Origin of the sequence: Desulfitobacterium sp. LBE (assembly GCF_007830365.1) — a bacterium.
Classification (GTDB): domain Bacteria; phylum Bacillota; class Desulfitobacteriia; order Desulfitobacteriales; family Desulfitobacteriaceae; genus Desulfitobacterium; species Desulfitobacterium hafniense.
The window spans coordinates 2,937,012-2,994,682 of sequence record NZ_VLKD01000001.1; the positions used below are offsets into that span (position 1 = coordinate 2,937,012).

Genomic DNA, 57,671 nt, shown 5'->3' on the forward strand with positions numbered 1-57,671 from the left:
ATGCAACTGGTCGGCCTTGAATTGCCTGCGGACGATGATCTCGGCCGGTGTGTGAGGACCGGAGAATCCAATACGGAATTACGCCCCAAAGAAGCATTTGGTGTTCCTTTCTTAGCTATGACGGCCCCCATTCATAATAGCCGGGGGGAAATCATCGGCTGTGTATCGATTGGGCGGAGTATGGAAAAAGAGGCCAATCTGGAGGAAGCATCAGAGAGCCTGGCCGCCAGCCTCCAGGAAGTGAACGCCGGCCTGCAGGAGATCGCCTCAGGCTCCCAGATACTTTCGTCTAAAATTAACAGCGTGGTCCAATCGGCCAATGACTCTGCGGTAAAAATTAAAGAAGTCAATCAAGTCATCCGTGCCATTGCCGATGTATCCGCCCATTCCAACCTGTTGGGGTTAAACGCCGCCATTGAAGCCGCACGTGCCGGAGAACAAGGGAAGGGCTTCGCCGTTGTGGCTGAGGAGATGCGGACCCTTGCCAGGCAAAGTAAAGATTCGGCAAAAATGGTTACAGAAATACTTACCCAAATGAAAGATTCCATAGAAAGCATCATCTGGGAAGTTGATCAAATCGGTGGTATTGCCGGAAATCAGGCGGCATCTACCCAAGAGATTACAGCTGCCCTTGAGGAAATAAGCGAAAATTCCCAAACCTTAGTAGAACACGCTAAGATTAAGATCGAGAACCGCTGAGGCCGCTCCTATCCTTAGGCCAGATTATATCTTTTAATCTTGCGGTAGACTGTTGATTTGCTTACCCCTAATATTTCAGCCACTAACGGAATATCATGATTAAATTCTTTCAGCATTTTTTCCAGCATGACTTTTTCCACATGATGAATCGTGCCATAAGCATCCGCCTTTTCAGTATCTGGAGCTTCTCCCGGCGCAAGGGACGGTGGAGATGACTGGATGACAATATTCGGGATATGTTCCGGCAGGAGAACCTTGCAATTCCGGCTTTTGGCTATCGTCATCATATACAGGATTACATTCTCCAGTTGCCGTACATTGCCTGGCCAATCGTATTCCTCCAGGATCTGGAGCGCTTCATTGGAGATGGACAGAGACTCCGGATTGTTTTGCCCGCAGCTGTTCATGAAATAGGAGACAAGCAGCTTGATATCCCCCTTTCGGTCCCGTAACGGCGGGATGTTGATGGGGAACATGGAGATTCTGTAGAAGAGGTCGGGGCGAAACTGACCGCTCTCCATCAAATCCTTAAGGTTACGGTTGGTGGCCGTGATCAAATTGAATTCAATTTGATGGGAGACGTGATCGCCGATCCGCGTTACCTGCTTGTCCTGGAGAACACGCAATAAGACAGCTTGAAGTTCATAGGGCATATCGCCGATTTCATCCAAAAATAACGTACCCCCATCAGCCATTTCGATTTTTCCCTTCCGCCCTTTCCTGTCCCCGCCGGTAAAAGAACCGGAAGCATAACCAAACAGTTCACTGCTGATCAGCTCACGAGGGATTGCCGCACAGTTGATGGCCACAAACGGCCCTTTTTTATCCTGACAGTTGTGAATGGCTTTGGCAAACAATTCTTTGCCGGTACCGCTTTCCCCGGTCAGCAGGATATTTCCATTTGAGTTGGCGAAACACACAGCCTGATCAATGGCGTTGCGGAAAGCATGACTCTCGCCAATCAAACTGTTGAAACAGTCGGCAGCCGGTGAGCATTTGCCCGGAGCCGTAGCTTGGCCGGACTCTTTGGCATTGGAAAAAAGCAGGATCGAACAGGATCTGCCTGCCGCTTCAAAAGGCCTGATCTGAACAGAATAAAGGCCGGTGGCCGGCGGGGAACAAATCACTTCGGTAATGATCGTTTGTGCCTGGGTTTGGATAAGGGGAAGGAGTTTGGAATTGGCAGGAAGATACCTTCTAATATTGCCGGCTTGACCATCGGTCGGCAGGGTGGGAAAAAAGCGGCGGCCTGCCGGATTAATGCCGATGATCGTTCCTGCCGGGTCGACGACAATAATGGGGGGATCGTTGATCAGGTCGGGGCAAGGGATTTCTTCCCGGCCAACAGGGATGTCTCTCTCGGCAGGGGGGCGGATACTGGTCTGAATCCGGTGTGCCAACAACAGCACTTGAGTCAGGATGGTGGACACTTTCTCCGCGGTATCTTTTTCCCAGGGAATTCCCGTTTCCCGGTAAGCCAGGGTAATGATGGCATCGAGATTGCCGCTCACGTCAAAAATCGGTGCGGAAGCACTGTTGATATTGAGGTCGCTCTCCAGATAATGCTCCGGTCCCAGCAGTACTGCCGGACACATGGAGCGTTTACAGAGCAGATGGGAAGTCAGTCCGCTCTTGCGGATTTCTCTGGGTTCATTGCTAAAAAGAAACTCCTGAACAAAATAAGACTCGATACCGCTTTCTGTTTTTTGAAAAAAGAACGTACCCTGCCGGTCGTGAATGTTCATAAAGATGGGGATCTTATTGAAATCTCCGAGGTCATGGATCGTCGGAAAGACAATCTGGGCAAAGGGCATGAGATTTTCGTTTCTCAGCATATCCTCCTCCGGATCATGGGTTTTATCTGACGGCCGTAAGCCCAGCTTATAGGATTCGATCCAAACCTTTTTAATCTCGGCGCGCGGATATTCAGAGGTCATTACGGCATCGAGGTCCCCGTCCAGCAGGGACTTCTTACAGCGAACGGTGGTCTCCCAACGGTCTTTGGTCATAGGTCGGTTGTCCACATCCCACAGGGGAGCTTGCTGAAGATTGGGAACGATCATTTGGTTCAGTACGTCATCGAATTTTTTTAGGTTAAACGACTTCGATTGCATAAATTTCCCTCCCAAAGCAATTTGACGTCAAGCTACTGATTTAGTTATTATAAATGTTGTCATTTGTGAATGGGAATTCTTGCTCAATATCTTATTTTAACATTTTTTCATACGAATCACATTGTATAATCCCAGATTCGACTATATGTTATATTTTTAAGCATCGATTGTCGCAGCTTTGAGGCGGAGCTGCTGCGGAAACAAGTACGCCAGCCCTGGAGCGCCTGAGCGGCGCGGATGTATGATAAGCTGCATGAAAGTCTGATATGTAACTAGATCATATAAGATGCATGTGAGGATGCTCACTATTTACGAAGGAGGATTACTCTATGAACTCTCAACCAAACAAAAAATTAGGACCTATTGTGGCCATCATGTCAATGTTCATTTTTATCCCTGACTTTTTCATAATCTCAAGTATTCTCAGCAAAATCTCTGAGTCTTATCCCCATATCTCCATGGCCGGTATTACCTATCTGCTCACCTCGGTCAGCCTGGCCCAGATGGCCGGAGCGCTGATTACCGGTGTCGTTCTGGGGCGCAGGATTTCATTCAGAGGGCTGTCCCTCATTGCCATTGCGATCTACGTGATCTTCGGGGGAATGCCTTTCTTCTTTTCCATGTCTTTCGGCGCGCTGATGTTTACCCGGGTTGCTTTTGGCCTGGGTCTGGGCTGCTGGCTTCCCATCTGCCAGTCCTATATTGCCAAATTGTATGACGACGAGGCCAAGCGTGCCGATATCCTCGGCATCGGCATGGCGCTCTTCAATGTCGGACTGATCCTCGGCATTATGGCCGGAGGTATCCTTGGGGCATTTAACTGGCGTTATACCTTCGCCTTTTATCTCCTCGGCAGTATTTCCTTTGTTTTAGTAGCCATTTTTATGAAAGAACCAGTAAATGAAGCGGAAGGAAAAAAAGAAAAGATACGCATCCCCAAGGAGGCTTTCGGAATTATGGGCTTTTTCATACTGGCTCAGTTGATCTTTGGGGTCTTCTCTTCTTACATCAGTTACGTCGTAGCGGAAATCCACGGTACACCCATCCTTGCCAGCACCATGATGACCGCCTTCAGCATCGCCTGCATTGTGATCGCCCTCTTCTTTGGCCCATTGTACCGCCTGGTTAAGCAGTATATCCTCTTGTTTGCTTCAGCCCTTGTCGTCGTCAGCTATGCCCTGCTCTATCTTGGCGGCACTTCCGCTTCCATTCCCTTGTTATTTTTAGGCGCCGTGTGCTGCGGACTGGCTACGAACATGTGCAGCACGGGGGTTGCTATGATGTTAAGCATTACGGTGCCCCAGGCTTCTGTAGCCGCTGCCATGAGCGCCTCCATAATTTGTATGAACGTCGGAACCTTTCTCACCAGCCCTTTTCTGCAAATCATCTCTATAGCTGCCGGTGAGGGGGCCCCCGCCTATACAGCCTATCTCGGCGCCCTTCTGCTCGCCGTCGTCCTGCTGATCATCGCGGTTCCCTTCAGCACAAAACTCAGAAGAGCTGCCAAGGCAAAGGAAACTATGCCAGCTGCTTAAAGTGTTTAAAGAGCACAAAACTTAATTCAAGTAACGAATCAATAAGAATAGACAAGGAGAAAAAAATCACCTTGTCTATTCTTGTTTTTAGTCCTTATTCTCTGTCTTTGACTCTGACTCTTTCTCTTTCGCTAACTCTGCTTTGCATTTGATGCATTTCTTGCTTATCGGGGGATTAAGGGCACCACATTGGGGGCATTTTACTGGCTTTTGAGCGCTGGGTGGTCTAAAACACATTGTTTAATTCCCTCCTCATCATCATTATAAAAAATTTGTCATTCTATGTAATAATGCAAATTTCATGCCACCCAGCCAGTCCGGATTATATGAGGTTCAGTTATTTCAAATTATCATAAATGCGCCTTTTTACTATATTTTAAAGCTACAAAATTACACGCCATGCCCTTGGGGGCTATCCAGCTTTCTCATTCTATGTCATTGCTGCGACAGCCTTTTCGCATAGTGAAAAAACCTATTGGCTGAATGTTATCATATTACGTCCCATTGGCAAGTCATGTGATTAATTTGCTCCCTTTCTACTGCAAACGAAGGATTTTGTTGGTATTTGTCGAATATTGCGCATCACTAGGATTTTTAGCAGAAAAAAATATAGGGGGGACAAGCAGATGAAATGGGTGGAAAATATAAAAACTGTTTACAAGTTGGGGATTCTTGTCATCATTGCCTTCTTTTCCTTAGGTTCCGTCGGGTTTACAGGATACTACGATCTGAAAATTGCCAATGATAATTTGCAAACAATGTATGAAGACCGCTTAATCCCGGTAAAGATCGCCTACGATACCCGTTCCGATATCCGGGCCCTGAACGGCTTTCTTCTGGAATTGATGCTGACCGTCGATCGGGCCAAAAATCAAACCCTTCTGGACTCTATTCAGGAAAAAGAGCAGGGAATTGAGGATAAGCTCAGCCAACTGGAAGACCTGAGCCTGGATCCGCAAAGCCAGGAGTTGTTTCTGAAGATTAAAACCTCCCATAAACAATACGACCAGACTAAAAATCAGATCCTCGCTTTTGCCCAAGCCAATCTCAATGATAAGGCCTATAACCTCTATGAAACCTCCGGTGGCCATCTGTCAGACCAGTTAGTGGAAGATATGCGGGCTCTGGGAGAATACTACTCCAGCCTTTCCCACCAGGCCAGCCTGGACTATGAAGCAAGCTTTAAACATACTTTGTGGTTTATGGGGGCGATCGTTGCCGCCGCTCTCTTCTTGCTGGCAGGAAGCGGCTATATCATCGCTTCTTCCCTAACCAAACCCCTGGGGACCATGGTCGAAGTCTGCAATGATTTTGCTGCCGGAGATTTCCGGGATAAACAGCGGCAGAGCGGCGCCGGTAGAGCGGATGAGATTGGCCTGTTGTACCAGGCCTTAGTCGCCATGCAGAATAACCTCCGCCCCTTGATCAAAGGAATCTCCACCTCCGCGGAACAGGTAGCGGCCTCCAGTCAGGAGCTTACGGCCAGCTCGGAGCAATCCGCCCAGGCGGCAGGGCAAGTGGCCGCCTCCATTTCCCAGATCGCCTTAGGAGCCGAACAGCAATTGGCGGCTGCCAATGAGACGGCTGCCGTGGTCGGGCAAATGTCCCTGAACATGCAGGAAATCGCCGCCAAAGCCAATCAGGTGACCTTCCAGTCCAGCCATGCCAATGACCAAGCCAATCAAGGCATCACCACTGTGGAAAAGGCGGTGGCCCAGATGACTCAAATCGAGGGCACGGTCAATTCCTCCGCCGATGTGGTCGCCAAGCTGGGCAGACGGTCTCAGGAAATCGGGGAGATTGTGGACACCATTTCCGGAATTGCGGCCCAGACCAACCTTCTGGCCCTCAACGCCGCTATCGAAGCGGCCCGGGCCGGAGAGCAAGGCCGGGGCTTTGCCGTAGTGGCCGATGAAGTTCGCAAGCTTGCCGAGCAGTCCCAGGAAGCGGCCCGGCAAATCGCCCTCCTGATCGGTGAAATCCAGACCGATACTGAACAAGCCGTTGCGGCCATGAATCACGGAACCCGGGAAGTCAAAGCAGGGACGGAGGCGGTGGATGCCGCAGGCCAGTCCTTCCGGGAGATCGCCCACCTGGTAACCCAGGTCTCGGGCCAATTGCAGGAGATCGCCACAGGTCTTCAGGCCATGGATTCCGACGGCCGGCAAATCTTCAGCTCTGTGCAAAGCATCGATCAAATCAGCACTACTACGGCATCCGAAACTCAGACCGTCTCCGCTGCCACTGAGGAACAACTGGCCTCCATGGAGGAGATCGCCTCTTCCAGCCAATCCTTATCCGAACTCGCTCAAAATCTGCAAAATGAGATCGCCAGATTTAAATATTAGACTTTTAGAACTTGGCTGCAGCTCATGATTAACTTGCACCCTTGTACAGCAAAAGACAGATGCCACGCCGGAAAACGTGGTATCTGTCTTTCTGACTTCCTGCCCAAATATACGCCCAACCAGTGAAAATCAGCTCAGGCTTGTTTTTCTTTTTTCATTCCAGGCATAGTCATTGCTAAGATCATGGACAGCAGGGTAATGATAATAAAGGCGGCAAACAGGACATGCATGGAACTGTTTAAGGAAAGGGTTATTTGCTCCGCCGCAAGGGCGGCATGGGATAGGTCCGGCTGATAAAGGTTGCCCGGATTGATCCCTTCTATGCCTTGCCGGGTGAAATATTTAGTAATATACAGGTTAAAAATAGTCCCGAACACACTGATGCCGATGGTCTGGCCCAGGGTTCTGAGCAAGGAATTGGTTCCCACCGCAGCTCCCCTTTGGCTGTACTCCGCCGAATCCTGAACGATGATGGTCAGGGCCGCACTGGCTCCGCCGAAACCGATCCCCATAATAAAGCCATAGACGAGAATGATGGGCAGGGGAGTATCTATTCCTAGTGTGAACAACAGCAGGGTACTGAGCAGCAGTACAGCATTGGAGGCCAGAATAACATTCTTCCCTCCATACCTGACCAAAAGCCTGCCCAGGATAAAGGAGACGATCAGCCAGGACACCGACATGGGCAGCATGGCTAAACCGGCGGCTGTGGGACGGTATCCCAAAATATTTTGCAGGTAAATCGGCAGATAAACATTGACGCCCATGAGCACGGCATAGATCAGGAAAGAAATCAGATTGACAAGGATCGTCGTTCTGGTAAAGATGGCAAAAGGAATGATGGGTTCCGCCGCTTTTTTCTCGATCTTATAAAATGCATAGAGCAGGAAGAACGTCAACAGGAGCAGCCCGGCTACCCATAAAGAGGGATAGGGAGAAGTGCTCCGATCGAATAAAAAGATGCTTAAGAAGACCACGATGGCTAAGGATAAAGTCAAGGTTCCGGCATAATCAATGCTGGGTTTCTTCTTGGCAAAGGTTTCTTTCAAGGAACTTTGCAGCAGAATGACCGACAGCAGCCCAAAGGGAATATTGATAAAAAAGATCCAGTGCCAGGAAAGCACGTCGATTAAAAATCCGCCGAAAAACGGGCCGACAAGACTGGCGATCCCCCATACCGTGCTTAAGGCACCCTGTATCTTTGCTCTTTCCGCCAGTGAAAAAACATCGCCGATGATGGTAAAGGAAACCGTAAATATAGCGCCCGCTCCCAGTCCCTGAATGGCGCGAAAGACAATCAGCATAACCATACTCTGGGCTAATCCGCATAAAAAGCTGCCCGCCAAAAATATGATAATGCCGATGGAGAGGATATTTTTCCTGCCGTACAGATCGGCAAGCTTGCCATAAGCCGGGGTCGATAAGGCCGATGTTAATAAATATACCGAAAAAACCAGGCTGATAAATTCAAATCCCTGCAAATCCCTGGCGATCGTAGGGGTAGCCATGGTAACAATCGTTCCCTCAACCGCCGCTAAAAACATGGCCAGCATAAGGGATAGTATTAAAGGTGTCTTTCTTATATTCATGATCTTATGTTCCTATCTTTTGTCATACCCAGTGGCCGTACCCGGCACAGGGATTAAAGCCGTTCTCATTATATGAGCGGTTCACACACCTGTCAAGGAGTAACTTGCCGAGGCCCTTAAAACAAAAAAACGGTGGCCTAAACAGTTCGTCCCGGATTGAATGCATGTTCAATCCGGGACGAACAAATCCTGACTCCCTATAGATAAGCTATTTAGTACTCCGCAACACCTAATTCTTCATATTTCCGGGCAATGCAAATTTTAAGTGTTACAGAGTACTCGTTTTAATCCGCGAATATCACAGGATTTTGTCAATCAATCCATAGTCCTGGGCCTGCCCGGCCGTCATATAATAATCTCTCTCCATATCCTTCTGGATTTTTTCCAGGGGCTGGCCTGTAAGCCTGCTATAGGTCTCATTCAGCTTCTCCTTGGTTTTGGTCAGCCAGTCACTATGGATTTTAATATCGGTGGTTTGTCCCTGGAGCCCGCCGGATATTGACGGCTGATGAATCAGCACTTCACTGTTTGCCAAGGCAAAGCGTTTGCCTTTCGCCCCTGCTGCCAGGAGCAGGGAGGCGGCACTCCCCGATTGGCCTATGCTGATGGTGGAAACATCGCATTTGATATAGTTCATCGTATCCATAATGGCCAATCCGTCCGTTACGGACCCACCGGGGCTGTTAATATAGAAATGGATATCCTTATCACAGTCGGCGGATTCCAGAAAAAGCATTTGGGCGATAATCAAGCTTGCTGATTCATTGGTTACTATGCCATTAAGCATGACGACGCGATCATTCAGCAGTCTGGAAAAAATATCGCAGGAGCGTTCCCCGCGGGATGTTTGTTCGATTACCATAGGTACAAGCTGGCTCATATTAACCTCCAGGAGCTGTTTAGGCAGCCCTATTCATCATTTTAGTGAAGGAGCTGATCGTGTACATTCTCCGGTATTTCCCGGGTGCCAGTCCATAAATCCTCATAAAGGCTCTTGTAAAGGATTCCTGAGAAGCATACTGATATTTCAGGGCGATATCAATGATGGGCTGCTCAGTTTCAACAAGCTCCTCGGCAGCCTTCGCCATCCGCCTCCTGGTTATATATCTGGTGACGGATTCGCCTGTTACTTTGTGAAAAAGCCTGTGATAGTAATATTTCGACAGGTAGGCTTTTTGGGCAAGGTCCTCAAGGTCAATCCTGTCATCCAGATTTTCTTCAATATAGTCAAGGGAATCATACACCTTGGCACGATAATCCATATACTTTCTCCTTTCCAAGAATCTGTCATCATTATATACTCAAACGGCGATTCGTTCTTGATAATTTTTGCTTAAAATAAAGAGCGTACGCCAATGTTCATTAGGTTCTGAACATTGGGCGATACGCTCTTCTTCTCCAGGCAAGCTCTGATAACGTCCAAGGGTGGGGTCTCCAAGCAGGGAGAGCGCATCAGGGCATGTGTCCTAATGCTCCACCCCGCCGCTGACAATACTGTAATAAGCCCGGGAGGTAAACACATACACCAGCACATAAAACAAGGTGAATACCAGATAGCAGCCTACCGTGACGGCAGCGAGCAGACTTATATTGGTCAGACTGAACAGCGCCATCAGCTTGGAAATCATGGGAAAGGCAAAGGTTATATGAACGCCCGCGGCAGCCAGAGGAAGAAAGAACACCGTCAGCACCTGGGAATTGATGCTCTTGCGGATTTCCCTTCTTGTCATGCCTACTTTCTGCATGATGTCAAAGCGGGCCTGATCCTCATAGCCTTCACTGATCTGCTTATAGTACATAATCAGCACTGCTCCCAGGATAAAGACGATCCCCAGCAAAACCCCGAGGAAAAGCAATCCTCCATACAGAGCATAGAAATCGGCCCGCTCCTGGGCAACAGAATGGATACTGGCGGCGGGAAACTGAGGATCTTCCAGCTGCATCCGGCTGACCGACTCCCCAATATCCTCTCTCAGGGCAATCTGCACTTCCTCGGCAAGGTTCAGATCGAACCCGTAATAATGATACAGGCTGGAAGCCCTGTCTCCGTAGATCTCCTTCTGCTTCTCAAAAACAGCCTCCATGGGGGCCAGTTCCGGGACAACGATAAAGAAAGAAGGAACGACCTGCATACCATCCATACCGTTATCTACAAATTTCGACACAGTCTTCTTGATCTTCAAGGTGCCGGCCCCGGCCACCTCAAGTCTGTCATAAGCATAATCCCCCTTGCTGGAGTACAGGAGGATCTCGTTTTGACCCAGAGTTTCCCCGGCCCCTGTCAGCCGGTTATAATCCTCCAGGGGAATGATCAACAACTGCCGGAGGTTGGCCGAATCCTCATTCCGCAAGGTCTGACCCTGTTCGCGCTTAAAGCTCACCTGCTCCCCTTCCAGATATCCGGTCACCCCCAGATAGCGGTAACTAAGACTGTTTTCCGGCTGGAGGCCCCTCTTTTCCAGAGCTTTGTCCACAGCCCCGGTCAGGGCAGCGGTATAAGCCGGATCGATGGAGTGGATCTCCACCTCCACCTGCCGGGGATACCGGGAGCGCAGACTGTCCTCCGCCCCTATATACAGGCAGACCGTCGAGGACAGCATCACCAGCACCATGGTGGAGAGGATGCAGATGGAAGCCAGCCCGGCCCCGTTGCGTTTCATACGATAAACCATGGAGGAAACGGAAACAAAATGACTCGTCTTGTAATAGTACCTTTTGTTCTTCTGCAAAAGCCGGCAGAAGACCACGGAACCGGCAATAAACAGCAGGTAAGTCCCTATGATCACCATCACCACCGCCACAAAGAACCAGAGCATGGCCGCCAGGGGCTGCTGAATGCTGAGGGCCAGATAATAGGCTCCGGCCAGAATGAGCACTCCCGGCAAAGCCAGGGCCCAATTGGCCTGGGGCGGCTTTTCCCCCACGGTGTCGCTGCGCAGCAGCTCCACGGGCTTGGAGACATGAATCTGCCGCAGCCCATTGAGCAGAATCAGCAGAAAAATAGCGGCAAAGAGGAGGGCGGCCTCTAAAAGGGATGGCCAGTCCACGGAAAATCCGGATTGGATGGTGCTCTTGAGCACATGAGCCAGGGACAGCTCGGCAACCTTGGCAAAGAGGACGCCGCAGAACAGGCCCCCGGCCACCGAAACAGTCCCGATCACAATGCTCTCCCAGGTAAGAATCCGGGCCAGGTTCCATTTGCCCATGCCGAGAATATTATAAAGGCCAAATTCTTTTTTCCGTTTCCGAATCAAAAAGGAGTTGGTATAAAACAGGAAGATCAAGGAAAATACTCCCATGACCCCCCGGCCCAAAGTCAGGATCGCCTGCAGGGAACCCCCGCCGGGCATGGCGCCCACGGCAGGATTGACCGCTAGAAAAGAGATGATGTAAAACATCATGACCATACCCATGCAGGTCAGTATATAAGGCAGGTAAAGCTTGCGGTTTTTGGCCATGGCGGTCAGGGCCAGTCTGAGATAAAGTCCCCCTGTCATGGTCTGTCCCCCCCTGTCGCCAGCAGGGTAAGGGTATCGGATATCTTCTGATACAACGCCTCATTGCTGCTGTTCCCCCGGTAAATCTGGTGAAATACCTCCCCATCTTTAATGAACAGCACCCGGCCGGCATGACTGGCCGCCTTGACTGAGTGGGTCACCATCAAAAGGGTCTGCCCCTCCCGGTTGATCTCCCCAAACAGGCGGAGCAGTTCATCCGTGGCTTTGGAATCCAGAGCTCCGGTAGGCTCGTCCGCCAGGATCAGCCGGGGATTGGTAATCAGGGCCCGGGCTACCGCCGCTCTCTGCTTCTGTCCCCCCGATACCTCATAGGGATATTTGGCAAGCAGCTCCACAATCCCCAGCTTCCTGGCAATGGGGGTGAGCCGTGCTTTCATTTCCGGGTAGGATTTGCCGGCCAGGACCAGAGGCAGGAAGATATTATCCTCAAGAGAAAAGGTGTCCAGCAGATTAAAATCCTGAAACACAAAGCCTAAATTATCCCGGCGGAAGGCGGCAATGTCAGACTCTCTGATCTTGCTCAGATTGTGCCCGTCGAGAAGGACCGTGCCCCCGGTAGGCTTATCCAGAGCAGCCAGAATATTAAGCAGAGTGGTTTTGCCGGAACCCGACTCCCCCATAATGGCTACGTACTCTCCCTTTTCCACGCTGAAGGACACACTGGCCAAAGCCTGAATCTTCTGGCTCCCAAAGCGGGTGGTATATACTTTTTCTAACTGATTAACTTCTAAAATCGTCATTAATTTCTTCTCCTCCGTTATCTGCAAATCCAAGGCTGAGACACGCTCATCTTTCCCCCATGATTTGGCTGCAAGTAAACATGTCCTGACTCTAGTTTACGCAAAACAGGGAAATATCCGCCATGGCTTTGGCTTACATTTCCCCGTTTAACCTTACTTTTTTGCAAGGTTGCTTATTCTATTGCCAATTCAGCGCTTTGCAGATCGAGCCGGATCTCCGTGCCCCTGCCGGCAGCAGAAACGGCGGTGATCTCATGGCCCAGATTGCGGCAGATCCGGCGGCAGAGGTAGAGCCCTATGCCGCTGGCTTTCTTATCTGTGCGCCCGTTAAAGCCGGTATAGCCCTTTTCAAAAATCCGGGGCAGGTCTTCCGGTGCGATGCCCATGCCGGTATCCCGGATGCACAGGGTTTTCGGCTCTTCCAGGGTAATGGCGATGGTCCCGGACCGGGTGTACTTAAGAGCGTTGGACAGGATCTGCTCAATGACGAACAGGAGCCATTTTTCATCCGTCAAAACCCAGCAGTTCAGGGGTTCATACTCCAGCCGGATCTTCCGGCGGATAAACTGAGAAGCATATTTGCGCACCGCCTGTTTGATTATGCCGTCCAAATCATACTCCCGGATCAGATAATCCGTGACGGGAGCCTCCAGCCGCAGATAGCAGAGGACCATTTCCACATAGTGTTCAATGCGCTGAAGCTCCTCCCTCAGCTCCCGGCTGTGTGGGGTGTCCCCCTGCTCCCCTTGCAGAAGAAGCCCCATGGCGGCGATAGGGGTCTTGATCTGATGGGCCCATACCGTATAGTATTCTACCAGATCCGTATACCGCTGGCGCATGTGGCCGGTCAGCTGCAGCTTATCTTCATAAAGAACCCGGATGACGGCCTGATAGTCTTCCTCCAGGGGTCCCCAAGGCTGGGGAAGACCGGCGGCGGTCACCGTGATTTCCCGGCGCAGAGCCTCCAGCCGTTTATGCCTCTCATAAAAAGCCCTGTAATCCAGAACCACCAGGATCACCCCCAGAAAAGCACAGAGCACCGCTCCGTAACCCACTGCTTCCACCGGCAGTTCATAAAGGGCAAACACTATAGCAAAGATGAGGCAAAAGCCCAGGAATGCTCCGATAATTTTACGCTGTGACTTCAGATAAGCGAAAAACAAGTCCATCGACCGGCTCCTTATTCCAGCTTACCGGACCCTCTTCACTGGGCCGGTGTTTCCCTTCCCCACTCTGCCGGGCAATCCTGCTCTGCCCGGCGCCTTTCACTCAATCAGATAGCCCAACCCTTTTTTGGTAAGGATAAAATCCTTCAACCCTGCGGCCTCCAGTTTCTTGCGCAGGCGGGTCATGTTGACGGTCAGGGTATTTTCATCCACAAAGCTGTCCGTTTCCCACAGCCGCTGCATCAGGGTATCCCGGCTGACCACCCTGCCCTTGTTTTCCATCAGGGCCTGGAGGATGCGGTAATCGTTTTTCGTCAGTTCGATATGCTGTCCCTGATAGGTCAGGCTGGCATCGGCGGTATTTAGCAAGGCTCCGCGATGTTCCAGGATCTTGACCTGTCCGGCGAAGTGATAGGTCCGGCGCAGAATGGCCTGTATTTTGGCTGTGAGCACATTCAGATCAAAGGGCTTGGCGATAAAGTCGTCTCCCCCCATGTTCATGGCCATGACGATATTCATGTTGTCCCCTGCCGAGGAAATGAACATAATGGGGACCTGGGACACTTTGCGGATCTCCCCGCACCAGTGGTAGCCGTTATAAAAAGGCAGGGCGATGTCCAGCAGCACCAGCTGGGGGTCCAGTGCGGCGAACTCAGCCAGGACGTTCCGGAAATCCTCCACACAGCGGGCTTCCAGACCCCAGGACTGGATATGTTTGCGGATAGCCTCGGCAATGGTGGCATCGTCTTCCACAATCAGAATTTTATACAAACTATCCCCTTCTTACTCATACAGGTGATTAGCGCGAACCGCTTAAAAAACTCTGAGTTTATCATAACCCCTTCAGGCAGGAAAGGCAAAGAAGCCAATCTTGAACTTGCTGTTCTTCAAAATCGCCTGTCACAGCCAATCCCGGCAGCAACTTCGCATCAGGGCATTCCTGAGCTATATTGATCTCTATTTGCCCAAATCCCCCGCCGCCATGGGTGCAAAAGGGAATAACCGTTTTCCCCTTCAAATCAACGCTGCGCAAAAAGCTCAGGATGGGCGGTGCAAAAGACTTGAACCAATTGGGGGTTCCGATAAAGATATAGTCATAATCATTGATGGGCTCATTTCCAGACAATAGCTTAGGACAGTATCCCCTTTCGATTTCGCTTCTTGCTTCTTTTGTTGCGCCATTATAGGTAAATGAATAAGGTTTTTCCGGAATTAATTCTCTGATATCTCCATCGGTAATAATCGCTATATCCTCTGCTAAACTCTTTGTGGTATCCGAATAAGAGTAGTATACAATCAATGGTTTGCTCATCCATAGTCCCTCCCTGCTCCTGCTTATTAGGTAGTTTATGCTTGTCTTGTTCTATCTTAAGGGCCATGAGCTTATGGTGTCCAGCACATTGCTGATTTAACTATCATTTGCTATTGTTACTAAGTAAATGAGAAGTGAGGAGATCATTATGAAATATGAACCTAAAATCGAAAAAGAAATCATGTGTCCCATCGAATACGGCCTTGATGTCTTCGGCGGGAAGTGGAAAGCGAGAATATTATGTGTGCTTTCTACAAACACAGTGATTCGCTATAATGCCATCAGAAAAGAACTGGGCAATATTACCGATGCGGTCCTTGCCGCTATGCTTAAAGAGCTTATTGCCGATGAATTAATTGAACGGACACAATATAACGAAATTCCTCCCAAAGTAGAGTACGCACTGACAGACAGAGGACGCTCAGTGTTGCCGATTCTTCAGAACATCTGCCAATGGTCACGACAGCAGACCAAAGATGAATTGGAGAAAAAACTTCCCCCCTGTAAAACTTGCGACCAGCTTAAAAAATAGTTACTATTAAATTTATTAGTCACTCATAAAATTCCTAATATATTGAGCGTTCATAGTGGGTTTGTTATACTCCAGTCATGGTCAAACCCCTAAAAATTAACGCCAATGGAGGAATGGAACATGAGTGTAAAAGCATATCTTGAAATCACTATGGTGATTAATGAAGCCGATCGCCCGGCGGCCGGAAAAATCTATGCTGACTACCGGCAGCCTTTCTTGCGCCAGATCAAAGGCGCTCTTACCAAAGACCTGCTTATCCGCGAGGAAGATGTACAAGTTCTGCATGGCTTTGACAGCGTGGAGAATGCTCAGGCCTACTTAACCAGTGATCTGTTCAAAAACGATGTTTTCGTTGGTCTTAAGCCCCTGTGGAGTGCCGACCCTGATGTAAAAATTTATACTGTTGCTTAGGTTAAGCTCCATCCATGTATAGAACCAAAAGCCTGCCTCTCGACGTTAAAACGTTTGGCGGCAGGCTAATTTTCCTTTGGCAGGACTGGATACGTTTGCGATGGTCTCCGCGCTTCCCTTCTTGCGCATACAGGTAATGGGAATGAACAGTTTGAATGTTCCTTGCTCAACGTTTTAAACCGTAAATTTGCTGAGACTTACCTGCAGGCTTTCCGCCATTGCAGCCAGGTTCTGACTGGAAGCGGCGATTTCCTCGATGGATGCTGTCTGCTCTTCGGTGGCGGCAGATACTGTTTGGGAGGTGTTCATATTCTCTTTGGTAATGCTCTCCAGACTGCGGACGGCTTCAACGATGCTCTGGCTCCCTTGGGCAAGCTGCTGGATGGCGGTTGAAATCTCTGCCACTTGGCTTGATACCATGCTCATAAGGGTATCGATATCTTCAAAAGCCCCCCCGGCGGTATTGACCACTTCTATGCCCGCTTGAATATCTTCACTGCTTAATTCAATCGCCGTCACCGCATCCGTAATATGGGACTGATTCAGGGTGATACGCTGGGCAATCTGCTTAGCTGCAGCCTGAGACTGTTCGGCCAGTTTGCGCACTTCTTCGGCTACTACGGCAAATCCCCGGCCCTGCTCCCCCGCTCTGGCGGCTTCAATAGCCGCATTCAAAGCCAGCAGATTGGTTTGTTCCGCTATTCCCGAAATCACATCATTGATTTCACTGATTTCCTGGGAACTGACAGCCAAGCGGCCCACGGCGCTCTGAACCTTCACAGAGACTTCGCCTATATTCTTCATTTGTTCCACAGCCCGCAGCGCCGATTTCTGTCCTTGAGAAGACGCCGTCGCCGCTTCTTTTGTTTGTTGGGCAACTCTGTTGCTGTTGACCGCCAATTGTTCTATGGTGGCTGAACTTTCTTCGACGGAGGCGGTTATTTCATCCACGCTTTTTTCCTGATTTTCCGCCCCCAAGGCTAAATTGGTTATGGTGCTGGCCACTTCACTGGCCGCTTTGGCCTGCTGCTCCGCACCGGTGGTCAGTTCCTGGGAGGAGGCGGCCACCTGTTCGGCCAGAGCGCCGGCAGTGTTTACCAAGTCCCGCAGACTCCCCAGCATGGTGTTCAGGGCGTCCCCTACAAGGCCCACTTCATCCCTGCTCTTGACTTCCACATCTTCTACGGCCAGATTTCCTTTGGCCACTTCCTGAATTTTAGCCACCAACTGATTGAGGGGGCCGACAATATTGCGGGTGAATCCATAAGCAGCAACGATCCCGATCAAAAAGAAGGCAAAGGAACAGATAATCAGGATTTTCCTCAGATTATCGACCCCAGCCATAACTTCCTTCTGTGGAGCAGTTACGGCTAATGACCAGGTTGTTCCCTCCACAGGAGCGTATCCTGTATATTTTTTTATCCCTCCGTAAATATATGAACCCACACCGCTTTCTCCGGCGACCATTTTCTTTTGCAATGCCGCAAAATCGGCCAGTCCGGGGTCTTTTTCAGCATTTTTAAAAATATTGTCCATGGTTTTAACCTTTTCAAGGTCCGCATTGGCAATGGCCGTACCCTGACCGTTGATCACAAAAACAGCTCTGGAGCCGCCCAGTTCTATAGACTGGGTAAACCTGGACAACTCGTAGCCGTCACGGGTGGCAATTAAAGCACCGATGATTTGGCTGCCATGTTTGACGGGGACCGCATAAGCAGTAATTACGGAGTCGTCAACCTTGCTTGTTTTGGGATCGGAGGCTACGGCTTTGCCGGCTATGGCTTCCTTGAAGTAGTCCTGATCGGCGATATTGACCCCGGCCACTCCCTGACCGTTGATTAAGTTTCCCTCTAAGTCCGCAATCCCCAAATCTATATATCCTGCCCGTTGGATTTCACTTTTCAAAACCCTTACTTTTTCTTCCGCGGGCACCTCCGGGTCCTTAATCGCCTCCAGGTTGGCGAGGAGTTCTAATAAACCAAGCTGTCTTTCCAGGTCGTTCTTCAATGCCAGCGCCGTCTCCCGGGAAACTATCTCCAACGATTGATTGACCTCTTTGAGTACCGCTTGAGAAGAAAAATGATTGCTGATAAACCCAAGGCTTCCACAAACGATGATGAGAAGAATACTGATCAAGAACACAAATTTTGTAGCCAGACTTTTCAACACCTGATCTCTCCCTTTTGGTTACTTGCATAACCTTATTCTGAGCAATTATTTACATGTAATTGCGGCTTCTTTTATAAAGTTGCAATAATCGTGCCAATCCAAGAAATTCCCATTTTTTACGGACAGAAGCCCCTCCATCGAGGTAAATCAGTCCTAAATTGTGACAATATTTTCATATTGCGACATTTTCCTTATGTTTTATGATCAAGAAAAACCGAGGCGAGCCTCGGTTTTTCTTGTCTCCTAATGAATGTTAAATCAAAAAACACTTATATCAAACTCTTTTATTTTCCTATACAGGGTATTCCGACCAATGCCTAACAGCCGCGCTGCCGGAGCAATTTTCCCCTGAGTCTGGGCAAGAGCAGCTAAAATCGTTTGTTTGGTTTGCTGATCAAGGAGGGAGGGACTCTCTACCCTTTTGGAGTCGGGGATTTGCCTGAGCTCCAAGGGCAAATCGTCAACCGTTAAGACATGGGAATTGGCCATGGCAATCATGCTTTCGATACAGTTTTCCAATTCGCGGACATTTCCCGGCCAGGAGTAGGCGTAAAGGTAGGGATAGACATTGTCCTCGATTCCGCAACAGGTAAGCTGATTCAGGGTGCATGATTTTTGAATAAAATACGGAACCAGGTCCCTAATGTCCTCCAGCCGTTCCCGAAGGGGCGAAAGTTCAATGGTGATAACTTTGAGCCGGTAGTAAAGATCCAAACGGAACGTCTTGGCCTCAACCAAAGATTTTAAATCTTTATGGGTGGCGGCAATGATCCGAACATTTATTTTGTGTGGTTTTGTCCCTCCGATTCGGGTGACTTCCTTTTCTTGAAGTACGCGGAGCAGAGCAACTTGTGCCGTCAAAGGCATGTCGCCAATCTCGTCCAGGAAAATCGTTCCCTGGTGAGCTAATTCAAATTTGCCCGGTTGACCGCCCCGGCGCGAACCGGTAAAAGCTCCGTCAGCATAACCAAATAATTCACTCTCTAAAAGAGAACTGGGCAGTGCTGCACAGTTAAGAGCTACAAAGGGACCCTCTCTGAAGGAGCTGAAGTCATGGATCATACGGGCAACAATTTCCTTTCCGGTCCCGCTTTCCCCTTGAATAAGAACAGAAGAGGGAGCGGCAGCCGCCTTATAAACACGATCCATAATCTGTCGAGAGCTGGGACTGCTTCCGACCCAAACAGGACTCGCGGTTTGCGGCTCAGTGAGCTGCACCGTTCCAAATGCTCCGAGGAATTCTCCCGACTCATCGGCAACCCGCCGCCAGGATGAGGCGATCTCATGACCGGACTGATTTTTCAAGTGAAGATCCAGCGCTTGATTATTGACCATCCAGCCTTTGGGAGCACTGAATACCTCTGCAACAGGCTTGCCAATAATATCGTTGCGCTTGCGTCCAATCAGGGATGCCCCGCTGGGGCTGATATTGGTAACCACGCCAAACCGGTCTATGGAAATGAATCCTTCCTTGAGCAGATCGATAGCCAGCTTTGCCCCTTCACGATAAAATTTAAGCTGACGCTCAATATCTAAGGTGCGCAAATTTTGCTCTATCAGCTTTGCCCCTAAAATGGCAATCCCAATGATCTGCTCCTGATGATTTCCCGTTTCACCGCTTATATCGATAAACCCAACAATTTCTCCCTGTACATCATGAATGGGTGCCGCCCAACAGGACATGAAATGATTTTCCTGGACAAAGTGCTCACAGCCGGAGACTGTGATGGGACAATCCTCAGTGAGTGCTGTTCCTATGGCATTGGTACCTTTGATATCTTCCCGCCAATTCGCCCCGGGAGAAAGGTGAATCTTTTGCGCTTTGGTCAGAAACGGACCATCTCCCAATGCTTCTAAAATGAAGCCTTTTTTTTCACCTAATAAGACAGTGTAGTTGGCACTTTGCAACAGCTTGCCCAGGTGGGGCAGCACAAATTCAGCGGCGCGGATGATATCTTCCTGAGAGTCCTTTAATTCACGTAATTGAGAGGTAGTTAAGATCATATTTTGAGAGATTTCAGTATGATTGACATTGTAGCTTACGCTCCGTTGCCAGGAACGGTAGATCATCGGAGCGATTCCGTTCTCAATAAGTTCGCCTTTGAGAAATTTTCGCCAATGGACATTCATAAGTGAACCCTCTCTTAAAATAAATATTCAAATAAATTTGAAAAGTACAACTATATAATTAGAATAGCACATCCCAGCAGCTGGAACAACCTTGTCGCCAAATAACCTTGTGTGCCAATATAGAGCACTTGTCAATGCTCAATGTGCAGGAATGGAGCAGAAATTTCATAAATTCCCAGCTAAAAAACACTCCCGGTCCCAAGAGTTAAGAATATATTTCTGAATATTGAGCCTATTCAATATATTTTGCTTCTCTAAGCTTCGGATGGCATGTGAATTGCATTGTAGTAAGTCAACTATCCCGAAAGGGAAATAAAATGCAAGGAGGATACACTATGTCTGTCGTGCATCAAGTCTATGGCTACTACATGCCGACCGTCAATCTTATGGGGGCCGGTGCAGCCCAGGAGGCCGGAAAACAGGCAAAAATCCTGGGAGGCAAAACAGCTCTTCTGGTGACGGATGCTTTCCTTAATCAGAGCGGACTGGCCAAACAGATCGCGGAGATTATTGAAGCTGAGGGCGTAAAGGTTGTCATCTATCCCGGAGCGGAACCTAATCCTACCGATAAGAATGTTCATGATGGCGTGGCCGTGTTTGAAAAAGAAAACTGCAATATGATTGTCTCACTGGGAGGGGGGTCTGCTCACGATTGTGCCAAAGGTGTGGGTTTGGTTGCCGGAAACGGCGGAAATATCCGTGATTTTGAAGGAGTGGATAAATCCGCAAAACCCATGGTACCGATGATTGCTGTCAACACTACGGCAGGAACAGCCAGCGAGATGACCCGGTTCTGTATTATTACCGATACGGACCGCCATATTAAAATGGCTATAGTGGACTGGCACGCTACCCCCAATGTCTCCATCAATGACCCCTTATTGATGATCGGAAAGCCTGCCCCTCTGACCGCCGCCACCGGTATGGATGCCCTGACTCACGCTGTTGAGGCTTACGTCTCCACTGCAGCTACCCCTATTACTGATTCAGCTGCCTTGATGGCGATTAAGCTCATCAGCAAGTACCTTCGCCGTGCTGTTGCCAACGGCCAGGATTTTGAAGCCCGGGACCAAATGGCCTATGCCCAATTCCTGGCCGGTATGGCCTTTAACAATGCCAGCTTAGGTTATGTTCACGCTATGGCCCATCAGTTAGGCGGCTTCTATAATCTGCCCCATGGTGTTTGCAACGCCATCCTTTTACCTCGTGTATCCCGCTTTAATCTGATTGGAAACCTTGAGCGCTTCGTAGACATTGCCGAAGCTCTGGGTGAGGAAGTAAAGAATTTATCGGCCAGAGATGCCGCAGAAAAGGCTTTGACGGCAATGACAACCTTATCCCAGGACATTAGCATACCCAGCGGACTCACTGAGCTGGGCGTAAAAGAAGAGGATCTGCAAACCATGGCCGTCAATGCCATGAAAGATGCCTGCAGTCTGACCAACCCGCGCCTGGCCAAGCTGGAAGATATTATTCAGATTTATAAGAACTCTTTATAAATCCGGCCACAGTCCTGGAGCGGATTTCAGCAGCTTGTACTGGCAAAAATCCACCTTCAGCAACTAATCTTCAGTGACTAATAAAGAAGGAAAACAGCGGGGCCTGATGCCACCGCTGTTTTCCTCTTTAGGCAGTTTCCTTGACTATCGATAAGGCCGCTTATTTTCTGTAAGTCCAACCAAATAGTCAATACTGGTGTTATAAAATTTTGCGAGCTTAATCATAACATTTAGAGGAACATCACGCTCCCCTCGCTCATATTTGGAATATAAAGATTGATCGCACCTTAAGTATTTTGCAACTTGCTGTTGGGTTAGATCATGATCTTCACGAATATCACGCATTCTTAATTGCATCAGCATCACCAAAACAAGTATATATTAGGACGATAAGTCCTATTGATCTTCAGGACTATTTGTCCTAAAACAATTTAAAAAGATCTTAAATACTATGCGGAGGAGATAAATATTGCTTACTATCGGCATTTGCGACGATAGATCCTTATGTCGCCAGCTATTACAGGCCTTCATTCGTTTAAATTAGATAAGGTTCTGGCTAAAAGGTGTCATTGTGATAGGATGCTATAAAAAGCCAATATTTAACTAAAGCAGAATTCCATTTATCCGGCTCACAGTTTCTCCTTCATTCCCTTGGTTAAAAAGTCCATGACCTTATCTCTATACATTTCATAGGTTTCCGGCTCCTTAGCTGCGAACTCTTTCAGTTCATGGCGCAGCTCCCGGAAATTGCGCTCCATACTTTCATATAAAAAAGCAATGCGATTGGCCTTAGCCTTATGATAGGCTGCATCAAGGTTTCTGCTCATTCTGTCGATAGCCTTAGCGGAAGTGCTCTGTTTTTTAGATTCCAGATCCATGTTCAGTTTCTCGACTTTAGCCTCTTCCTTTGCCTTAGCCTGGTTTAGCTCCTCGGCCTTCTTTTTCAGACCATCCACCTCCTTGGTCAGGTGGGTAACCCGACTATCCCGCTCCTCCACGGTTTTCTGGAGCTCTGCATTTTCCTGTAAGGCCTGGTCCCGTTCCGCAGCCGCCTGCCTTCGCTCCTGGATGGCCTTTTCCAGCTCGCGGGTGGTCATGCTTTCCAGATCCAGCTCCTCCATAAGCTGAAACCGTTCCTCTTCCGGGACACCCAGAAGAAGGAGGGCCTGAGTATAGTTCAAATTAGGCGGCGGCCCCTGTTTTTGAACCTGGTCCTCAGCGGTGGGAGAACCGGAATTAAGAGCACCGGCCTTCCGAGAAACCGCACCGGCAGGAGGGATCTGCTGGCTCCCATAGGCATCGAAGATACGCATCAACTTCTGAGCCCTTCTGTCTGTGTAGCTTACGGACTCCTCCAGCCACTTCAGCCATTCCCCGTGGGGAAGCAACTCCTTGGCTTCCTTCAGACGGCGGCCGACCTCAATGGCACCGGCCAGAAGAATTTTCCCGGTCTGTTGTTTAATCATGTTAATTTCAGTTGCGATTAAGAGCGGCGTCCGCTCTGTGGTCAAATCATCCATATGCTGCAGTTCCTTTCTTTAGTTGTTTTACTTTCAGCATATGGAATCATGACCCCAGGGGTGAAAAGCTTCCTTAATACAGGTTTGTCCCAAATACGACGGCGCGGTCGTATTTGGGACAAATCCAAATTACAATTATCTCTTAACAGTAATGATGATATGGCTCTTCAAGTATCTTGATGCTGCCTTTATCGGTTTACATACCATAAAAAGTTGTGTGACAGACTCGGCATCAGTGTTCGAGACTTTTTTGACAGTGAGCTGTTTTCTAATCTAGAGCAGGAAATCAAGTAGGGTATATGAAAAGCAAAATTTCTTAAACCTCGGCATAGCGAAATGTTTTTAGGGCCAGCAGCAGCGCTGCCATTGCCACTAACGATGTCAGGCCCATATTGGCAAAATAGTCGGCCCATGCCAAATCAAAAGCACTGCGCAAACCATTGACCAACCATTGAAAAGGATTCCATCTGTTGATGGCTTGAATGAATGCCGGAGCATTATTCAAGGAGTAAAAGGCGCTGCTGCTCAACAAGAGAGGCATGGTAACAAGGTTTGTCAGAAGACTGACATTGTTTTCTGTCCGGCTCAGACTGGCAATGACAAAGCTAAAGAAAACATAACTGAGAGTTGCCACCAAAATGATGGGAATCATCGCCAGGAAGGATGGCAGGGAGACATTCAGTTTAAATACAAAGACTCCCGACAACAATACAAGCAGCGCACATAAAAAAGAAATCAAAGTCCAGGCGCCTGATAGGCCGCATACATATTGCCAAAGGGGCATGGGCGTCACCCGCAGCAGATGGTAGACACCTCTCCGGCGTTGTGCCAGGATGGCAAAAGAGGTGGTCGTGAAAGCGTAAAATAAAATACTGACAGCCATCATCCCGGTTACGATGCTCTGGGGATATTCCGGGGATTTTATCAGCATTCCTAACCCAACCATGCCCCCGATGGGCAGTAAAACCGACCATAGCAGTAAAAAGGGATCCCGGCTTGCCGATTTGAAGGTAAGGCTGAACAGTGTTTTCATCGTTGTGTCTCCTTTCCTGGCACGGTATCCGTCAGCCCAAGATACAAATCATCAAGATTTTCCGCATGATACTGCTCTAAAAGACGATCCGGCCGGCCTTGAGCGACAATTCGCCCGTCATGCATCAAAATGATCCGGTCCGCTATACGAGATACTTCCTCCATATCATGAGAAGAAAAAAGCACAGTCACTTTGTTTTTCGCCAGTTGCTGAATCATCCTTCTTATTTCCTGCCGGGCACGGGGATCAAGCCCTGAGGCCGGTTCGTCAAGTATGATTAAATCCGGATTGTGGATCGTCGTGACAGCAATCGCCAGCCTTTTTTGTTGCCCGCCGGACAAACGGGAGGCCAGGGTTTTTCTGGCCTCCTGCAAATTGCATTCCGCCAATTTGGCGTCTATTTGCTTCTTATCCAGCTTTGCATGATACAGTGCCGCAAACAGCCGCAAATTTTCTTCGGCTGTATAACCCTCAAAAAAAGGGGTGGCTTGAAGCTGCACACCCACGTGGGCCCGGTAATCCTCTCTCCAGCGGGTGATCTTACCGGCATCGGTTGGCAATATCCCCAGGAGCATGGCCAGGGTGGTTGATTTGCCGGCCCCGTTTGTGCCGATCAGAGCGAGAATTTCACCCTGCCGAATTTCCATGTCAATCCCTTTCACAACTTCGCGGCTGCGAAAGCGTTTGCATAGACCTTTCGCCTCAATTAAATTCATAGACAAAACCTCCTCTTATATAACGTTGTTTATTCAATGTTGAGTATATGAGTATTTTTTTCTCCCCCGGCGACGAGGGAGAGTTTTAATTCTCAGTGTCTAAAAGTTCCAGCGCCTTATCAACAAAGTCCTGCTGCTGCTCTATCAGGGAAAGCATGTTATCCATCACCAGCATGACCATGGGAGGAATGTTATGAGCCATGGCTGCGTCTTTGGCCGCCAGGCCTTGCTTTACGGCATCATACTCTTCTTGCAATGCATTGCGCTGCTGTTGCAGGGCTTTCCGGCATTCATCCTTTCCCAGCTTCTCATAAAAAGATAGTCCGGAATAAAGGGTTGAAGGATAAAGTACGGAAGAGGTTTTAAGTGCATCCTTGATCAGTTCCTGAAGATAGATTTTTCCGGCCTCAGTCATTGTATAAACCGCCTTTTGACGGTGCCCTGTCTGTTCTATGCTTGTAACGGCAACATAGCCTTCTTGCTCCATCTTTTTCAGCGCATGATAGATAGAACCAATCAACACACCGCCCCAGCGTTCCGCATCTGTCAGCTGCAACGCCTGCTGAATATCGTAACCGGACATTGGCTGAACGTCCAACATGCCAAGCACAAGTAGCCGCGTCAATTCTTCACCCCCATTACTCAACGTTGAGTATTATATCATGAGTAAATAATTTTGTCCAGCTTTTGGTCTCTCATAGCGAGTTCACACTCTTTGTCGGTTGGCTGCCTATCCTTGTCTAAAGGATGATATTGACCTGGCTGCGCCCCTTGGATTTGGATAAATACAGGGCTTGATCGACCCGCTTCAGCACCTCCCGGTATGCAGCACTACAGAGCAGACAAAGAGGGCAGCTCCCGCTCGATAGGCACCTGCTTCTTGATACAGATACCATCCTCCCGGCAGAAAAAGGCCTCCAGATACTCCTCGTCCCGATCATAGATTGCGCGGTCCTTAAGCATCCTGCCGCTATTGTCCCTCTTCTTGGTCTCGACGATCAAATAGGCGGTACCCTTTTCAGGAATAATCCTTTCCGGCACCTCCCCGGGCCCATACTCCCCACGGGAGATCACAGCGCCGTCCTCCCTCATCTGCAAAATCGCCATCCCTTCCGGCGGATACATCATACGGATGGAGAGCTGGACAGAGATGCTGTCCTTCTCGGTTCTGCCGTTTTCCGTTATGGTGTAATCGGCTTTCATGGTCTGAGTGAAAGCCTCGCCCTCACTCTGCTCTCCCCCGGAAGACATACCGCTGCCGGAGGTCACATAAACCCGGCCGTCGGCGCTTTGATACATGGGATTGAAATAATAGGTGCGCCCAGAGCTCACAGGCACATAGATCGTACCTTTCAGCTCGACGCTGTTCCCTCCGTCGCTGCTGTGCAGGCTGGTATGGCCGTCACTGATTCCTTCGTCAGACCCGGTGGTGAAATAACCCTCCCGCTCTTCGGTGTCAGGAACCCGCAGGGAATAGTAGGCTATGCCCTCCACCCCCGGAAAGTCATACTCTTCCCTTTCCACCTGGTGGCCGCTCACCTCATCGGTCAGGATCTCCTTAGTCAGTTCTGCATAGAGCCGGCCCTGATACTTCTCCCCGGCACCGTCAATCTGGATTTCCCCTCCCGAAAAGCTGCCTGGATTATCTTCAACATATCCTGCAAAATCAAACAGATCCAGATACTCCGTGGTCACCAACACCCCGACCAGCCTGTCTTCGTAGCTCCCGGCGCTGCCCTCTTCCTTGGCCAGCTGGCATCCGGTCAGGAAGCATCCAATAAACATCAGCAGGCAGAGCCCCATGAACCTTTCTTTAATCCTCATTCCCATCCTCTTCCTCCAGCTTTCCATCGAATTTCAGAATATCTCCCACATCGCACTTCAGATGCCAGCAGATTTTATTGATGGTGCTGAAACGCACCCCTTTGGCCTTGCCGCTGCGCAGAATGGACAGATTGGCTTCCGTAATCCCCACCAGAGCACACAGCTCCTTCGAGGTCATGCCCCGGGCCTTCAATACATCCTCCAGATGAACCTGTATCCCCATTCCGCACCTCTCAGATAAACATATCGTTATCGTCCTTAAGCCCCTTGTTTTCCTCCATAAACCGGGCAACCAGCAGGACGGCCAGTACAAAAGCCAGGGAAAATACAGGAATCTGCACCGAACTGCTGAGCACCAGCAGTTTTTGGGCAAAAAGAAGCTGCAGCAGATTAAAGGCTATGCTGCTCAGCACTGTAGCCGCCAAGGCGGTACCGCACAGCCGGGCTAACCGGTCGGCCCCTTCCACACTTTCTGCGGAATAACGATCCGCTCCCATGTCCTCCAGCAGCCGGAGGGCGGCGAAAGCCACCAGGACATCAAAAATGTAGGGCAGAGCGTTCACTGCAAATTGGAGCGCCAGAAAAACATAGCTTACTCCCAACAAATGCTCATTGCCGTTGTTGCCCGCCTTCAAGTCTGCCAGGGAATGGAGAAGCTCCCGGAAAGAGGCGCCGAAAATCAAATAGACAAAAACCACGGTCAGCAGGCTCAGCAAAACCATCATATAGTGCTGAAGCCTGACCGTACTGCTCTCAAAACAAAGACGCAGCAGCCGCAGAACGAAATAGCCGCACACCAGGGAATACACCGTGCCCCCCAGGACCGCCTTGCCTGCAGCCAGCCCGGCTCCCCCTGAGCCTCCCAGGGCTCCGCCGAAAAGGGAACCGATCATCCCCGGATTTGTCATAAAGTACAGCACGGGGAACAAAACAACACTCAAGAGCGCCAGCAGCCCGTCCTCCCGCTGCAGCTCCCGTTTCCTGCTCAGAAGGAATAGGATCAGAAGAGGCAAAAGTGCGGCGGCTCCATAGATCAGCAACGCCGCTGCATTCCCAGCCCCTCCGGAAAAAGAAAGCATCCGCAGCAAAAGCCCCAACTGCTCAAAAGGAAAAGCCATGGCGGCTGTAAATCCGGAGGAAAAAGAGGTTTGCAGAATGCCGAACAGGACACAAGCCGCCCCTTCTACCCCCAGCACGATCCCCAATACCTTGTGTTTCATATCCACCTCATAATTATTGTTTTACGATAATTACCTGCATTATAAACCGGTAAATTATCGTTTGTCAATAATTACCCCCTTAATTACCCCATAATTTGGCTCTGGCTTACCGACGTATCAGGCTTTTCTTAATGCCGCCGCCCATTTGAAGGCCAGCAGCAGCAGAATCAAAGCTGCGCCCCAGTAATATACCTCAATATTTATTGCTGAAGCTATCAGATAGACGCTTACGGCTCCTACAGCCGAACCTAAATCTGTGACTATTGAATAAGCTGTCATTATGGACGTTTTGACCGTTGTCTGCGAAGCCACATCACCCGCTACCGCATCCACAACCGTCGTTAAAACAGTGGCCGTTAATTGAACCCCAAAAATTATGGCAATCCATATCCCGAACGGAACTCCCGTATTGATTAAAGCAAATAATACAGATGCTGCCAGCAAAGCGATAATCAGGACCGGCCTGCGTCCCCAATGATCGGATTTCCGACCGAACCAAGGCGCCAGCCAAGGCTCCCAACCCCAGCGGATTGCCTGGATAATTCCCGCCAAGGAGGCCGATGCGATCATGACATGGGCAGCCATCTGCTGAGTTTGCCGCAGATCGATCAGATGACTAAGGGTTGAAGTAAATGCTCCCTGATAGAGCATTGTCACCAAAAAACCGGTGAGCAGCATCCAGATTATTTGGGAGTCTTTCCATACATTAGTGATCTTTAACGGATATGTTGCCGGCGGAGCAGCCGTTGCCAGGGGGGTTGTTGGGCCCGCGGACGGATAAACTGAGTAGTACACCAGGAAAAGCGCCGAAAGAGTAATGCCGGCAAACACAAACGAGACCGCTTTCATGCCGAAGATATCGGCAATGATGCCTCCGGCAAGCATACCGACTAAACTCCCCAACCGGAAAATCCCGTTATAAATGCCCATATAATGCCCACGATTTTCGTCAGCTGAAATATCGAGGATAAAAAAATAAGCTCCTAACCTGAGAAACGTCCAGGCGATTCCCCAGATTGCCCGCATCAATAATAAAAACCAAAAGCCACTGATCCCATAAGAAGCTGTCGCCATGGCCGAGAGAAGGATTGCTAAAATAATGCCCTTGCGATGGCTTAATTTTCTATAAAGCCTGCTCACAATCGGATTCAGAGGTACCCGGATAAAGCGGTTTATCGAAAGCAATGCCCCAACTTCCCAGAGGGAGGTCAGCCCGGCCTCTTGCCAGTGGGTGGGCAGCACAACATAGAGCATTGAATCTCCCAAAATGCATAAAGCAGTAATTGCGGCGATCATAACAACCTGAGCCTTATTCTCTTTAGCCATGTGGTCCAACTCCTTCTTGAATTTGGCATCCTAAAAGTTAAACCCATCCATAATCATGATACTTGTGTCTACTTTTTCAATCAAGTCAAAATATTTTGTGCTTAAACCATAAAAGAGGTATGCACATCATACCCCTTTCATGACTTACTTCTGATTTTGCCATATTGGTAAACTCTGCTTTGCTACGCAGTGACAAACTGTCTGCGGATTAATCATAGCATAGTTTCTCTGAAATGATTAGAAAAGCGCTTGAAATCCCGCAATTTCAAGCGCTTCCTCTTTGCTCTCCTTCAGCTTTATGATTTACCCTGGCTCATCGTCTCGTTTCAATAAACTCAAGGATGCCTGCTATCTTTTGAATCTCAAACTGGATTTCAGCAAAGAGCCAGGATGTTACTCCAGCAGCGGCAGCTCCGCCGATGCTAATTTTTCGTTAAACCGGTGCCGGTACTCATCCGATTTCTCCTCATAGCCCTGCCAATGAGCCACGAGCTTCAGCCATTTCCGCAGCATATCCTCATCTTCAATATACTGAGCCATATAGTGCTGGATAATTTCCTCCCCTTTTTGAAGTTGATTTTGCTCATAATAATGCAAAAGCAGCTTATGACAAAGCTTCCCATATTCCTGGGCCACGTATTTTTCTATATGCAGGCTCCAGAAATAATCCTTGTCGCCAAACAAAGGAGTCGCATAGGAGAAAAACAAGCTTATAGAAGCTTCCAGAGGAAAATCGCTGTTCTCTTTGCTCTGCTTCATGACCTCCAAAAATTCCCCCAAATCAGATAAATTCCTCTGAGCCTCCAGTATATAGCCTTCATTGATCTTCTGTATTTTAGGTGACAAGGGAAGGGTTTTTAAGACTTGCTTGACCCGGTAGATAGTATTATAGAGGTTGGGAATGGCTCTTTCTTCTTCTATTTCCGGCCAGAAAATCTTCAAAAGTTCCCATTTGCTGATATATCTGCCCTGATTGGCTAAAAAGTAGGCAAATACTTCTTCCGCTTTTCTGGTCGGCCATCGGACCATCTGCTGTTGTTGATCTCTTACTTCAAAGGCACCAAAGCAGCGAACAGCAAAGGAGGGAACACGTTTCAGAAGGGGACTTTGCCTCTTTTGAATGTTGAAAACCCTATTGAGCCGCTTCAGAACCCTTTGCAGATCCTCCTTCATAATAGGCTTCATCAGATAATCTGTGGCTTCCACCTCAAAAGCGTCCAAGGCGTACTGCCCGTAAGCCGTGGTAAAGATAATGCTTAAATCATCTTTCACTTTCAGCAGTCTGCGGGCCAGCTCCAGCCCGTTCATCCTGGGCATTTCAATGTCGATAAATGCCACATCGGGCATTAGGTCCGGAAAAGCAGCCAAGGCCTCATGGGGAGTTGCAAAAGTGCCCTTAATCAAAAACTCATCCATGGAAACCACCAGTTTATTCATATGCTTTAAAATATTAAGTTCATCCTCAACAATAATAGCCGTGTACATTTAAACCAGCTCCTTAAGCAAAAAATACTGCACCCTTTGAGCATCAAAGACCTTGCCGAAAAGTTCGCTAAAACCCATAACCAAAGCACTTCCTATCCGGCTTTGACCTGATAGGAAGTGTGCTTTAATTATTAGGTGTCGGTCTTTAATTGTGCTGGGGTCCCGTCTACTTAATGAGCTCTCTCAGCTTCTGCTCTATCTCAGCATTGAGGACGGCCTCTCCCCCAAATAGAGTGACTCCGGTCAGCTCCCTTGACTTTAAGTAGTCCATCACCTCACCGGGGATGGTGTCGTTTAATAATAGCATGGGGGCATTATGATTGGCGGCATAGACACTGCCCGCCAGGGCATCCGGGAAGTTGTTGCCCGTGGCGATGCCGATGTTTTTGCCGGATAAGTTAAAGTACTTGGCTACGGCCAGGGAGGTCTGATACCGGTCTGCTCCCCCGATTCTGACGATGTTTTCTTGCTTCAGGGAGGTTAATTGAGCCACTTCCTCTGCCACGTGTTGACTGATGACTCCTTCCAGACCGATGATATAGACTTTGCTGGGTTTGATTTGGGTTAGTTTGTCTTTTACTCCTTCACTGATCCCGTTTTTCTCTACTAAGAGAATGGGACTTTGGAGTACGGCGGCGACACTGCTCACGGATAAGGCGTCGGGATAGTTTCCGCCGTAGGCCAGGATGACCGGTCTGCCTTGTTCTACCTTAAGTTCTTCGGCGATCTTCAGGGCGGTTTCGTAACGGTTGGCTCCGCCCAGCCGGATGATTTGGTTGTATCCGTTGGCTTGGAGGGTTTGTTCTACTGCCGCGGGGATAGCACCGTTGCCCCCCAGCAGGGTGAGGGTTCCTTGGGTTTCGACATGGTCTTTCAGATAAGCCAGCAGGGCTTCCTGCTCCTTGGCTGTTTTGCCCACCAGCAGCAGCGGGGCGTTGAGTTTATGGGCCAGGACGCTTCCTGCCAGGGCATCCGGGTAATTATCCGCTGTGGCTAAAACCGCCTGGGCGACTTTGCCCGGGTAACTGGCTTGGGCGATGGCGATAGCTGTCTCCACCCGGTTGGGGCCGAAAAGCCTTAAACTTTTGGCAGCCGGGGATGCTAAGAAGGCATCCGTTCTGACTACGGTGAAAATACTGAACTTATTGATATGAAAGCGGATTCCGTATACCCCTTCCTTGTATTCCACCAATTCCCCCTGGACCAGCTCCTTATCTCCGTCAGAATGCTCAATGTAAACAGCCAGCTGCTGCAATAAGGCAGCTTTCTCTGCTGGATTGGACGGTAAGGTCATTCCGGTCAGAGGGAGGGTGATATCTGCCTCGGTGGAAGACATGTTGGTTTCAATGGTCACTGGATTCCCCACAATGGATAGGCTGCTATCCGCATTGCCGCTTACAAGGGCAGCTTTCAGCAAGGCCTGATCTATTGTACTTTTCTTCTGTGCTTCGTCCTTAACCGGTACAAGACGGAAATACAAATCCCCCTCCACCTCTTGACTGATTCCAGTGATGGTATTTTTGGCAATATCAATCTTTGCTTCTTCGGTGTCAATCTGCAGATTGATTCCGCCTTGGGCCAAGACCTCAAGGGCTTGGACAGGAATATTGACCTTCGTCTCCGCTACCTCATCTTTTTCATCCGGAATGACGATTCTTGCCGTATCTTTGTTTTCTTCTTTTAATTTCTTGACGGTCTCTGCCGCTTTACTTTCCTGATAGGTTACGGTATCGGTTTTCTTTCCGTCGCTCCCGGTTCTTCTTTCTACCGTAATCTGGGCAACGGTGCTGTCTGTATTGCCCTGTTTAACATCCACGGTAATTTGGGTTACACCGGAGGGAGTTGAACTAACCGGGGTTGTGTTTCCACCGGAGCTTTCGTCGTCCGATGATCTTGGTCTTTGCGGTGTTACGGCATTGGAGGCAGCTGAATCAGTCCCGTTTCCTGCTGCATTGACAGCTTTCACCGTAAAGGTATAGGTGGTGCCATTGCTCAAGCCCGTAACTGTAATCGTCGTTCCTGTCCCTGTTGCTGCAATGTTGCCAGGGCTTGAGGTAACTATATACCCGGTAATGGGGCTGCCTCCATGATCGGAGGGTGCAGTAAAGCTAATGGTCGCCTCACCGTTGCCGGCGACAGCGGTTATTGCGGTGGGTATTCCGGGAGTTGTGACAGGAGTGGCACTGACTTGGCCGGAAGCCGCAATGACCACCGCATTACTGTCCAGTGCTTTAACTTCAAAGTGATACGTGGTTCCGTTGGTAAGTCCGGTTACACTGATTGCACTTCCGGTTACAGTTTCTAAGAGGGCATTGTCTTTAAATACGCTGTAGCCGGCTGCTTCGGGGATATCGTTCCAGGTCAGGGTTACCTGCTGATTGCCGGGCGCCGCAGTAAGAACCAGCGCACCAGGTTGATTGACGGTCAGGGTTGCGGCATTACTGGTTATATTGCCTGCTGCATTGCTCACATAGCAGGTATAGCTTCCTGCATCCGATGCCTGGGCATCGGTGATGGTCAGGGTGCTGGCAGTTGCTCCGGGTATATCTGTACCATCCTTTTTCCATTGGTGGCTCAGTGGGGCTGTACCTGTTGCAGTTACTGTGAAGGTTGCTGTCTGCCCTGCTGTTACAATCTGGTTATTCGGCTGTCCCGTTATGGCCGGTGCCACAGGTACCGGGTTCACTGTAAGGGTTGCAGCATTACTGGTTACATTCCCTGCTGCATTGCTCACATAGCAGGTATAGCTTCCTGCATCCGATGCCTGGGCATCGGTGATGGTCAGGGTGCTGGCAGTTGCTCCGGGTATATCTATACCATCCTTTTTCCACTGGTAGGAAAGAGGTGCATCCCCTGTTGCCGCTACGGTAAAGGTTGCCGTCTGTCCTGCTGTTACAGTCTGATGGCTGGGCTGGGCCGAGATGGTTGGTGCTATGCCGAAAGGAGCATACCGCCTTACGACTGCCCTACCCTCGTTTTCATGATCAGCATAGGACAGATAAGGGACTCCATTCCATACAGCCAAGGAAATCCCGGATGAGTCTCCATCGGAAGCATATCCATTTCCGCCCACCGGTACCCAGCTGTTATTGTCCAGCTTGAATACTCTTGAATACTCGCCTTCGCCGATTACATAAGCGACATAAGGTGTTCCATCCTCATCTACGTACAAGGAAGTTTCCCACGCGAAATCCTCTGAAACATAATCATCGCCTACTGTCACCCACTCGTCCCCCACAAGTTTCCTGACGATTGGACGATCGCCGGATTGAGCATCTGCATAGGCTACATAGGGAGTGACATTCCCGGAGCCGTCGTCATATAGATACAACGAGGGGCCATATGTCCTTCCGGGAGAAACAAAATCCCCTACCATCGACCAGGTGTCGCTGGCGTAAGGTTTCTTCATCACTTTAATCCGGTCTGACGGGCTTGATTCGAATACCAAATAAAGGTTCCCGGCGGCATCGCCCTTCATGGACACATAGCTGGCCAAGGTTTCGCCCACATCCCCCACCGGAACCGGAACATTGCTGCCACTGGCAAACATCTTTACTACCGGGCTGTCATCGTTAGCCATGTCGGCATATGCCACATAGGAAACGCCGTTATGGACATATAGGGACAGACCACGGGCGAGTTCATCTAACGAGGTCGTACTGCCTACCATATTCCAGTCGATTACACCGCCGGAATTGACCATTTTCAATACTTCTACATGCGCATCATAAGTAACATAGGCCATATAAGGAGTATCCGTATTCTCATCGACATACACCGCACCATCTTGCACCGATTTAGCGAAGTATCGGTTGAGTACAACTTCCCATTGATTGCCCACAAACTTTTCTGCTACGATCCTGTTGGCATTATCCCACTGATCTGAAAAAGCAAGATAGGGAATGCCGTCATTCATAAATAATGAGGTAAAGTTTGCGTATGGCGATGAGCGCGGCCCGCTTCCTACCGTCTCCCACACTGAACTGGGCGGCAGTTCATGCCACCTTACCACTGGAGCGTTACCGTTGTGAGCATCTCCATATGCCAGATAAGCGATTCCATCATAGACAGCCAGGGAAAGATGGGATGCCGATCCGGTTGAAGCATACCCCTGGTAGCCTACCGGTACCCAGCTGGTATTCTCCAGCCTATATACCGTTGCATTATGGCCATTTCCGCCTTCATACGCCACATAGGGAGTTCCTTCATCATCTATATATAAGGAATTGCCTGCTGCAATGTCATTGGAGACACCGTCTCCGCTTCCTACGGTCAGCCAACTGTCACCCTCAAACTTTTTTACCACACACTTCTGATCCTGTGAATTTAAAATATTAGTAAATGCCACATAAGGCGTACCGCCATACACAAAAAGCGAAGCATCAGTTCCAAAGTCGGAAACAGCGCCGCCTACCTGTTCCAGGGTGCTCCCACCGGAGGATAATTTTTTTACATTTACATAGCCGACCTCTATATATGATACATAAAGGTTTCCGTCACCATCGCCTTTCAATGACAGCGATCTGGCATAGCCGTTCGCGAACGATCCTATCTCGGAAAAACCTCCGCCAGCTTCGTCGTACCGGGCAAGCTTCGCCTGGCCACCTTGCGCATAGACTACATAGAGTATTCCGTTATGGGCATACAATGATATCTCATTAGTCATAGTTAGGATCGTTGGGGTTCCCAGCGTCTCCCAGGCTCCACCCATGTCATTCAGATTATATTTTACTAATTTCAGTTCACTGTCGCCTTTCAGATAGGCAAAATAAAGGGTGTCGTTATCTGCATACAGTGAGCCGTTCCATGTGTATTCAAGATCTGAGCCGATTTGCCCGTTTCCGCTTTCATCCAAGCGGTATACTGCCGTTTTGCTGGTACCAACTGTAACAGCTGCATACGTTGTTCCGCCATCTACGGGCAATGACGTAAGGCTTGTTGATTGCGGTGGAAACGCTCCATTTCCCAACACCTGCCAGTCTGTTGGGGTATCTGCGTATACCGGCGAAACTGGGATCATGGGAAGCAGCATTGCCACAACCAACAGCATCCCCAACAATTTTTTCACTTTTCGATAATTCATTAAAAATCCTCCTTTTGTAAATTTATTCCTTTATCTAACTAACAGGCTTTCTTGTTATTTTACATTTTTCGACTAAACAAAAAATAAACAAAAGGCCCCGGACATTCCTCCGGAGCCTCTTTTCACACCATATACTATTGTTCCTCAAAAAATTTTTTCAATTTATCCTGAGGCTTCTCTCCCAGCTCTTCCATCAGAAACTTTTCCATCTGGAGATATAAGCGCAGCGCCTCGCTTTTCCTGCCCATTTTCAAACAAATTTGAATGATATGGCCGCAGATCTCCTCATTGAAGGGATCGATTTCAAGGGCCCTTTTATACATTTTTTCAGCCTGTTCATATCCCTGCTTTTCCCTGTAATATTCCGCTGTTTCCAGAAGGGCGCTTATAAAGCCGCTCTCAAGGCTTCGGGATTTTGAAAAGGACCACTCATAGGCTTTGCCCTGAAAGAGTTCACCCTTGTACAGTTCAGCCAGCCGGTCAAGAGTTTCGACGCGGTCTTTGCTGCTCGGCCTGCCTCTCAGCAGCCTTTCAAATTCATATAAGTCGCAGGAGATCAGCTCTGAATCGATACGAATCTCCTTACGGGTGGCGGCGATGCATTTTTCCAGGCCGTGGGGGCTGAGCGCCTTACGGATATAGTACATGGTAGAATTTATGTTTGTCAAAGCCCTGTCCGGTTCTAAACCATCCCACAGCGTATTGACAATTTCATCCCGGCTGACATTTTTTTTAAAAATGAGAAAGGCGAACAGCTCCTCCGTCTTGGGCGACCGCCAGTTCACAATGCCGGAGTCCGAGTCCCCAACAGCCGCACGAAAACCGCCGAAGCAGGAAACCTTCATTTGGGGTTTGCTTTGCCGGCCTGTGCCTATACAGGCGCGCTGCAGCCTTTGGACCGTCTTTTCAAGACGGTCACGGCTGATCGGCTTCATCAGATAATCAACGGCTTCCAATTCAAAGGCTCTGACGGCATATTCGTCATACCCTGTCACAAAAACCACCTTGGCGGAGCCGTCAATATCCTTAATCTTGTTGGCAAGGGCAAGGCCGTCGGTTTCCGGGATGCAGATATCCAGAAACACCGCATCCGGTTTATTTTCATTGATATATTGCAGCGCTTCTGCGGCCGTATAAAACAGTCCGCAGACTTCAACGCCTGGCATACCGGCAAGCATATTACCCAGACGGTTCAGGGACAGTTCTTCATCATCAACAACTATGACCTCCATCTAATATTACCCTCCGCTACGATTCATCATAGATTACCGCGTGACAGCGATGTCTCTTGTGAATTCCAGGGAAGCTGAAACGATACCCTCGTTCCGGCTCCTCTTTCACTCCATACTTCAAGCTCATTTCCGTAGATCAGTCTGAGCCTTTGGTTGATATTCCACAGGCCCACTCCGTTTTCGTCCGGCGCCTGCTCCAGCAGCCGCTTCACCTGTGAAGGCTCCATGCCGATTCCGTCATCCTCAATGGAAAAAACCACGTTGGCCAGCTCTTTTTTTATCGAGATTTTAACGGTTCCCCCGCTTACGCCGGACATCAGACCGTGTCTTACCGCATTTTCGACCAAAGGCTGCAAGATGAGGGGAGGAATCGGAAGATTGATGCTTTCATCGATATCATACTCCACATTGAGCCTCTTGCCGAAACGTACTTTTTCAATGTTCAGATAGGCCTCCAGCAGCTCCGTTTCCTTTTTCACCGTGGTAAGCGAATCCAATGTTTTAAAATCAAAGCTTCCTCTCAGATACTCGGAAAGCTGTATGACGACGTCTTCCGCCTGATCGGGAGCCTCTTTGCATAAAGCGGCGATGGAATTCAGGGCATTATACAGAAAGTGAGGCTTGATCTGAGACCGTAAAAACGCAATTTCAGCGTCCTGTGTACGCTTGATCGATATCCTGAGGTTAGCCAGAACCTCGTAATAATGCATGGAAAGCCGGAAAATCGTCACGAAGGCAAAGGTGACAATATAAATCTGGCAGAGAGAGGAAACCGTCTTCAGGGACAGTGCAAAAAGAATCGAATCGGCGGAATAAAGATTGAGGGCCAGGATCGCAATGAAAAGCAGTAAGTAATCAAGCACGTCGGATTTCTTACATCTCAGAAATAAAACTGTCGTCCTTGCCAACAGGATGATCAGCACGATTGTATTTAAAAGCATAATAAACGGGTGCAGCTTGTAATAGAGGTAGATCGGCAGGGTCAGCACAGCAATCAGATAGCAGCCGTATACCGCAGAGACCATTCCTGTCATTCGCAGCGAGATAATACCCTTTCTGGCCTGATAAAATATCACGGTTACGGCAATCAGGCTTGCGGACAGAAAGAAATCCTTCATTTTAAATATCGCTTCAAAGGAAATATCCGGCAGCATCATTACCAGAGGACGTTGATCGGTGAGCGCGTTTCCGACAGCGAAAAGGAAACAAAAGATTGCAAAAGACAGCAACGAAGCAGCCTTTCTTTTGAAGTATCTGGCGTTGATAAAAAAAATGAGATACAACAGCGCGATAGACCACAAAGTAACCAGGACACTGAAGCCCAGCAAATTGCCTTTCTCCTGCTGAGCCAGCATGGCTGTTTGTTCGCCAATCTTAAAGGACACCGGTATCCCGCCATTTATGTAATCGTAATTTGCAGCCTGCACGATAATTTCCAATTCGCTGCCGTCACAATAATAGAAGCCCAGCTGGGGATTGTTTCCCGATTCATACTCCGCTTCCGTAAGCGACGGCACTCCGTCTGAAAACAACTCCTGACCATCCACATAGACCCTGCTTGACAGGCGGACATTTTCCTTTTTCAGCCCCAGCACACCGTGGTACGGGATATTCTTTAATACAAGCCGGTAGGTTGCACATCCAAAAGCAGGAAGTACCGTGCCATTGAGTTCTTTGCCGCTCCATATTGACGGAACCCTCATATATCCTGTCAGCTGGGGAATTCTCCCGCCGTCCGGCTGAAAATCCTCCGGGCCGAGAAGCTGACTCCAGTAAAATTCCCATTCCCCATCCAGCTTTAGGGTTGGATCCTTCTGAATATCCCATGCCGAAAGATCCATCGTCCCAGCCTCAGCATGCAGCGAAAGAGGGTCCGGCCCCCGGCTGTCGGAGATCACGGAAGGCAGAATCGAGGAAACCCCTATGATCGTAATGATTAAGATTGCTAAAATTCGTTTTATCAAGATACTTTCTCCTGAGGTCTCCTTGTTTTACACTATTTGATTATGCTTTAAAATAAAGCGCGAGACAAGCGGATTTTTGGAATTTAAACCAGCTCTTTGGGCAAAAAAATACTGCACCGGGTTCCCTTTTCCAATTCAGAGTCGATTAAAAAAGCAGCTTTGGGCAAGGAGGCTACCCTCATCAAAACATTCTTGAGGCCTACACCCTTTCCCCCTTTTCCGTTCAGGATCCTCCCTACCTCATCCTCACTCATACCTACGCCGTTGTCTTCTACGATAATGTGAATAAATCCTTCCCCCTCCGTAATCCTCAGAGACACCGTTCCCTCTCCTTCTTTATTAAAAAGCCCGTGCCGTATGGCGTTTTCAACCAAAGGCTGAATAAGCAGCGTCGGAATCTTTATCCCCTTATTGAGGATTTCCGGATCAACATAGGTTTCATAGTGAAGATGCTTTCCAAACCGCAGCTGTTCAATTTCCACATAGGTTTTGATAAGGTCCAGCTCCTGCTGCAGTTGTAAAGTCTGCTGGTTCTGATCCCGCTGAAAAATATGTCTTAAATATCTGCTCAGGAGGGATAACATCTCGGAAGCCTTCTCCCCATCCTCATGACAGAGGGCAATGATATTGCTTAAAGCATTATAGATGAAATGGGGCTTGATTTGGGCCTGCAAATAAGCCATCTCACTTTCAAAAGCCTTCTCCATGGTATCCGTCAGCTTCAGCAGGCTCCTTACCCTCCATTGAACCTCTTCTGCCGTAAAGGGTTTGGTAATATAATCATTAGCGCCGTTTTGATAAGCCAATTCTATTTCCCTCTCCCTGTTCCTGGCTGTGGCAATGATAATAGGCAGTTCGATCAGAGAGTAATTTTGTCTTATTTGTTGGGTCAGTTCGATGCCTGACATGCCGGGCATCATCAGATCGGTCAAAAGGAGATGGAATTTTTCGTTTTTAAGTGATTCCAGGGCTTTCTCCCCACTATAGGCTGCAGACACCTGATACTCTCCCTCCAACATAAGGGATAAAACTCTAATATTGGTGGGTTCATCATCGACAATCAATATCTTTTTCATTTTCTCACTTAAGCCGGAACTTGTTGGTTTTGAACTCCAAACTTTTCTTTCCAATACCGATCCGGCAGTCATTTCGGTGTTTAAACACTGCCCCTTGGCAAGTCGTACCGCCATACTTGTCCCTTTATTGACAACAGAATCGGCAATCCATACCTCCCCCTTCATTTTTCTGGCCAGCTGCCTGCTGATATATAACCCCAAACCCATACCCTGTTTATAGTCCTGCTGCGGCAGCGAATCATGATTGAAGTCCTTAAAGACCAGCTCCCAATGTTCCTGCGGAATTCCCTTTCCCGTATCGGAAATGGTCAGGACTATGTCCAAGCCCTCCTCCCTTGCCTGGGCAACAATTTCTCCTTTTTCCGTATGCTTCATGGCGTTGGAGGTAATATTATATAAAATTTGCCTCAGGCGATTTTCATCAGCCTCTACGAAGGTCATAGGTTTTACTTTATTCAGCATCTTCACTTCCTTGCCCTGCAAGTCAAAGGACAACAATTGAAATACCAATTGAATCACCACATATAGATCCACCGTGATAAGATTCAGCTGCAAGTCCTCATGGCGAAGCTTTATGACATCAATCAAATCATTAACCAGCAGCGAAAGCCTGGAGGAAGTATCCTGAATCAACAAAAGGTTTTCCCTTTGCTCCAGGCTTAAGGAAGATGTCTCCCCCTTCAAAAGGTGGCCGGAGATATTGATAATACCGTGGAGGGGAGTTTTCAGCTCATGGGATGTTCTGGCCAGAAACTCATCCTTTATTTCCCTGGATCTTATCAATTCCTCGGAAAGGGCTTGTACTTCATTCATTTTGTTGGTGAACCGCCTGGACAAAAAGAGATTCAGGCTGAGCAAAAAGGCGAATATCCCTAATCTCGCAATCATATTTCCATTGGTATATCCTGAATAATATAAATTGGAATCAATAATGATGACTCCGGCAAATATACAGCACAGGAAAATATAAACCGACTCATTGGGGGGCAATCTTCCCTGTTTTTTGTAAAAAAGCATATAAATAAGTCTTATGATATAAAAAAACAGCAGTAAATTGGCGTAAAAAGTAATATATAATTTGACGGGCGAATAGCAGTGGTAGGGTATCAAGATAACCACTCCCAGATAAATCAGCACGGGCATCAGGGATAGGATTAAATTCCTCCCCTTGATAGTTCCCGGCTCCAGGGATTGAATAAATAAAGTCAGCGCTGCAAAGCTGGCAAAAAGAAAAAAATCCTGCAATTTATAAGCTACGGCAAAGGGGATCTCCTCAAAAACCTGCATTAAAACTTTTTCCCCAAAAGTAATTGAGACTATAGAGATGCTTAACAGAAACAGTCCGCTGAACAGGTAGGTTTTTTCTTTGTCCCTCATGTTATACATATGAAGGTGATAAATACCGAACATAAGGAACAGCAGAAAAACTGCCATATCTCCTCCAAAGGCCAGCATATTTTTCTTCTCTATGTAATTCTTGAGCCCCAGCTGAATGGGGTGGGCAATTCCTCCCGTAAAATGGACTTGATTCGATACCTGAATAACGATCTCCAGCTCCTCAGCCGGCTCTACTACAACAACGTATGGCGTATTAAGGGCCTGATAGCCCTCAAGACTGTCTGAGGGCAGTCCGGATTCTTTGACCAATTGACCGTTGATAAAAAGCCTGTGGGCCATCCATATATTATGAATTTTTAACCCCAGCTGCTCCTGCAATTCCGGCAGCTTTACAGAGAGCCTGTAGGTGCCGTTCCCCCTTGATTTCTGAAGGAAAGCCCCCTTTGTTTTATCCCAGCCCCCGGGAACCTTCATGAAATAATGACTTCCCTTGGGAAGCTCTTCAGGCTGCAGAAGTTTTCCCGGGTAAAAATCCCATTCTCCATTTAGGAAGACACTCCTATCCTTTGTGAAGTCCCAGGAAGACAGATCCAGAGTCCCCCGTACAGCAGCAGGAGATTCTTGTTCGGGAGCATCGGTATAGTAAATAGTGGATAGCATCAGCAATGTTGTGCTTAATAGGATTATCACAGCGATAACCTGTTTCATCTTAAAATATCTTCTCAATCTATCCTGCAACCTCTTTTCATAATCTACTATAAGTTTATCTATTTCTCTCTCAAAAATCTCTCAACAAAAACAAATGCAGCTCACACTTTTATTTTATTTTTCTATACTCTAAGGGCAGTATGACGAAGGTACTTCGAAAGGCAAAAAAATCTCCTTGGTTAACCTAAGCTAACTAAGGAGATTTAACAATTACCTAGTGGTTTGCTAAAAAACATAAAATTCCGATAAAAACCCGATATTGCAAGGGTTTTGGAATATAGCTGTCGAATCCTAGATGTTGGAAATATAAAATTCGGTTAATGAGTCAGGACAATCCGAAAAGTTCACAAGCCGATAAGAAAAATAAGGGTTCGGTTGACAAACCCCAATTAAGAAAATCAGGAAAAGGAGACCTATTGGATTTGGAGAAACCATTAATTGAAATCCGCAACCTTCGCAAAGAATACATTATGGGGGAAGAAGTCGTTGTTGCCTTAAAACGAATAAACTTCTCCATAAATCGCGGGGAACTGTGCTGCATATTCGGCGCGTCAGGTTCAGGAAAAAGTACGCTTTTAAATCAATTGGCAGGGATGGAGAAACCTTCTAAGGGGGGCGTAAAAATAGGCGGCGTTCCCATTTCCCATTTGAATGAAGATCAGCTTGCCGAATTCAGGCAAAAATATATCGGCTTTGTCTTCCAGTCTTATAATTTGCTGCCTATGCTGACCGCCACAGAAAATGTGGCCCTGCCCCTGATGTTTCGTGGTGTGCCGGAAGTAAAACGCAATGCCATGGCCCAGAGCATGCTGCAAAAGGTTGGGCTTGGGCATCGATTGCATCACTATCCCGGACAAATGTCGGGCGGGCAGCAGCAGCGGGTGGGAATTGCCAGGGCCTTTGTCACAAAACCTGCGGTTGTTTTTGCGGATGAGCCTACCGGGAACCTTGATACAAAAACAACCAAAGAAGTTATGACTATGATCAAAAACTTTGCAGGGACGTTTAAGCAAACCATCATCCTGGTCACCCATGACCCGGAAATGACAGTTTATGCCGACCGGATTGTGACACTGGTAGATGGCGAGATTGTCAGCAATGAAATAAAAAATAAACCGATTAACGGGAATTAAGGAGGAATTATGAAGAGCACTCTGCAAAAATTACGTTACATAATGGCTATGCTTTTGGCTATAATTTTGATCGTTTCCCCCTTGAGGACTGCTGCAGCATTAGGGGCCGATACAACCGGTATAAAAAGCAATCTGGCTATAACCGGATATAAGGTTACTGATACTTCCGGAAACATCCTGTCATCAGTCCCCTCGGGTTATCCGATAAACCTGGAAATCACTGTGAAAAACCCAGGTATTAAGAGTTCTGACATATCAGGTTCTGCGGATATTGACGTATCCAAATTAGTGGATAGCTTTTCAGGGAGTGGCAGTCCTGCAGTTACCATAACCTCTCAAGCCACAGATCCCCTTGCCATGACTATCAAATTCTCTAATGTTAAGTATAGCGGGTCCGGTAAAACCTTTAAGTTCATGGTTGGCTACAAGAGCTTATCTGTAGATTATGACATCACAGATTTATCTATAACGGAATGCGTTGATCAGGAAAACAAACCTGCCGATAATGACAAAGTAACCCCCACCCCCACCCTGCTGATAACCGGCTCTCTCAACCGGGACACCTTGAAACCCGATCAGCTCATGGATCTGACCATCAACATTGAAAATCTCAGCGACTCGAGCCTTCAGGATGCGGTGGTGTCACTCACCCCTTCAGAATCAATTTACCTTGTGGCCGGTAAAACCACTTTCTTTTTAGATACTATTGGCGGCAAACAAACCAGGTCTTTTACCGTGAAAATCAAAACGGGGAGTGAGCTTCCCCCGGCGTCCCAAAGTGTTGGCGTGGATCTCAAATACAATTATGACAACGGAAGTGCCCTTGTCCAAAGTACCGCCAGCGAACGAATTAACCTGATCAGCGAAATCGACGAATCTTCTGAGCCAATTCTCTTCATCAGCGGCGTTCAAACGGACGAAGTCCTGAAAAGCAACGGCGAGAGGGATGTCACGATTCAAGTCACCAATATGAGCGATACAATGGCCTCCAAGATTCAAGTTACACTCACTCCGTCGGACTCCATTTATTTCCCCAACGGCAAAAACTCCTTTTTCTTACCCAACATGAAAGGCAACAGCGAAGAACGCCTCACCGTGAGAATCAAGGCGGCGGGTGCGCTGGCCTCGACACTGCAAAGTATCGGTGTTGAGGTAAAATACTCCTATACCAACGGCAGCAGCATTGTCCAGGAGACGGCCACCGGCAAAATTATCATTGCAACCGCCGACAAATCCCCGGCGCCCGTTCTTTTTATCAGCGGCGTCCAAACCAAGGACATCCTGAAAGGCGACGAAGAGAAGGATGTTACCCTGCAAATAACCAATATGGGGGAGACCACCGCTTCCGATATCACAGTTTCCCTCAATCCCTCAGACTCCATTTATTTCCCGGACGGCCAAAGCTCCTTTTTCCTGAAAGAGATTAAGGGTCACACGGAAGAAAGCATCACCGTCAAAGTAAAGGCCGCCAGCGAGCCGTCCTCATCCCTGCAAACCATCGGTGTCGACGCAAGCTATTCCTATGACAGCGGCGGCGGTATCGTACCGGGCACGGCCTCCGGCAAGGTTGTTGTGGTGACCGAAAGCCATAAAGATGCCGACGCCTCGGTTCCCTATCTCATCGTCAGCAATTACTCTTATGGGGGAGCTCCGGTAGCAGCCAATACAGCCTTCAAGCTGTCCATGGATTTTTACAATACCAGCTCCGACCTGAGTATTGAAAACATTGTGGTCACCCTGGAAACAGGTGAGAATTTTTCTGTGGCCAGCTCCTCCAACACCTTTTACTATGAATCTCTGGGGGCGGGACAAACCCTTACACAGGATTTGGATTTGCAGGCCTTGCTCGTCGCCAACTCCGGTCAAACCAGTATATCGGGTGCTAAAACGGTAGAAGTCAGTTTTAAATATGAGTATAACACCGGCAGTAAACGCGCCACCAACACCATGAGCGAAAAGTTGTCCATCCCCATTTACCTGCCGGATCGTTTTGAACTGGCGCAGCCTCAATTACCTGATTTCGTCGCTGTCGGGCAGGAGTCGGTTATTACTTTAAGCTATGTGAATAAAGGGAAAAACCCTATATCGAATGTGGAGGCGGCGATTGAGGATATTACAGGGGAAATGGAAACGCCTGCCAAGGTGCAGCAGCTTGGCAATATTGAGGCGGGAAAGAGCAGCACCATCGGTTTTGCTTTTATGCCGTTGCAGCCAGGGGAACTGTCCTTCACCATCAGAATTACTTATGAAGACGCTAATTTAGAACCTGTCATCAAGGAATTTCCGGTGCTGGTCTCAGCTTTTGATGCGCCTCCCCCCATGGATATGGGCATGCCGGAAATGGCCCCTGAACAAGAAAGCAAAATCCCGCTCCCTTGGTTGATTGGCGCAGCCATTGTCTTACTGGCTGGTATAGGAATTGCCGTAATGCGCATCAGGAAAGCCCGGGCACAAAAGAAAATAAGCTCGATCGACTTTTCCTGGGAAGAAGACGCGCCCGCCCAAGACCTGCCGCTGACGGAGGATAAAACCGACGGCAGCGCACCAAGCACAGATGCGCCTTCCAAATCAGAGGTATAGAGAATGACTTGGAAAGATATTTTAAAAATGTGCCTGCGCAATTTGCGCCGCCGCAAATCCAGAACCTTATTAACCGTGCTGGGGGTACTGATCGGGTGTTGCAGCATTGTCATTATGGTGTCCATCGGCATCGGCACGAAAGTCTCCCAGGAAGAAATGCTGGCGGAAATGGGAGATTTGACAATTATCACCGTTATGGTGCCCAATATGGGCAACGATCAAAATAAACTGGATGACGCCGGCATCAGAACGATTGCTCAGATACCCAATGTCATTGCGGTATCGCCGAAAATCTCTCCCGACGAACTGTTCAACGATGTTTACTTTAAGATCTACGCCGGAATTGGCGACAGATATATCAACGATTGGCTCCCGATAGCGGCCTATGACAGCTCCAGCCTGGAAAAGCTGGGATTCAAGCTTGTGGATGGAGCATACCCCGCCAATACTAAGGGGGTGCTGGTCGGCGAAATGTTTGCTTACAATTTCCGGGACTCCTATCGGCCGGAAGGAAGCAATCGGGTTGACCGTTACGCCAATATTGATTTTAATAATTTCGATATGGACCAACTCAAGAACAATATGCCGGACCCCTACTTCAACCCGCTCACGTCCTCCCTGACTCTGGTCCTGGAAAAGGAAGGCATCGCCAAATACAGCATCCCCCTTGAAGCAACCGGACGTGTCAAAGAAGATTACAACAAAGGTTACGAAACCAGCGAAGGTGTCTTGCTGGACCTGGCTTTTCTGGAACAGATCTTAAAGGATTCCGGTGCGGCAAACAACACGACCGAAAAGAAAAGCTATCAAAATGCTCTTGTTAAGGTAGATCACATTTCCAAAGTCGCCGAAGTGGAAAAGGAAATCAAGCGGCTTGGCTTTGATACCCGATCTATGGAAAGCATCCGTGAGCCCATGGAAAAAGAAGCGCGGCAAAAACAGCTGATGCTGGGAGGACTGGGAGCTATTTCATTGTTCGTGGCCGCTATTGGGATTACCAATACGATGATTATGTCCATCTCTGAACGGACCAAGGAAATCGGCATTATGAAAGCGCTGGGCTGCTATGTAAAGGATATTCGTATTATTTTTCTTACGGAATCCGGTATTATTGGTTTCCTGGGAGGAGTTGTCGGCAATGTCGTCAGTCTGATCATTTCACTAATCATGAATTTTGTTTCGGAAGGTGCCGGCGGCAGCAAACTATCCATTATACCCCTCTGGCTTATCGGCTTTGCCGTTGTCTTTTCCATTTTTATCGGGGTGGGCTCCGGGTACTATCCCGCCAACAAAGCCGTGAAAATATCGGCGCTGGAAGCAATTAAAAGCGATTGAATCCTAAGCCGCCGGCTGCCCTTGCGCAGAAAAGAAGCATTTGCATATGAAAACGACGGCCTTCCGCCGCCGTTTTCATTATAGAAGGAGGGCAAGTTCCCTTCTTCATGTATTTTCTTTATTTCCCGATGATCTCCTTCAGCATTTCTTCAACTGCTTTACTGACGGCTCCTTCTCCCCCGAAAAGGGTTCCTCCCGTTATAGCCCTTGTCCTTAAGTATGCTGCTGCTTCTTCCGACAGTTCTTCATCGCAGAGGAGGAGCGGGGAGTTGTGGTTTGCGGCATAGATGCTTCCGGCTAAGGCATCCGGAAAGTTCCTTCCTGTGGCTATACTGACATTTTGTCCCGACAAATTGAAGTATTGGGCTATTTTCAATGCGGTTTCATAACGATCTGTTCCACCAATCCGCACTATTTTATCCGCTCCTAAGCCTGCTGCCTCGGCAACCTGTTTTTCTACTGCGGAGCTGATCTTTCCTTCGCGCCCTAAAATGTAGACTTTAATCGGCTTTATTTTTTGTAGGGCTTGGCTTATTTCCGGCCGGATTTCATTTCGCCCTACTAAGAGAATGGGGCTTTGCATTGCGGCTGCGCTGCTGCTTATGGATAAGGCATCAGGATAGTCTTCCCCATAGACTAGCACGACCGGGGTCCCCTGGGGTACTTCTAAGTATTCTGCGATCTTTAGGGCCGTTTCATAGCGGTCCTTTCCGCCAATCCGGGTGATCTTTGTGAAGCCCCGCGCCTTTATTTTTTCTTCGATCTCACTGCCGACGATTCCTTTGCCGCCTAAAATATGGACAGTTCCTGCACTGTCTAAGTTCATGCTTATATACTCCAGAACTTTTTCTTGTTCTTCGCTGGAGCTGTCGATAAGCAGGATGGGGGCATTGAGCTTGTAGGCCAGCACGCTTCCGGCTAAGGCATCAGGATAATTGGCAGCGGTAGCTAGGATGACATGCTTTACTTTTGCTGTGAAGGTTGCTTTGGCGATTTCCAATGCGGTGTCGACTCGGGTTGGGCCGGCAAGCCGTTTTATGCCGAGGAGGGGCTGATTCATTTTGAAATCCCATTTGACGAGATCTTGTTCGACGGAGATGGTGGGGCTTTTATACTCCTCATACCCTTCTTTGTTCGCCACGAGGTAATAATCGCTTTCCGGGAAGACCATGAAGCCATAGGCTCCGCTGGGGTCGCTGTTTTGAGGGTTTATATTCTGGTTGGGCTTGAACTCTTCGAGTGGGGGAAGTTCGACGAGGGTGCCTGGGGTTTTGCCGACGGCTTTATTCCGGGCGGTATCGGCATAATAAAGGGTTACTTTGGCCCCGGCAAGGGTTTTCCCTGTTCTTCCATCCGTAATGATGCCGTAGGGGTCGATTAAGGTGACATCCAGTTTGACGCTGCCGCTGGGATCGACCGTGATGTCCATCGTGCCGATGGTAATTTTTTGGCCATTTCCTAAATCATAGCCGATCTTAAAGGTGTGGTCCGTACCTTGGGCCAGGTTCGCGATTTGGAACGTTCCGTTTGCTGAGATGGAAAGCTGGGTTCCTGTATCCTTGGTAATCACTACCTTAGCCAGATCGAGCAACGGTGTGATTGTACCGTCCGGCTGCTTGGTGACGGCAATCTGGGCCGCGGGCAGGGTAAGGGTTATCTGGTTATGGCTGTCCTTGGCTACGGTGGCGGTAACGTTGGACACGGTGCCGCCAGTGGCTCCGTCTTTAACATTGCCTGTGACGGTAGCTGGGGGTGTCGACGGGGGTGTTGGTGTGGAGGGAGACGTGGAGTCGTCTCTATCCGATGAATCATCCGTAGGAAGGGTTGCCCATTTAGCATAGACTGTGAGATTGCCTGTCACGGGGGTAATTGCCGTGAATTCATCGGCAAAGGTGTCATTATCGATGTACCACCCGGCAAAGCTATATCCTGCTTTGGTCGGCGGCGGTGTCGGTAAGGCTACGGTGTTATTTTCCGCCACATTGGGGATCGCGGCGACCGTGCTTCCTCCGTTGCTCTCGAAGCTTACGGTGTAGGTTGCCGGAGGCAGGGGCGTCCATTTGGCATAGACTGTGAGATTGCTTGTCACGAAAGTGCCTGCCGTGAATTCGTCGGCAAAGGTATCATTATCGATGTACCATCCGGCAAAGCTGTATCCTACTTTAGCCGGCGGTGCCGGCAAGGCTACGGTGCTATTTTCTACCACATTAGGTATCGCGGCGACCGCGCTTCCTCCGTTGCTCTCGAAGGTTACGGTGTAGGTCACCGCCGCAGTCATTGTAACATTGACTAAATTGCTGATCTTAGCATTGCTTGCTGTCCCCGATGCTTGTTGACACCCTGCTGCATCTATGGTATATGCCGTATTACTTTTCGGCGCAAAGCAATAGGCATACCCACCGGCATCCGTTGTGTACTGGCTTGAATTTATATTAATCGTTGCTCCGGCTACATTGCTTCCTTCTTTGGTTACATGAAATTTCAGATAGACCCAGTCATCCGTTCCATTTTTTAAGGTTCCACTGCTTCCACCCATACCTTTACCTTTACCAATATCCTCAGCTCCGGTTCCAGCAAAGGCTTTAACGAGCGGGTTGCCTGAAATGGTAACTTTTTCACCATTATTACCCGATGTTCCGCCAATACCTGCGCCTCCATTACTTCCACCAATGGCCGTTATCGAACCCCCGGTAATATTTATTGTTCCTTGTTCAGATAAATAACCACTGCCAATACCCGACCCTCCAAAGTTGCTGTTAGTTCCTCCCGTTGCTGTTATCGTACCACCAGATATATTTACAATCGTGGGAGAGCCAAATCCAAATGAAGAGCTTCCTATGCCTGCACCGGCACCTTCCTCCATATCAGCACTTCCATTGGCCGTAATAGTCCCACCATTGATATTTATGATATAACCTCCCCCCGTGTTACCGCCACCAATACCTGCTCCAGTTTTATTTCCTGAAGCGACAACAGTTCCGCCATTAATAGTTATTATTCCTTGGCTGGCTCCATTATAATTAAAGCCCATACCGCCTCCGATACCTGCCGCTGCTTCTCCTCCAGTTGCCGTTATAATACCTCCATTAATTGTTATGGTTCCGCCTTTTGTAAAGCCTTGAACAGAAATAAGACTTCCACCGATACCTGCTGCTCCGTAAACAAAATTTGGGTAAGCCGCTGCTCCTGTGGCATTTATGGTTCCACCATTGATCGTTATTTCACCGCAGCTACCGTAATCAGTGTGATTATTTTTATAATAGCCGCCAATAGCTGCAGAACCATTTTTACCAAGTACAGTAAGTACTGCATCAGCATCGTTTGCAACATCGGCTGCTTTGTCTATTGTTAGCTGCACTCCATCATTTACGGCAATACCCGCTTGATCCCCCGTAATCGAGCAATTCCCTTTGAGCCAAAGCTTATGCCCATAATTACCGGTGTTAGAAAAATCGATACCATGCTCACCACTATTACCTCCCGATACTGGAGCCGTTATGTTGAGGTCTTCAATGGTTAATTCCAGTGCTGAGCTTCTCCCACTTTCCACACTAATGCTTGTATTAGTGTGAGCGCCATTTCCGATAATTCTTACAGCAGTTACTGTTTTAGCAATGGTGATTTTACCGGAATATCCTGCATCCAATTGATAGTCGCCATTGCTTGAAATAGTGTAATTGCCCGTTGGCACATTTGTTGCAGCCAATACATAGACACCGTGTCCCGGGATCATACCCAGTACCAGGCATAAGGTTAACAGAATTGTCATTGTCTTTTTTATTAAGTTTGTATACATAAATCAACCTCACTTATAAATTGATTTTCTATCTATATTAAATGGCTATTGTAAACTGCATGCCTGATATACCTTTTACTTTGAAACCTCAATGATGTATTTTTTTGTTGCGCCCCCTGTTTGGGAAGTCACTGTAATCGTAACAAAATTGCTTCCCGCAGCAGGTACAGGAATAGGTGATGAAAAGGCATCATGAGGTAAATCCGTTGAAGATCCAGAGTTAATCTGAAAACTCACCTTATTTATGTTGGGATAATCCTCCAAAAACACCTTTATTCTAAAAGCTACTGTGGTGACAACCTTATAATTGTAATAATCTCTTACAAATCCTGTGCCGGGCCCGGGATCTTTGATAAATGTTACAGCAGGGATAGGATCTATACTGCTTATATAAGCACTGCTCGGTCTGGTCACTTTCAGCGAGTAAGACTGTGTTGTTGTGCCATCAGCAGCCTCAACAACGATGGCAGTGCTGTAATCCCCAGGACTTGACATTGTAACCGAGAAGGTTGCCGGGCCGCTGCTGGATGCACCGCCGTTCACGGAAAGTTTGGCATTGGGGTCATCAGCCGTAAGCACCACTGTAGCACTGGTGTCATCATAATCAGCTAGAGCAGTGTAGTTAAAACTATTTTTCGGATCAAATGTCTGATCAAGTGAAATGGCTCCTTTGTTGTTACCGGTAATGGAAATCGCCTTGAGATAAGGATTGGCAGCTGCGGCTTTAGTGATTTCAATAGTATATATCTTTGTCACACCGTCAACAGTAACGCTTACCTCAATCTGGTTTGTTCCAACATTGATCGTTATCGGTGCAGAAGAAGTCCCGGAGACAACCTCCGTACTATTTACCTTTATTACAGCCGAGCTGTCCAGTACCGTTGGGATTAGGGTTACCGATGCCACAGACAGCAACACAGTGGCTTTATAGCTATCCGTGCTGCTGTTGAATGCAGGGTTCAATTCGACAGTATGATCGCTGTTGTCCTTTACTATAAGTCCCGCCAATGAGGGTGGCGCTTGGTAAATCTCAAATTCCATAAGAGATGCAAATTTATCGTTTGCATTGAGACCTTTTGTCACATATACCCTTACATAGCGATATGAAGCAGCTGCAGTCAACATCCGATCAACAATAGCACTGGTATTGGCAGCCACATTATCAAGGTCAGCCCAACTTTCAGCATCGTTACTTCCCTGCAGTGTAAAATCACTCATGCAGTAGTCGGGCGAAGGCCATCCCGCAATTGGCATCTGTCTTACTACCCATCTGTCGAAGCTATAGACCTCACCCAAATCAACGGTCAGCCATCCCGGCAAATGTGTACAAAGCCACCTACTCATAGGGGTCATGTAATCACCATTCACTGCTCTTGCAGGTTCATAGGGCTGAAGATAACTGCTGCTAATAGTTGGCTTTTTTAGAGCTAAATTAATCGCCATATCAATAAATCTCCTCCCATCATGGCCGTTGCGGAAATATTCCCGAGTAGGCAATACAATATTTCATATTCGGGTGTGGCTCAGCGCCGATTAAGTTGGGAAGTGCGAAAGTGGTTTTGCCATCTCCACCATATGTATTGCCAAGCAATGAAAAAAGGGGCTCATATTGAGCTGTTGACAAAGACCTTCCATCGCAGATCAGCCATCTTTTGGGTACAAAAGGATACGGGAATAAATAGATTGCACCGAGCAATACTTCTAAATCCTCATTAATAACCATTATGACATCTTCCTTTCATTCTCTGTAAAATCTACAAACCGAATTATCGTTTAACAAATAGAATACATTGACTATACCTCATGACCTTGAAGGGTAAATTCCATCATAAACTATATAATAGCTCATACCAGGAAAGGGGGAAGCATTCATCAGGTTAGGCACCGCAAATATCCCCTCTTCGGCATTCCCACCGTAAAAATCTCCTATAAGACTGAATAGTACTATATACTGATCCATTGAATAAGTTTTTCCGTCGCATAGAAGGCATGTCTTAGGTGCAAAGTTATACGGGAATAAAACAATTGAACCAGTTAATGCAAAATCCATAATAAGACACCTCCTTCAGGTCTATTTTTATCTTAAAAACCAGGGAAATTGTCAATAATTGAAACAGCTTGATTTTAATTGTAGCAAGCGCTTCTCGCAAAAAACTCTCAAACCTCATAAAGATAGGTATTACTAATTTTTAAGAAACACTCAACCGGAGAGCAAATCAATTTTAAAGAGGAACAAACGGACAGCCTCTTACTGCTATCCGTTTGTTCCTCTTTATTTGGCATTCTTCATTGAACCTGCGCTCACATCATCAAAAACACACTCATTTTAATATAAGAAAGCAATTCACACCTCAAAGATACCCAGCATAAGCCCTACTTTTAAGGCGGCATAGATATTAAACCTGACCTCCTGATCATCAAGGCTTGAAGCTGTAAGTTCCTCCACTTTGCGCAGTCGGTAGCGAAGGGTATTGGCATGAATAAACATTCCCTTGGTAGCTGCCGAGATATCTCCTCCCGAAGCGTAATAATGCCATAGAGTTAAAAGCAGATTGCCGTCATTGATTCGATCATACTTGAGAACCGGGCCCAGAGTCTCTTCAAAGAAATCACGCAAATCCTGCTTCCGTTGATTATAAAAGAGACGGATTGCGCCTAATTCGTTAAAAAAAGTCAGCTTCTCCTTTTTACCCAGTACTTTGCCCATCTCCAGGGCAACCTTGGCTTCCTGATAGCTTCGATAGAGCAAGGGCTGATCCGGATAAATGCTGCCGACACTGGCCCAAAGCTTAACATCATCCAGAATTTCCTGTAATTCTGAGTAAGCTTTCCTGGGTATGTTCTTCCAGTTGTCGTTGGTATGGCCGTCTTTTTCTTTTGTCTTTTTTTCATAGGGGAACAAAACCACAAGATGTTTTCCGATCATCCCGGTAACTGTTCCAGGATACTTTGCCTCAATAAAATTCTCAGCCTTGGTTCGGACTTCTGAAAGGCCATGACCTGGCACCTTCGTCTGCCCTTCCAGAATCATAACAATATGGGTAATCAGCAAATTCCGCCCCCAGACCTGCCCCATGGTTTCCAGCTGATCAGAATTATTAAAGAGCAGGTTCAGAATCGATCCATCCCTTAAATACTGTTTCAGCTTCAACTGCTCTTGTTTCTTGACGATTTCCACCAACAAAGCCGAACGGAGATATTCAGTAATCTCCATTTCTTCTGCTGACAGGTTTTCCTTTTCTGTTAATATCCAGAGATACCCTTCCTTTTTCTGATTTACTATGGGCCAACAATAGTAAGCACATTTATGTCCCCCAAAGGTGCTTATACCCCGGGTCATTTCAGTGGATGCCACAACACTTTGCGGGAGCGATAACCTCTCCTGGATGACAACCGGTTGCTTATTCCAGATATGGCAGCTCAGTACATGCCCCTGGTCACCCGTAACCATCACCGTTTTCTCGATTTTTTGCATTAACAGGCGGCTGAGTCCCATCATACCGCCGTTTTCAACTTGTACCCGGGCAATTTGCTTAACCCATTGAAGATGACTTGCCATGACAGCCCTCCTTGAAAAATCCGTACCTATTCCTGCAAAATCCACATTTTTTCAGTACCTTATTCTTTTCAACCTGAATCATGTTGTCATATAGAACTGTGGATAAACCGGATAGAAGGCTTCGTAATCAAAATATTAGTGAATCCCGTCACAGAACCCCTGGCGTCCATAGGGTCCGGCTCGTTGGGGAATAAATGGCAGAGAGCGTTGACCGGGCAAGCTGCCACACAAGCCGCCGGCAGACCTTTGTCCAAACGATGAAAACACAAATTGCATTTATCGACCCGGCCTGAAGATAAGGAATATTTCGGAACGTGAAAAGGACAGGCGTGGGTGCATTTTCCGCAGCCGCTGCACCGCCAGGGATCATGCAGGACGATTCCATCCTTGCGCTTGCGGTAGGTCCCCTCAGGGCAAACCCGGACACACTCCGGATTCTCACAATGGTTGCAGCTTAAGGACAGAAAGTAATGCAGACCGGAGTGATCCTCTACTTCCTTCAGCCAGCGCCAGCGGGCACCTTCCTGGTCGGCAAATTCATTGCGGCAGGCTATCTCGCAGCTGCGGCACCCCAGACAAAGATCAGGGTTAACCAGGAAACGCCAGCTCATATTCTCCCTCCTTCTCCGGTACATAGCGGACCGGGCTGAACGTTCCGGCCCACTTCTTCCAGCAGATCCAGATCCCAGAGGAGGATACCCCAAATCAATTGAATTAAGCCGCTATAGAAACCGATGGTTCCCTTGGTGTAAGCATCTTCATGAAAATCGGCAATCCAGGTCAGGGGGTGGCTGGAGATGAAATCCCTCTGGAGTTTAATCATTTCGAAAATCTTATTTTTACTGCCCTTTCCGGTGATCAGCCTGGCCAAGGTATCGCTGGCCATGGCCAGGAACATGAGCTCCAACCCTAGATGGTCCTCCGGCAGCTGGTTTTTGCGGGAAATTTCAAACCCTGCCTTACCATAGATTTTACGGACTTCCTGGGTAGGCCACCCGAAGAGAAGTCTTTCCGGAGTTCGGTAGACCGACTCCCAGGGCGGTGCCTTAGGCTGACCCGGGCCCAGGAAAAGATCCATGAATTCCAACTGAACTTCCTGACTGGCCTGGGACCGAGGTAATTTTGCCAGATACTCTGTACAACTGATGATCCTGCTTAATCCGTCCTTCATCTGAGGATTTGCTGATTCCAAGGGGAATTCATCCCAAAATTCCCACTGCATAGACACTGATCCCTCTTCCGGCACCGATTCAAGCAGGCAATTTCCCAAGAAGCCATACAGATTGGTCCGTAAGCTGCATACCTCTTCCCAAGAGAGTTTCATTCTTATTTACCTCCAAGCACTTGACTGGTGTTAGACCGACTGGTGATATTTTCGCTGAGCAAAGCTTTTGGGGATTGAGCAGATATGAGCCCCTGGAAGAGCAGCCTGAAAAGCAAGATTCCTGAAGATATAATCCCTAGGAAAATAAGGCCCTCAATCATCGTTGGGGAATAGCTTCCCGCTGTGGCCCAGATATTGGGGATCACAATTGAATCCACACCCTCTTTAAACTCACCGAGAGTTACCCCTAACTGTCCAGGCACTAAAGGGAAAACAAAGGATGAAAACAGCAGCCAGACCCGTTTGAAAAACACACCAACCACAATGAGGACTGAGGCCAGCAGAATAGAGCTCTTCTTGGCGCGGTTCCTGGCAAAGACCAGAATTAAGAAAGGAAGGAACAGGCCCAGAAGGATTTCTCCCCAGAAGAAGGGTGCCAGAGATCCTGTGAAAAGGAGGGACACGGCGTTCATAACTTTTTCCTCACCCGGATAGATGAAGGTGAGCACTTCACAGCCGATAAAAAAGGCATCGACCGCTACGAAGACTGCCAGCAGTCCGGCCAGGCTGCTGAAAAGCTGATCTTCGACTTTATACTTGCCGGAGCGATTCAAGGCCAACAGAACAATCAGGAGCAAGGCCAGTCCGGAATCCAAGGCCGAAGCCACAAACAGCGGCGCCATGAGGGCACTGTGCCAGGCAACCCGGGCAATCTGCAAACCAAAGATCCAGGCCGTAACGGAGTGAACACCTATGGCAACCGGCAAGGCGATTCGGGACATGATCCTTATTTTTCTCTGATCCGGATTAGGCCGGGTCATAAAGTACAAATAAAGCACCGAGATAAGCAGATAGGCCGTGATAACGATGACATCCCACATCAGAGGAGACTTGAATTGGGAATGGAGGAGCAGATTAAACATTCTTTGGGGTTTTCCCAAGTCAACAACGATGAAGAGTGCGGCCATAATAACACAGACTACGGAAAGGAGCACCGCCGGCAAGGATACTTTTTTAAACGGAGCAATATTAAATACGGTGGCGGAAGAAGATACAATCAGACCACCGGCGGAAAGGCCGACGAAAAACATAAAGGCCGTGATATAAAGCCCCCAGGAGACGATATTGCGCATTCCGGTAACGACCAGGCCATTGGTCATTTGATAGAGCCACGCTCCCAGTCCGATCAGGGTCAGCAAGCCTAAACTACCAAACCAGATAAGATTCTTTTGCTTATTGTCCATATTCTCATCTCCTTTAACGCAAGTAATAAACTTGCGGCTTTGTTCCCAGTTCTTCCAGAAGCCGGTACGAATTTTTCCCGCGGATTGCTTGGGAGACCGGACTGTTGGGGTCATCCAGATCGCCGAATTTGCGGGCTTTGGCCGGGCAGACCACAACGCACAGGGGTTCCAGCCCCTGGTCGGTCCGCTCTTTGCACATGGAGCATTTTTCCACAACACCTGACGGCCGGACGGGGGCGTCCCCGCAACTGAAATCAGGCTGACGAACCGGCTTCTGCCAGTTGAACACCCTGGCATTGTAGGGGCAGGCGGCCATGCAGTAACGGCAGCCGATACAGCGGTCATAGTTGATCAAGACCCTGCCGTCCTCCGCCTTATAGGTTGCCCCTACCGGGCAGACTTTGACGCAAGGG

Annotated in this window: 43 protein-coding genes (2 of these 43 cut by a window edge); 9 read left to right on the plus strand and 34 right to left on the minus strand. The window is 48.4% G+C overall.

Translation table 11 applies throughout. The features are described 5' to 3' along the window. A protein-coding gene (locus DESLBE_RS13960; protein WP_018307114.1) for a methyl-accepting chemotaxis protein crosses the window boundary here: on the plus strand, positions 1-699 show its 3' portion. Its footprint begins 162 nt before the window's first position; only the last 699 of its 861 coding nucleotides appear in the window; its start codon lies off the left edge, out of view; it ends in the stop codon at positions 697-699. Positions 700-713: 14 nt separating this feature from the next. On the opposite strand, the gene DESLBE_RS13965 is transcribed toward DESLBE_RS13960, so the two are convergent. Beyond that, positions 714-2,813: a sigma 54-interacting transcriptional regulator gene (locus DESLBE_RS13965; protein WP_005809935.1), complete on the minus strand. Its 2,100-nt coding sequence runs from the start codon at positions 2,811-2,813 to the stop codon at positions 714-716. 329 nt (positions 2,814-3,142) lie between these two features. Here DESLBE_RS13965 and DESLBE_RS13970 point away from each other — a divergent pair, with 329 nt between their 5' ends. Continuing rightward, positions 3,143-4,348: an MFS transporter gene (locus DESLBE_RS13970; protein ID WP_005809937.1), complete on the plus strand. Its 1,206-nt coding sequence runs from the start codon at positions 3,143-3,145 to the stop codon at positions 4,346-4,348. A gap of 626 nt (positions 4,349-4,974) precedes the next feature. Then, positions 4,975-6,696 (plus strand): methyl-accepting chemotaxis protein, encoded by a 1,722-nt coding sequence (locus DESLBE_RS13975; protein WP_018307115.1) that lies wholly within the window; start codon positions 4,975-4,977, stop codon positions 6,694-6,696. 134 nt (positions 6,697-6,830) lie between these two features. Here the strand turns inward: DESLBE_RS13975 and DESLBE_RS13980 are convergent, their stop codons facing one another. The 8 genes from DESLBE_RS13980 to DESLBE_RS14015 form a co-directional block, all read right to left on the minus strand. Further along, entirely contained in the window at positions 6,831-8,285 is a 1,455-nt protein-coding gene (locus tag DESLBE_RS13980; RefSeq protein ID WP_144677359.1) for an MDR family MFS transporter, read from the minus strand. A gap of 298 nt (positions 8,286-8,583) precedes the next feature. Next, positions 8,584-9,165, minus strand: coding sequence for an ATP-dependent Clp protease proteolytic subunit (locus DESLBE_RS13985; RefSeq protein ID WP_018307117.1), 582 nt, complete (start codon positions 9,163-9,165; stop codon positions 8,584-8,586). A 19-nt stretch (positions 9,166-9,184) separates the two neighbouring features. Next, a complete protein-coding gene (locus tag DESLBE_RS13990; protein WP_005809950.1) occupies positions 9,185-9,547 on the minus strand; it encodes a helix-turn-helix transcriptional regulator in 363 nt (120 codons plus the stop codon). 204 nt (positions 9,548-9,751) lie between these two features. Continuing rightward, positions 9,752-11,782 carry an FtsX-like permease family protein gene (locus DESLBE_RS13995; RefSeq protein ID WP_144677361.1) on the minus strand — a complete coding sequence of 677 codons (2,031 nt, stop codon included), beginning with the start codon at positions 11,780-11,782 and terminating at the stop codon, positions 9,752-9,754. Further along, positions 11,779-12,543 (minus strand): ABC transporter ATP-binding protein, encoded by a 765-nt coding sequence (locus DESLBE_RS14000; RefSeq protein ID WP_018307120.1) that lies wholly within the window; start codon positions 12,541-12,543, stop codon positions 11,779-11,781. Before DESLBE_RS14000 ends, DESLBE_RS13995 begins: the two co-directional genes overlap by 4 nt. 173 nt (positions 12,544-12,716) lie before the next feature. After that, positions 12,717-13,712 (minus strand): sensor histidine kinase, encoded by a 996-nt coding sequence (locus DESLBE_RS14005; RefSeq protein ID WP_144677363.1) that lies wholly within the window; start codon positions 13,710-13,712, stop codon positions 12,717-12,719. Between the two features lie 96 nt (positions 13,713-13,808). Then, positions 13,809-14,480 (minus strand): response regulator transcription factor, encoded by a 672-nt coding sequence (locus DESLBE_RS14010; protein WP_144677365.1) that lies wholly within the window; start codon positions 14,478-14,480, stop codon positions 13,809-13,811. A 61-nt stretch (positions 14,481-14,541) separates the two neighbouring features. Next, positions 14,542-15,021 carry a flavodoxin gene (locus DESLBE_RS14015; RefSeq protein ID WP_144677367.1) on the minus strand — a complete coding sequence of 160 codons (480 nt, stop codon included), beginning with the start codon at positions 15,019-15,021 and terminating at the stop codon, positions 14,542-14,544. Positions 15,022-15,169: 148 nt separating this feature from the next. On the opposite strand from DESLBE_RS14015, the gene DESLBE_RS14020 reads away from it, so the two are divergent. Both DESLBE_RS14020 and DESLBE_RS14025 read left to right on the plus strand, forming a co-directional pair. After that, positions 15,170-15,553, plus strand: coding sequence for a helix-turn-helix domain-containing protein (locus tag DESLBE_RS14020; RefSeq protein ID WP_015942815.1), 384 nt, complete (start codon positions 15,170-15,172; stop codon positions 15,551-15,553). A gap of 120 nt (positions 15,554-15,673) precedes the next feature. Continuing rightward, complete coding sequence (locus tag DESLBE_RS14025; RefSeq protein WP_144677369.1) at positions 15,674-15,964, plus strand: hypothetical protein; 291 nt, start codon at positions 15,674-15,676, stop codon at positions 15,962-15,964. 174 nt (positions 15,965-16,138) lie between these two features. Here DESLBE_RS14025 and DESLBE_RS14030 read toward each other — a convergent pair whose 3' ends face one another. Together DESLBE_RS14030 and DESLBE_RS14035 are read right to left on the minus strand one after the other, a co-directional pair. Next, entirely contained in the window at positions 16,139-18,133 is a 1,995-nt protein-coding gene (locus tag DESLBE_RS14030) for a methyl-accepting chemotaxis protein (protein ID WP_144677371.1), read from the minus strand. A gap of 258 nt (positions 18,134-18,391) precedes the next feature. Next, on the minus strand, positions 18,392-20,263 hold the full coding sequence (locus tag DESLBE_RS14035; protein ID WP_144677373.1) for a sigma-54-dependent Fis family transcriptional regulator: 1,872 nt from the start codon (positions 20,261-20,263) through the stop codon (positions 18,392-18,394). A 335-nt stretch (positions 20,264-20,598) separates the two neighbouring features. On the opposite strand from DESLBE_RS14035, the gene DESLBE_RS14040 reads away from it, so the two are divergent. Continuing rightward, positions 20,599-21,762: an iron-containing alcohol dehydrogenase gene (locus DESLBE_RS14040; RefSeq protein ID WP_018307122.1), complete on the plus strand. Its 1,164-nt coding sequence runs from the start codon at positions 20,599-20,601 to the stop codon at positions 21,760-21,762. Between the two features lie 144 nt (positions 21,763-21,906). Here the strand turns inward: DESLBE_RS14040 and DESLBE_RS14045 are convergent, their stop codons facing one another. The 14 genes from DESLBE_RS14045 to DESLBE_RS14120 form a co-directional block, all read right to left on the minus strand. Beyond that, positions 21,907-22,119: a helix-turn-helix transcriptional regulator gene (locus DESLBE_RS14045; protein WP_172625436.1), complete on the minus strand. Its 213-nt coding sequence runs from the start codon at positions 22,117-22,119 to the stop codon at positions 21,907-21,909. A gap of 272 nt (positions 22,120-22,391) precedes the next feature. Next, on the minus strand, positions 22,392-23,282 hold the full coding sequence (locus DESLBE_RS14055) for a DUF3102 domain-containing protein (protein WP_144677375.1): 891 nt from the start codon (positions 23,280-23,282) through the stop codon (positions 22,392-22,394). A 316-nt stretch (positions 23,283-23,598) separates the two neighbouring features. Then, the gene (locus DESLBE_RS14065; RefSeq protein WP_018307131.1) at positions 23,599-24,315 is read right to left on the minus strand and encodes an ABC transporter permease; all 717 of its coding nucleotides are present in this window, start codon (positions 24,313-24,315) and stop codon (positions 23,599-23,601) included. After that, positions 24,312-25,031, minus strand: coding sequence for an ABC transporter ATP-binding protein (locus tag DESLBE_RS14070; protein WP_018307132.1), 720 nt, complete (start codon positions 25,029-25,031; stop codon positions 24,312-24,314). The genes DESLBE_RS14065 and DESLBE_RS14070 overlap by 4 nt, the downstream gene beginning before the upstream one ends. A gap of 85 nt (positions 25,032-25,116) precedes the next feature. Beyond that, positions 25,117-25,656: a PadR family transcriptional regulator gene (locus DESLBE_RS14075; RefSeq protein ID WP_026198973.1), complete on the minus strand. Its 540-nt coding sequence runs from the start codon at positions 25,654-25,656 to the stop codon at positions 25,117-25,119. 206 nt (positions 25,657-25,862) lie between these two features. Next, the gene (locus DESLBE_RS14080) at positions 25,863-26,855 is read right to left on the minus strand and encodes a hypothetical protein (RefSeq protein ID WP_144677376.1); all 993 of its coding nucleotides are present in this window, start codon (positions 26,853-26,855) and stop codon (positions 25,863-25,865) included. Further along, complete coding sequence (locus tag DESLBE_RS14085; protein ID WP_144677377.1) at positions 26,845-27,078, minus strand: helix-turn-helix transcriptional regulator; 234 nt, start codon at positions 27,076-27,078, stop codon at positions 26,845-26,847. Before DESLBE_RS14085 ends, DESLBE_RS14080 begins: the two co-directional genes overlap by 11 nt. Positions 27,079-27,088: 10 nt before the next feature. Then, positions 27,089-28,075: a hypothetical protein gene (locus tag DESLBE_RS14090; protein WP_144677378.1), complete on the minus strand. Its 987-nt coding sequence runs from the start codon at positions 28,073-28,075 to the stop codon at positions 27,089-27,091. Between the two features lie 117 nt (positions 28,076-28,192). Then, entirely contained in the window at positions 28,193-29,401 is a 1,209-nt protein-coding gene (locus DESLBE_RS14095; protein ID WP_144677379.1) for an MFS transporter, read from the minus strand. 393 nt (positions 29,402-29,794) lie between these two features. Continuing rightward, a complete protein-coding gene (locus tag DESLBE_RS14100; protein WP_144677380.1) occupies positions 29,795-30,886 on the minus strand; it encodes a response regulator in 1,092 nt (363 codons plus the stop codon). Between the two features lie 166 nt (positions 30,887-31,052). Then, complete coding sequence (locus tag DESLBE_RS14105) at positions 31,053-35,969, minus strand: cell wall-binding repeat-containing protein (RefSeq protein WP_144677381.1); 4,917 nt, start codon at positions 35,967-35,969, stop codon at positions 31,053-31,055. Positions 35,970-36,103: 134 nt separating this feature from the next. Continuing rightward, the gene (locus DESLBE_RS14110; protein ID WP_144677382.1) at positions 36,104-37,201 is read right to left on the minus strand and encodes a response regulator; all 1,098 of its coding nucleotides are present in this window, start codon (positions 37,199-37,201) and stop codon (positions 36,104-36,106) included. Positions 37,202-37,227: 26 nt separating this feature from the next. After that, entirely contained in the window at positions 37,228-39,165 is a 1,938-nt protein-coding gene (locus DESLBE_RS14115) for a histidine kinase (RefSeq protein WP_144677383.1), read from the minus strand. A gap of 83 nt (positions 39,166-39,248) precedes the next feature. Beyond that, positions 39,249-42,287 (minus strand): ATP-binding protein, encoded by a 3,039-nt coding sequence (locus DESLBE_RS14120; protein WP_243131320.1) that lies wholly within the window; start codon positions 42,285-42,287, stop codon positions 39,249-39,251. A gap of 416 nt (positions 42,288-42,703) precedes the next feature. Between DESLBE_RS14120 and DESLBE_RS14125 the strand changes: the two genes are divergently transcribed. The 3 genes from DESLBE_RS14125 to DESLBE_RS14135 are packed head-to-tail and all read left to right on the plus strand — an operon-like array spanning position 42,704 to position 47,335. Next, entirely contained in the window at positions 42,704-43,420 is a 717-nt protein-coding gene (locus tag DESLBE_RS14125; protein ID WP_202980548.1) for an ABC transporter ATP-binding protein, read from the plus strand. Positions 43,421-43,429: 9 nt separating this feature from the next. Then, positions 43,430-46,000, plus strand: coding sequence for a hypothetical protein (locus DESLBE_RS14130; RefSeq protein WP_144677386.1), 2,571 nt, complete (start codon positions 43,430-43,432; stop codon positions 45,998-46,000). Positions 46,001-46,003: 3 nt separating this feature from the next. Continuing rightward, positions 46,004-47,335, plus strand: coding sequence for an ABC transporter permease (locus DESLBE_RS14135; RefSeq protein ID WP_144677387.1), 1,332 nt, complete (start codon positions 46,004-46,006; stop codon positions 47,333-47,335). A 118-nt stretch (positions 47,336-47,453) separates the two neighbouring features. On the opposite strand, the gene DESLBE_RS14140 is transcribed toward DESLBE_RS14135, so the two are convergent. The 9 genes from DESLBE_RS14140 to DESLBE_RS14180 all read right to left on the minus strand — a co-directional run. Then, positions 47,454-51,131, minus strand: a complete 3,678-nt coding sequence (locus tag DESLBE_RS14140) for a cell wall-binding repeat-containing protein (RefSeq protein WP_144677388.1) — start codon at positions 51,129-51,131, stop codon at positions 47,454-47,456. A gap of 75 nt (positions 51,132-51,206) precedes the next feature. Then, the gene (locus DESLBE_RS14145; protein WP_144677389.1) at positions 51,207-52,574 is read right to left on the minus strand and encodes a cadherin-like beta sandwich domain-containing protein; all 1,368 of its coding nucleotides are present in this window, start codon (positions 52,572-52,574) and stop codon (positions 51,207-51,209) included. A gap of 19 nt (positions 52,575-52,593) precedes the next feature. After that, the gene (locus DESLBE_RS14150) at positions 52,594-52,857 is read right to left on the minus strand and encodes a phage tail protein (RefSeq protein ID WP_144677390.1); all 264 of its coding nucleotides are present in this window, start codon (positions 52,855-52,857) and stop codon (positions 52,594-52,596) included. 75 nt (positions 52,858-52,932) lie between these two features. After that, on the minus strand, positions 52,933-53,181 hold the full coding sequence (locus DESLBE_RS14155) for a phage tail protein (RefSeq protein WP_015942792.1): 249 nt from the start codon (positions 53,179-53,181) through the stop codon (positions 52,933-52,935). Positions 53,182-53,475: 294 nt separating this feature from the next. Beyond that, positions 53,476-54,690 (minus strand): helix-turn-helix domain-containing protein, encoded by a 1,215-nt coding sequence (locus DESLBE_RS14160; RefSeq protein ID WP_144677391.1) that lies wholly within the window; start codon positions 54,688-54,690, stop codon positions 53,476-53,478. A gap of 86 nt (positions 54,691-54,776) precedes the next feature. Beyond that, a complete protein-coding gene (locus tag DESLBE_RS14165) occupies positions 54,777-55,301 on the minus strand; it encodes a 4Fe-4S dicluster domain-containing protein (RefSeq protein ID WP_015942790.1) in 525 nt (174 codons plus the stop codon). Further along, on the minus strand, positions 55,298-56,014 hold the full coding sequence (locus DESLBE_RS14170; protein ID WP_144677392.1) for a molecular chaperone TorD family protein: 717 nt from the start codon (positions 56,012-56,014) through the stop codon (positions 55,298-55,300). The genes DESLBE_RS14165 and DESLBE_RS14170 overlap by 4 nt, the downstream gene beginning before the upstream one ends. A gap of 2 nt (positions 56,015-56,016) precedes the next feature. Continuing rightward, on the minus strand, positions 56,017-57,258 hold the full coding sequence (gene nrfD, locus DESLBE_RS14175; protein ID WP_144677393.1) for an NrfD/PsrC family molybdoenzyme membrane anchor subunit: 1,242 nt from the start codon (positions 57,256-57,258) through the stop codon (positions 56,017-56,019). Positions 57,259-57,271: 13 nt separating this feature from the next. Further along, on the minus strand, positions 57,272-57,671 hold the 3' portion of the coding sequence (locus tag DESLBE_RS14180) for a 4Fe-4S dicluster domain-containing protein (RefSeq protein ID WP_144677394.1). The gene runs 212 nt beyond the window's last position; the window shows 400 of its 612 coding nt (coding positions 213-612); the start codon falls outside the window, past its right edge; the stop codon is at positions 57,272-57,274.

Coding starts and splice junctions, on each gene's coding strand:
- DESLBE_RS13965 (WP_005809935.1), bottom strand. CDS start 2,813: ATGCAATCGAAGTCGTTTAACCTAAAAAAATTCGATGACGTACTGAAC.
- DESLBE_RS13970 (WP_005809937.1), top strand. CDS start 3,143: ATGAACTCTCAACCAAACAAAAAATTAGGACCTATTGTGGCCATCATG.
- DESLBE_RS13975 (WP_018307115.1), top strand. CDS start 4,975: ATGAAATGGGTGGAAAATATAAAAACTGTTTACAAGTTGGGGATTCTT.
- DESLBE_RS13980 (WP_144677359.1), bottom strand. CDS start 8,285: ATGAATATAAGAAAGACACCTTTAATACTATCCCTTATGCTGGCCATG.
- DESLBE_RS13985 (WP_018307117.1), bottom strand. CDS start 9,165: ATGAGCCAGCTTGTACCTATGGTAATCGAACAAACATCCCGCGGGGAA.
- DESLBE_RS13990 (WP_005809950.1), bottom strand. CDS start 9,547: ATGGATTATCGTGCCAAGGTGTATGATTCCCTTGACTATATTGAAGAA.
- DESLBE_RS13995 (WP_144677361.1), bottom strand. CDS start 11,782: ATGACAGGGGGACTTTATCTCAGACTGGCCCTGACCGCCATGGCCAAA.
- DESLBE_RS14000 (WP_018307120.1), bottom strand. CDS start 12,543: ATGACGATTTTAGAAGTTAATCAGTTAGAAAAAGTATATACCACCCGC.
- DESLBE_RS14005 (WP_144677363.1), bottom strand. CDS start 13,712: ATGGACTTGTTTTTCGCTTATCTGAAGTCACAGCGTAAAATTATCGGA.
- DESLBE_RS14015 (WP_144677367.1), bottom strand. CDS start 15,021: ATGAGCAAACCATTGATTGTATACTACTCTTATTCGGATACCACAAAG.
- DESLBE_RS14020 (WP_015942815.1), top strand. CDS start 15,170: ATGAAATATGAACCTAAAATCGAAAAAGAAATCATGTGTCCCATCGAA.
- DESLBE_RS14025 (WP_144677369.1), top strand. CDS start 15,674: ATGAGTGTAAAAGCATATCTTGAAATCACTATGGTGATTAATGAAGCC.
- DESLBE_RS14035 (WP_144677373.1), bottom strand. CDS start 20,263: ATGAATGTCCATTGGCGAAAATTTCTCAAAGGCGAACTTATTGAGAAC.
- DESLBE_RS14040 (WP_018307122.1), top strand. CDS start 20,599: ATGTCTGTCGTGCATCAAGTCTATGGCTACTACATGCCGACCGTCAAT.
- DESLBE_RS14045 (WP_172625436.1), bottom strand. CDS start 22,119: ATGCAATTAAGAATGCGTGATATTCGTGAAGATCATGATCTAACCCAA.
- DESLBE_RS14055 (WP_144677375.1), bottom strand. CDS start 23,282: ATGGATGATTTGACCACAGAGCGGACGCCGCTCTTAATCGCAACTGAA.
- DESLBE_RS14065 (WP_018307131.1), bottom strand. CDS start 24,315: ATGAAAACACTGTTCAGCCTTACCTTCAAATCGGCAAGCCGGGATCCC.
- DESLBE_RS14070 (WP_018307132.1), bottom strand. CDS start 25,031: ATGAATTTAATTGAGGCGAAAGGTCTATGCAAACGCTTTCGCAGCCGC.
- DESLBE_RS14080 (WP_144677376.1), bottom strand. CDS start 26,855: ATGAGGATTAAAGAAAGGTTCATGGGGCTCTGCCTGCTGATGTTTATT.
- DESLBE_RS14085 (WP_144677377.1), bottom strand. CDS start 27,078: ATGGGGATACAGGTTCATCTGGAGGATGTATTGAAGGCCCGGGGCATG.
- DESLBE_RS14090 (WP_144677378.1), bottom strand. CDS start 28,075: ATGAAACACAAGGTATTGGGGATCGTGCTGGGGGTAGAAGGGGCGGCT.
- DESLBE_RS14095 (WP_144677379.1), bottom strand. CDS start 29,401: ATGGCTAAAGAGAATAAGGCTCAGGTTGTTATGATCGCCGCAATTACT.
- DESLBE_RS14100 (WP_144677380.1), bottom strand. CDS start 30,886: ATGTACACGGCTATTATTGTTGAGGATGAACTTAATATTTTAAAGCAT.
- DESLBE_RS14105 (WP_144677381.1), bottom strand. CDS start 35,969: ATGAATTATCGAAAAGTGAAAAAATTGTTGGGGATGCTGTTGGTTGTG.
- DESLBE_RS14110 (WP_144677382.1), bottom strand. CDS start 37,201: ATGGAGGTCATAGTTGTTGATGATGAAGAACTGTCCCTGAACCGTCTG.
- DESLBE_RS14120 (WP_243131320.1), bottom strand. CDS start 42,287: ATGAAACAGGTTATCGCTGTGATAATCCTATTAAGCACAACATTGCTG.
- DESLBE_RS14130 (WP_144677386.1), top strand. CDS start 43,430: ATGAAGAGCACTCTGCAAAAATTACGTTACATAATGGCTATGCTTTTG.
- DESLBE_RS14135 (WP_144677387.1), top strand. CDS start 46,004: ATGACTTGGAAAGATATTTTAAAAATGTGCCTGCGCAATTTGCGCCGC.
- DESLBE_RS14140 (WP_144677388.1), bottom strand. CDS start 51,131: ATGTATACAAACTTAATAAAAAAGACAATGACAATTCTGTTAACCTTA.
- DESLBE_RS14145 (WP_144677389.1), bottom strand. CDS start 52,574: ATGGCGATTAATTTAGCTCTAAAAAAGCCAACTATTAGCAGCAGTTAT.
- DESLBE_RS14155 (WP_015942792.1), bottom strand. CDS start 53,181: ATGGATTTTGCATTAACTGGTTCAATTGTTTTATTCCCGTATAACTTT.
- DESLBE_RS14160 (WP_144677391.1), bottom strand. CDS start 54,690: ATGGCAAGTCATCTTCAATGGGTTAAGCAAATTGCCCGGGTACAAGTT.
- DESLBE_RS14165 (WP_015942790.1), bottom strand. CDS start 55,301: ATGAGCTGGCGTTTCCTGGTTAACCCTGATCTTTGTCTGGGGTGCCGC.
- DESLBE_RS14170 (WP_144677392.1), bottom strand. CDS start 56,014: ATGAAACTCTCTTGGGAAGAGGTATGCAGCTTACGGACCAATCTGTAT.
- nrfD (WP_144677393.1), bottom strand. CDS start 57,258: ATGGACAATAAGCAAAAGAATCTTATCTGGTTTGGTAGTTTAGGCTTG.